Origin of the sequence: Mycetocola lacteus (assembly GCF_003667575.1) — a bacterium.
Taxonomy (GTDB): domain Bacteria; phylum Actinomycetota; class Actinomycetes; order Actinomycetales; family Microbacteriaceae; genus Mycetocola; species Mycetocola lacteus.
The window spans coordinates 1-55,884 of record NZ_RCUY01000005.1 but is presented as its reverse complement, the minus strand read 5'-3'; the positions used below and the strand labels follow the sequence as shown (position 1 = coordinate 55,884).

The following is a 55,884-nucleotide window of genomic DNA, read 5'->3' as shown; positions in this document are numbered from 1 at the left end:
TATTCGGGGGCAACCGGCGGTTGCCCCCGATAGGCTGAGTTATGTGACTCAGTGGTTCGTCACACTGAGCACGAACCCCACACAAGAGGAGATAGGTTTATGGCTATTTACACCCTTCCCGACCTGGGCTACGACTACGGCGCTCTGGAGCCCGCAATCAGCGGTGCCATCATGGAGCTCCACCACTCGAAGCACCACCAGGCGTATGTAACCGGCGCCAACACCGCCCTGGAGCAGCTCGCCGAAGCGCGTGACTCCGGCAACCTCGCGAACGTCAACAAGCTGCAGAAGGACCTCGCGTTCAACCTCGGCGGACACATCAACCACTCGATCTTCTGGACCAACCTGTCCAAGGACGGTGGCGACAAGCCCGTTGGTGAGCTGGAGAGTGCAATCAACGACTTCTTCGGGTCGTTTGACAAGTTCCAGGCTCACTTCACCGCCGCCGCACTGGGTGTCCAGGGCTCCGGCTGGGCCGTTCTGGCCTGGGACGCCGTGGGTCAGCAGCTGATCGTTCAGCAGTTCTTCGACCAGCAGGCTAACTTCCCGGCCGGGATCATTCCGATCCTGATGCTCGACGTCTGGGAGCACGCGTACTACCTGGACTACCGCAACGTCCGCGCCGATTACGTGAAGGCGTTCTGGACCATCGTGGACTGGGAAAACGTGCAGCTGCGCTTCGAAAACGCACGCTCGAACGCAAACGGACTCCTGGTACTGTCTTAAGGGACAGAGAAGTCCCGGATAGCACTCGCTGTCCGGGGCTTTTTCGTTTGCGCACTGTTCACCACAGAAAAATAGCAGCGCTTCGGCGCTCCAGCGACAGGAGAAATCCTTTGACCGTCAAGATCGGTATCAACGGCTTTGGCCGTATTGGCCGTAACTACTTCCGCGCCGCCCTCGCAAAGGGCAGCAACATCGAGATCGTCGCCGTGAACGACCTGACCGACAACAAGACCCTCGCGCACCTCCTGAAGTACGACTCCATCACCGGTCGCCTCGACGCCGAGGTCACCTACAACGAGAACGAAATCGTTGTCAACGGCAAGGCCATCAAGTCCTTCGCCGAGCGCGACCCCGCCAACCTGCCCTGGGGCGAGCTGGGCGTGGACATCGTGATCGAGTCCACCGGCTTCTTCACCAAGGCTGAGCTGGCTCAGAAGCACATCGACGCCGGTGCCAAGAAGGTACTGATCTCGGCTCCCGCCTCGGGCGACGCCGCGACCTTCGTGATGGGTGTCAACGAGCACGAGTACAACCCGGAGACCGACCACATCATCTCCAACGCGTCCTGCACCACCAACTGCCTGGCCCCGCTGGCGAAGGTCTTCAACGACAACTTCGGCATCGAGACCGGTCTGATGACCACCGTGCACGCGTACACCGCCGACCAGAACCTCCAGGACGGCCCGCACGGCGACCTGCGTCGCGCCCGCGCCGCAGCCGTCAACATCGTTCCGACCTCGACCGGTGCCGCCAAGGCTATCGGCCTGGTTCTGCCCGAGCTGAAGGGCAAGCTGGACGGCTTCGCTCTGCGCGTTCCGGTACCCACCGGTTCGATCACCGACCTGACCGTGACCACCTCGCGTGAGCTCACCATCGACGAGATCAAGGCCGCCTACAAGGCTGCTGCCGAGTCGGGTCCGCTCAAGGGCATCCTGAAGTACACCGAGGACGAGATCGTGTCCAGCGACATCGTGACCGACCCGCACTCCTCGATCTTCGACGCCGGTCTGCTGCGCGTCCAGGGCAAGCAGGTCAAGCTGTCGTCCTGGTACGACAACGAGTGGGGCTACTCCAACCGTCTGGTAGACCTCACGGTCTTCGTCGCGGATAAGCTCTAACCACCACCTAGCAGCAAAGGAACCCCGCGAGCATGACGCTTCGTACTCTGGAATCCCTGGGAGATCTCGCCGGTAAGCGCGTGATCGTCCGCTGTGATCTGAACGTCCCCCTGTCGGAGGGCAAGATCACCGATGACGGCCGCATCCGTGCGTCCCTGCCCACGCTCAACACGCTCATCGAGCGTGGTGCGCGGGTTGTGATTGTTTCCCACCTCGGCCGCCCCAAGGGCGAGCCGGAGGACCGCTATAGCCTCGCGCCGGTGGCCGCTCGTTTGAGTGAGCTGCTGGGCCGTGAGGTGGCCTTCGCGTCGGACACCATCGGTGCCTCCGCCGCCGAGGCCGTCGCGGGCCTCGAGAACGGATCCGTTGCGCTGCTGGAAAACCTGCGCTTCAACGCCGGTGAGACCGCGAAGGACGACGCCGAGCGCGCCGCCTTCGCGGCCTCGCTGGCGCAGTTCGGAGACGCCTTTGTCTCCGATGGCTTCGGTGTTGTGCACCGTAAGCAGGCGAGCGTGTATGAGCTCGCCGGTCTGTTGCCCAGCGCGGCCGGCCTGCTGATTGCCGCCGAGCTGGATGTTCTGGATCGCCTCACCGAAACCCCCGAGCGCCCCTACGCGGTGGTGCTGGGTGGTTCGAAGGTCTCCGACAAGCTCGGCGTGATCGGCCACCTGCTCCCGCGGGTCAACCGTCTGCTGATCGGTGGCGGCATGCTCTTCACCTTCCTGGCCGCCCGCGGCTACAAGGTCGGGTCGAGCCTGCTTGAGGCCGACCAGATCGACACCGTGCTGGGCTACCTGGCCGAGGCCGAGAAGCTCGGCGTGGAGATCGTGCTGCCCACCGATGTGATCGTCGCCGAGAAGTTCGCCGCCGACGCCGCACACGAGGTTCGCCCGGTCGAGTCCATCGAGGACACCGCCTTTGGTGCCGCCGGCATCGGACTGGACATCGGTCCGGACACCGCCGCCGCATTCGCCCAGGCAATCGCCGGTTCCAAGACCGTGTTCTGGAACGGCCCGATGGGCGTCTTTGAATTTGATGCGTTCGCCGGGGGAACCCGTGCGGTCGCCGAGGCCCTCACCCAGGTGGACGGCCTCAGCGTGGTGGGTGGTGGCGACTCCGCCGCCGCCGTCCGCGCACTCGGCTTTGCTGACGATCAGTTTGGCCACATTTCAACCGGCGGTGGCGCGAGCCTCGAATTCCTCGAGGGAAAGCGCCTGCCTGGACTGGAGGTCCTCGGATGGTAGCCACCCGTACCCCGCTCATCGCGGGTAACTGGAAGATGAACCTGGATCACCTCCAGGCCATCGCGTTTGTTCAGAAGCTCGCCTGGGCCCTGGACGACGCCAAGCACAACGAGGCCGACGCCGAGGTTGCGGTATTCCCGCCCTTCACCGACCTGCGTAGTGTCCAGACCCTGATCGCCGCCGACAAGCTGAAGATCGCTTTTGGCGCGCAGGATGTGTCGACCCAGGAGTCCGGCGCGTACACCGGCGAGATCTCGGCCGCCTTCCTGGCCAAGCTCGACGCACAGTACGTGATCATCGGTCACTCCGAGCGTCGTACCCTGCACAACGAGGGTGACGACGTGGTGGCGGCCAAGACCGCCGCCGCGCTCAAGCACAACCTGGTTCCCGTAATCTGCGTCGGTGAGACCGCCGAGGACCTCGAGAAGCACGGCCCGAGCGCCGTTCCGGTTGCTCAGCTGGAGGAGGCCCTGGCCTCCGTCTCGGCCGACTCGGACATCGTGGTGGCCTATGAGCCCGTCTGGGCCATCGGCTCGGGCAAGGCCGCGACCCCGGAGCAGGCCGAGCAGGTCTGTGCCGCGCTGCGCGAGAGCCTGCGCGCCCGCCTGGGTGACGCGATCGCCGACCGCACCCGCATCCTCTACGGTGGTTCGGTCAAGGCCGCAAACATCGCCGGGTTCATGCGTGAGCCCAACGTGGATGGTGCCCTGGTTGGTGGCGCCAGCCTCGACGTGGACGAGTTCGCCGGTATCGTGCGCTTCCGCCAGCACGTCGGCAGCTAGTTCACCCACGAATTATTCGGTCCCGGCAGAAATGCCGGGACCGATTCGTATGTGAAGCGCGTCGCCTGGTCCCGAAAGGGCTCCGGAAGCGATAAGCTGATTCCGTACGACCGCGAACCTGGTTTGCGGTCACGTTATACTTGACCGGTTCGCGTGGATGCGCGTTCGGCACATGAAAGGTCCTTCGTGGAGATTCTTCAGATCGTACTGCAGGTGCTGCTGGGCATTACCAGCCTCCTGCTCACCTTCCTCATCCTGCTGCACAAGGGTCGCGGAGGCGGTCTTTCCGACATGTTCGGTGGCGGTGTTTCGTCGAACCTCGGTGCATCCGGTGTGGCCGAACGTAACCTGAACCGGATCACCGTGATCCTGGGTCTGGTCTGGTTCGTGTCGATCGTGGCCCTGGGCCTGATCACGAAGTTCCAGTCGGTTATCTAACTTTCCGCACTCTGCATTTCTAAGTCTGAGCGGTACAAGGAGTAAACATGGCTACCGGAGGTAGTGCAATTCGGGGTTCTCGCGTCGGTGCGGGCCCCATGGGTGAACAGGACCACGGCTTCCACGCCGACCGCGTGGCGGTGTCCTACTGGGACGCACTGGGCAACCAGACGGTTCGGTACTTCGCGGCAAACCTGCCCGACGAGGAGATCCCCGAGACCATCGACAGCCCCACCAGCGGCCTGCCCGCCGGCCGGGACAAGGAAAACCCGCCGGCACTGGCGAAGCTTGAGCCCTATAAGACTCACCTCGCGTACGTGAAGGAGCGTCGCACCGAGGAGGAGGCCGCCTCGCTGCTCGAGGACGCGCTGACCGCCCTGCGGGAGCGTCGCGGTACCGCGGCCCCCAAGAAGTAGTTTTATCGCCAGAAGCGCCCCGGGAGGAAACTCCCGGGGCGCTTTTGCATGCCCGCAAACGAGGGTCACGAAGCTGAGGGCACGAACGATAGCATGGCGGCAACCACCCATTTTTGTGAAAAAGGAACACATGGAACTCTTGCCGCGCCTTGCCGCCCTCGCCGAAAAGGTGCGGGATCAGCACCAGCAGATTGCGACCGAGGAAGCCACGAAGAACGCCTTCATTATGCCGTTCATCGCGACCGTTCTCGGTTATGACGTCTTCAACCCGCTCGAGGTGATTCCCGAGTTCACGGCGGACGTGGGCATCAAAAAGGGCGAGAAGATCGACTACGCGATCATGCAGGATGGGGAGATCCAGATGCTGATCGAATGCAAGAAGGCCGGTGCGCCGCTCAACCTGGAAAACGCCTCGCAGCTCTTCCGCTATTTCGCGGTGACCAGCGCCCGGATCGCGGTGCTCACCAACGGGGTCACCTACAACTTCTACTCCGACATCGACGCCCCGAACCGGATGGACGAGAAGCCGTTCCTGGTCCTGGACCTGCTTGACATCGACGAGAGCATCGTGGGGGAGCTGCAGAAGCTCACCAAAACCGATTTTGACCTCGACTCGATCATCAGCGCCGCCGGGGAGCTGAAGTACATCGGCCAGATCAAGCGGGTGATCGGACGCCAGTTCCGTGAGCCCGATGACGAGTGGGTGCGCTTCCTCACCAGCCGCGTGTACGACGGCGTGATCACCCAGAAGGTACGCGAGCAGTTCCGCGGGCTGGTCACCAAGGCCGCCGGTCAGTACCTCAACGACCAGGTGAACGAGCGCCTGAAATCGGCGCTGGGGAGCGCACGACCGCTGCCGATCACCAGGATCGAGGACGACGATCCCGAACCCACCAACGAGGTATCCGAGGCGGGCGGGGGAGAGGCCGAAGATGACGGCATCGTCACCACGCTGGAGGAGCTTGAGGGCTACCACATCGTGCGCGCGATCGTCTGCTCGGATGTGGACGTCGACCGGGTGGTGTACCGGGACGCCAAGTCGTACTTCGCGATCCTGTTCGACGACAACAATCGCAAGCCCATTGCGCGGTTGCACTTCAACCGAGCCCAGAAGTACCTGGGCCTGATTGACGCGGACAAAAACGAGACCCGCATTCCGATCGAACACCCCACCGAGATCTATACTCACGCGGATGCGCTGCGCGAGACCGTGCGCCGCTACCACGAGGTCTAGCAGCACACACAAAAACACCGCGGCCCCCGTTCCCAAAGGAACGGGGGCCGCGGTGTTGAGGGACCCTAGTAGGACTGAGCGATCAGGTCCTCGGGAACCTCCGAGGCTGCAGCCTCATCCACGAAGAAGACGGTGCGACGACGGCCCTTGACGCCCGCGATCGGCACATCCGCATAGGACGCACCGGCCAGGGCGAGACCCAGCGGCGACGCCTTCTCCGCACCGGCCAGCTCCACCCACACACGGCGGGAGGTGTTGATCGCGGTACGGGTGAGGGTCAGTCGCTCGCTCGGCGGCTTCGGCGAGTTGCGTACCGGCAGGACCGTGTGGTCCTTGTCCAGTACCTCGGTGAAACCGGGGAACAGCGAGGCGGTGTGCCCGTCGGGCCCGACACCCAGGAAGGTGATGTCGAAGCGGGGCAGGTTCGAGTCGCCATCGGCGAAACGAGCCAGCTCCTCGGCATACGCGACCGCGGCGGCATCCAGGTCGAGTCCGGCATCCGATGCGGGCATCGGATGAATGTTCTCGGCCGGGATGGTCAGGTGATCCAGCAGAGCCGAATACGCCTTCACATCGTTGCGGTCCTCGTGGCCGGCGGGCACAAAGCGCTCGTCGCTCCACCAGAAGTGAACACGAGACCAGTCAACACTGTCGCGCGCGGCGGAAGCATTGATGGATTCGAGCACCGCGATCCCCACACGGCCACCCTCCAGCACAACGTTTACACGATCGTATTCGTCGAGCAGGTCGAGGGTCTTGGTGAGGAAGCGTGCGGCCAGGGAGGCCGTCAGCGCTTCTGCATCCTTATGAATGAGGACGCGGCGTTCGTTGGTCATCGTTGATCCCTTACTTTACTTCGTGGTGGACTCGGCCAGCAGTTCGGCCAGTCCGGTGGTGATTACATCGCCGTACAGTGCGTCCGGGTCGAGCCGGCGCAGTTCCTCGGCGAGGCAGTCGCGCAGGCTGCGGCGGGGCAGAGCAATTTCGTGCTCGGGTTGACCCGGCAGCTTCAGCGTAGCCGACGTGCTGGTGAACGGACGAACGATCGACACCTCACCGCTGTCGCGCACGAGGGTCACCGAGTGGATTCCGGTGTCGTGCGAACCGCGCTCGGTCTCGACCTGCTCCACCGGAGCCTGCAGCGCACGGCGCAGCCAGGCGGCCAGCAGGATGGTCGAGGGGGAGTCGGAGGCACCCGAGACGATCACCTTGGTGACCGGCTCATACGGCGGCTGGTCCAGCGCTGCGGCGAGCTGAGCACGCCACAGGGTCAGACGGGTCCACGCGAAGTCGGTGTCACCGGCAGTGTAGGTGGTGGCACGCGTGTTCAGCGTGGCCAGCACATCCTCGCCGATCGAGGCATCGGTGATCCGGCGCTGCGCCATGCGACCCAGCGCGGTGTGCGCCACGTCGGCCGGAGCCTTGCCGGGCCACCAGGCCACAACCGGAGCGTCCGGCAGCAGCAGGCCGGTGATCAGCGATTCCTCGCTGGTCGCGACCGCGCCGAAGACGCTGAGGATGATGACCTCGCTGGCACCGGCGTCGCCACCGACACGGATTTCCGCGTCCAGACGATCCACGGTACCGGGGGTGACCTCGTTGGAGACCACGATCACACGCATCGGGTGCTCACGCGATGCCTCATTGGCAGCGTGAATTGCATCCTCTTCCTGACCGTGCTCGGAGCTGATCACCAGGGTCAGCACGCGACCCAGGGCGACGGCTCCGCCGTCTTCGCGCAGGGTTACCAGGCGCTTAGCCACCGCACTGACGGTGGTGTCGGGCAGTTCGACGATCATGGGCGTCTCCAATTCCGGCCGTCACGCTGAAGGAGTTCGTCGGCCGAAGCCGGTCCCCAGGATCCGGGCTGATACTGATCAAGCGGGCCACCCTCTGCGGCCCAGAACTCCTCGATCGGGTCGAGGATCTTCCAGGAGAGCTCAACCTCCTCGTGGCGCGGGAACAGGGGCGGGTCGCCCAGGAGAACGTCGAGAATCAGACGCTCGTAGGCCTCGGGGCTCGCCTCGGTGAACGCGTGACCGTAACCGAAGTCCATGGTCACATCGCGCACCTGAGTGCTGGCACCGGGAACCTTCGAACCGAAACGGATCGTGACACCCTCGTCCGGCTGGACGCGGATCACGAGGGCGTTCTGGCCGAGCTCGGCGGTCTGGCTCTCCTCGAACAGGTACTGCGGTGCACGCTTGAAGACAACGGCGATCTCGGTCACACGACGACCCAGACGCTTACCCGCACGCAGGTAGAAGGGCACACCGGCCCAGCGACGGGTGTTGATGTCCAGACGCATTGCGGCGTAGGTCTCGGTGATCGACTCGGGGTTCATGCCGTCCTCGTCGAGGAAGCCGGGAACCTGTTCGCCACCCTGCCATCCGCCGGCGTACTGGCCGCGGGCGGTAGCGGTTGCCAGGTCTGCGGGCAGACGCACGGCGGAGAGGACCTTCTCCTTCTCGGCACGCAGGTCTGCGGCGTCAAACGAGTTGGGCTCTTCCATCGCGGTCAGCGCGAGCAGCTGGAGCAGGTGGTTCTGGATCACGTCGCGGGCGGCACCAATACCGTCGTAATATCCGGCACGACCACCCACACCGATGTCCTCGGCCATGGTGATCTGTACGTGGTCTACGTGGTTGGCGTTCCACAGCGGCTCGAACATCTGGTTGGCGAAACGCAGCGCCAGGATGTTCTGAACGGTTTCCTTACCGAGGTAGTGGTCGATGCGGAAGACCGAGTCGGCGGGGAACACGGACTCGACCACGGCGTTGAGCTCGCGGGCGGTCTTCAGGTCCGAGCCAAACGGCTTCTCGATGACCACACGACGCCAGGACCCTTCCTTCTGGTCGGCCAGGCCCGAGCGGCGCAGCTGCTCGGTCACAACCGGGAAGGCCTTCGGCGGGATCGACAGGTAGAACGCGTAGTTGCCCATGGTGCCGCGTTCGCGGTCCAGGGTCTCCACGGTCTGCTTGAGGCGGTCAAATGCCTCGTTGTCATCGAACTCTCCGGGAACGAAGCGGATACCCTGCGCAAGCTGGTCCCACACCTCTTCCCGGAACTCGGTCCGGGAGTGCTCCCGGACCGAGTCGTGCACTACCTGCATGAAGTCCTGGTCTTCCCAATCACGGCGGGCGAACCCGACCAGGGAGAAGCCCGGGGGCAACAGCCCACGGTTCGCCAGGTCGTAAACGGCCGGCATGAGTTTCTTACGTGACAGGTCTCCGGTAACACCAAAGATGACCAGTCCGCTCGGGCCGGCGATTCGGTTCAATCGCCGGTCCGAGCTCAGCCGGAGCGGATTAAACTCCGGCGTAATATCCACGGGGGACATGGGACTCCTAGAAGGTTTTGCGAGGGGTTGTTAGCGCGCGATGGCGGCGAACAGGGTTTCGATGGTGCTGGCCGGGTCGGTCAGGGTGAGGGTTACGACGGGACGACCGTGGTCGGCCAGTACGCTTGCGTCACCCTGCGCCTGAGCGGCAATCAGCTCACCGAAGGTGAACGGACGCTCCGGGATCTCGAGGTCCGCGGGGGCGGTCTCGGTGATCTGCAGGAACACGCCCACGGCCGGTCCGCCCTTGTGGAACTGACCGGTCGAGTGCAGGAAGCGCGGGCCCCAACCGAAGGTGACCGGACGACCGGTTACCGCGGCGAACTGGTCGCGGACACCCTGCAGCTGCGGGTTGGCGACACGGTCTACGTAGGCCTGCACGGAGAAGTAGCCATCCTCGGGCAGGGTGCCGATCAGGGCATCCAGAACCTCGCGGACGGTGGTGGCGGAGCCGATGATCTCAGCCGGGCCGCGCACCTCGATACCGGCGTCCACAAATGCGGGCGCGGTGGGCTCGGGGCGAGAGTCCAGCAGACCGCGGGTAGCGATCTTGGCGGACTCCACGTCGGGCTGGTCGAAGGGGTTGATCCCCAGCAGGCGACCGGCCACAACCACCGCGTACTCCCACACCAGCAGCTGAGCGCCGAGGCTACCGCTGACGAGGATTTCACCCTCGCGTGCGTGGTTGTCGAAGTGGGTGTGGGCGTTGTCCACCAGGCGCACGATCTGGGTGTCCGCGTAGTCCGCGGTGACCTCGGTCGAGAGCGGCTCGAGCACAACCGGCAGGACGCCGGTGCCGAGCTTTCCGGTGGACTCGGCGATCAGCTGCTCAACCCAGTCGCCGAAGCCGACGATGTGGCTGCCATCGGTGACGATGCCCAGCTTGCTGCGGAATGCGATGGCCGCACCGAGCACCAGGCCCGGGTTGGTCTCGTTGTCCACGGCGAGCTCAACCGAGATGGCCTCGGCCTCGTTGAGCAGCTCGTCGATGTCCGCACCGGCGAGACCGGCGGGGACCAGACCGAAGGCGGTCAGGGCCGAGTAGCGGCCACCCACGTTGGGGTCCGCGTTGAAGACGGTGTAACCGGCCTCACGTGCGGACTTGTCCAGCGGGGAACCCGGGTCGGTGACCACGATGATGCGCTCGGTCGGGTTGATGCCCGCCGCGGTGAACGCAGCCTCGTAGGCGCGACGCTGGCTGTCGGTCTCCACGGTCGAACCCGACTTGGAGGACACCACGAGGGCGCTGGTCTCCAGGCGGTCGTTCAGCGCGGCCAGGATCTGACCGGGAGCGGTCGAGTCCAGGATGGTCAGCGGAGCGTCCAGCGTGTTGGTGATGACCTCGGGGGCCAGCGAGGACCCGCCCATGCCACCCAGCACGATGTGGTTCACACCGGCTGCGCGCAGCTTGTCGCGCAGCTCGATGATCGGGGCCACCAGCGGACGCGAGACCGAAACGGCTTCGGTCCAACCCAGGCGGATGGAGGACTCGGCCTCGGCGTCCGCGCCCCACAGGGTGGGGTTCTGGGCGGTGATACCCGAGGCGACCAGGTCGGCCACCAGGGTGGGAACGGCTTCTTCTACGGCTACCTTGACGGTGCCGGAGAGGTGGATTTCGAAGCTCACTTCGAAGCCTCCAGAGCTGCGTTCACGGTGTCCAGCAGTTCGTTCCAGGAGACGATGAACTTCTCAACGCCCTCCTTCTCGAGCTGAGCGGTGGCCTCGTCGTAGGACACGCCTGCGGCGGCTACGGCGTCCATGATCTCGTGAGCGGCGGCGTAGGCCACGGTCACGGTGTCACCGGTGATGACGCCGTGGTCGGCGGTAGCCTCGAGGGTCTTCTCCGGCATGGTGTTGACAACACCGGCGGCAACCAGCTCGGTCACGTACAGGGTGTCGGGCAGAGCGGCATCCTTGACACCGGTCGAAGCCCACAGCGGACGCTGCTTGTTTGCACCGGCGGCCAGCAGACCGGCGGCACGCTCGGAGGCGAACTCCTGCTCGAAGGCCTCGTAGGCCAGCTGAGCGTTGGCAACGCCGGCCTTCGACTTCAGGGCCACGGCCTCGGGGGTGCCCACGGCGTCCAGGCGAGCGTTGATCTCGCTGTCTACGCGCGACACGAAGAACGAGGCAACCGAGTGGATGCCCGAGATGTCGATGCCCTTGGCCTTGGCCTGCTCGAGACCGGCCAGGTAGGCGTTGACCACGGCGCGGTAGCGCTCGAGCGAGAAGATCAGGGTCACGTTGACGCTGATGCCCTCGGCGATCACGGCGGTGATGGCCTCGAGGCCCTCAACGGTCGCGGGGATCTTGATCATGGCGTTGGGGCGGTTGACCTTAGCCCACAGCTCCTTGGCCTGTGCGATGGTCGCAGCGGCGTCGTGAGCGAAGCCCGGCTCGACCTCGATCGAGACGCGGCCATCGAAGCCCTTGGAGGAGGCGTAGATGTCGGCGAAGATGTCGCTTGCGGCGGCAACGTCGTCGGTGGTGATCTCGAAGACGGCCTTCGATGCGTCAACACCGGCAGCCTTGAGCTCAGCAACCTGCTCGGCGTAGCTCTCACCGTTGCTCAGGGCACCGGCGAAGATGGTCGGGTTGGTGGTCACGCCGACAACGTTCTTCTCGGCGATCAGGGCCTGCAGGCTGCCGGACTGGATGCGTCCGCGGGACAGGTCGTCAAGCCAGATGCTGACGCCGGCCTCGGACAGGGCGGCGGTACGTTCGTTAGTCATTGAATCTTCTTCTTTCCTGTTCAACGCCTACGCGTTGAGCGAGTCCTTGGCCGCGGCCACAACGGCCTCGGTCGTGATACCAAACTTGGTGTACAGGGTCTTCTCATCTGCCGAAGCACCGAAGTGCTCCAGGGAGATGGAACGTCCACGGTCGCCAACAATTCCCCGCCAGGTGAGGGCGATACCGGCCTCAACCGAAACGCGAGCGGTGATGGCTGCCGGGAGGACCGACTCCTGGTAGGCGGCGTCCTGCTCGGCGAACCACTCAAGCGAGGGAACCGAGACGACGCGGGCCTGGATGCCCTCGGCTGCCAGTGCGGTGCGAGCCTCAACGGCCAGCTGCACCTCGGAACCGGTGGCGATCAGCAGCACCTCGGGGGTGCCGTTCGGAGCCTCCAGCAGCGTGTAAGCGCCGCGAGCGGTCAGCGATGCCGATGCGAAGGTCTCACCTTCGGCAGCACCCTCGCCACGTGCGTACACGGGGAGGTTCTGACGCGACAGGGCGATACCCTGCGGGGCGGTGTGACGCTTGAGCATCTCGAGCCACGCGTGAGCGGTCTCGTTGGCGTCGGCCGGACGGATGATGTCCAGGTTCGGGATGGCGCGGAGCGCTGCGAGGTGCTCAACCGGCTGGTGGGTCGGACCGTCTTCGCCGAGGGCGATCGAGTCGTGGGTCCAGACGAAGATCGGGGCGATGTTCATCAGGGCGGCCAGACGGACGGCGGGACGCATGTAGTCGGCGAACTGCAGGAAGGTTCCACCGAAGACGCGGGTCTTACCGTGCAGGGCGATACCGTTCATGATTGCGCCCATGGCGTGCTCACGGATACCGAAGTGCAGAACGCGACCGTAGTCGTTACCGGTCCACGCGTTGGTGGAGTGCTCGGCGGGCACGAACGAGGGGGCACCCTCGATGGTGGTGTTGTTCGAACCGGCGAGGTCGGCGGAGCCACCCCACAGCTCGGGCAGCACCGAGGCGAGGCCGTTGATGACCTTACCCGAGGCAACACGGGTCGAAACCGACGAGCCACCCTCGAAGACCGGCAGAGCGGACTCGATGTCGGCGGGCAGTTCGCCAGCCTCCAGGCGAGCCAGCAGCTCGGCGCGCTCGGGGTTTGCGGCGGCCCAGGCGTCAAAGCGAACCTGCCATGCTGCGTGCAGCTCGGCACCGCGTGCCACGGCACCGCGGGTGTGGTTGATGACGTCCTCGTCCACCTGGAAGCTCTGCTCCGGGTCGAAGCCCACAACGGTCTTCAGCGCGGCGAGTTCCTCGGCACCCAGCTTGGAGCCGTGGATGCCACCGGAGTTCTGCTTCTTGGGGGAGGGGTAACCGATGATGGTCTTGAGGATGATCAGCGAGGGCTTCTTGGTCTCAGCCTTGGCAGCCTCGATGGTGTCGTTCAGTTCCTGAACGTCCTCGACGTACTCGCCGTTCTTCTTCCAGTCGACGATGCGCACATCCCAGCCGTAGGCCTCGTAGCGCTTGGCAACGTCCTCGGTGAAGGCGATGTTGGTGTCGTCCTCGATCGAGATCTGGTTGGAGTCGTAAATGGCAATCAGGTTGCCGAGCTCCTGGTGGCCGGCCAGCGAGGAAGCCTCGCTGGTCACGCCCTCCTGCAGGTCACCGTCACCGGCAATCACGTACACGAAGTGGTCGAAGGGGCTGGTGCCGGCCTCGGCCTCGGGGTCAAACAGGCCACGCTCGTAGCGGGCGGCGTAGGCGAAGCCCACGGCCGAGGCGAGACCCTGGCCCAGCGGACCGGTGGTGATCTCGACGTGGTCGGTGTGACCAAACTCGGGGTGACCCGGGGTCTTCGAGCCCCAGGTGCGCAGTGCCTCGATGTCGGCCTTTTCCAGGCCGAATCCGCCGAGGTACAGCTGGACGTACTGAGTGAGGGAGGAGTGGCCGACCGACAGCACGAAGCGGTCGCGTCCCAGCCAATCCTGGTCGCTCGGGTCCTTGTGCATGACCTTCTGGAAGAGGAGGTAGGCGACCGGTGCGAGGCTCATTGCCGTTCCGGGGTGGCCGTTACCGACCTTTTCTACGGCATCCGCCGCGAGAACGCGAGCGGTGTTAACCGCCTTGTTGTCGATGGGATCCCACTTCAGAGCTGCCAAGATTATTGACCTTTCCTAATCGAACCCGGCGGCCTGGGTTGGCCACCGTGGCTGAGCGAACTGCGTGTCGCGCACGGCGCCGCACCCGGGGGCGGGCACTACAACGAAGTGCGGGTCCGGGGGAAAGGCGTCGCGTTATTGCGAGCGTCTACCAGTATAGGGAGTTCCGCTCCCGATAGCGGGGGAGTCCGGGCGCGCGTGCACGGTTGGTCGCCCGAAACCGATCCCGTAGGATGGGCGAGTCGAGTGAAGAGGTATATAGAACTAATGGACGTCGCAGAGTTGACCCCCGTCGCCACCGAGAAGATCGGTGCCAAGCGCAAGGTGCGTGCGTACATCGCGCTCACAAAACCCCGTGTTATGGAGCTTCTGCTGGTGACCACGGTCCCGGTAATGATCCTCGCTCAGGGTGGTCTGCCGACCCTCGGACTGGTCCTCGCCACGGTCATTGGTGGTGCGCTGAGTGCGGGTTCCGCCGGCGCGTTCAACTGCTATTTCGACCGCGATATCGACCGCGTGATGAACCGAACTCAGGGTCGACCGCTTGTGACCGGAGAGGTCAGCCCGCGCGAGGCGCTCGTGTTTTCCTGGGTTCTGGCGGTGGTTTCCACGGTGTGGCTGGCCCTCACCACCAACCTGCTGGCAGCCGCACTCTCGGTCGCGGCCATCGCTTTCTATGTGCTGATCTACACGCTGTGGCTCAAGCGTCGCACCGCTCAGAACATCATCTGGGGCGGAATTGCGGGCTGTTTCCCGGTGCTGATCGGCTGGTCGGCGGTCACCGGTTCGCTCTCCTGGGAACCCTTCATTCTCTTCGGCGTGGTATTCCTCTGGACCCCGCCGCACTACTGGCCGCTGTCGATGAAGTATCGCGAGGACTACCGCTCGGTGGGTGTCCCGATGCTCGCCGTGGTGCGCGGTCGGGCCCAGGTGGGCCTGCAGGTCATCCTGTACGCGTGGGCCACCGTGGCCTGCTCGCTGCTGCTGATTCCGGTGGGCAACATGGGCATCGTATACAGCGTGGTTGCGGTGCTGGCCGGCGGCTGGTTCATCTTTGAGACACACCGCCTGTACAACCTCGCTATCCGCGGTGCGGCGGCGAGTCCGATGCGCGTGTTCCACGGTTCCATCTCGTATCTCACGCTGGTGTTCCTCGCGGTGGGGATTGACCCGCTGCTGCACTTCTAGGGCGAATCTGCACGTTCGTGCAGCACGTTTCGCGCTTTGGGTATCGGGCGGGTCGATTTAGCTGCACATACGTTCAGCGCTCGTGAACCAACGTGAGCCCGCATCGGGACCGTGGGTACCCAGACAAAAGGGCGGTGGCCCCCTCCGAAGAGGGGGCCACCGCCCTTTCTTGCTGCCGGGTTAGGCGCGTGCTGCCTGTGGCTCTGCCGACACCTGCTCGGGCTCGGGGATCGAGGTGCGGGTATCCAGCATGACCCGGGTGGCCAGGGCGATCACAACGCCGGCCAGGACCATGTGGGTACCCACCATGATCTCCGGCAGTCCGAGGCGTGACTGGGCGATGCCCAGGACGATCTGGGCGATCTGTCCCACCAGCAGCCAGATGACCGGCTTCACCGGGTAGCGCAGGCGCAGTCCGATGATCAGGATCAGGACGGTCGAGGCAAACATCAGGTAGCCGGGCCAGGAGTGCAGGTGCTGCATGAACTCGGGGTCCAGGCCGTTGCGGGGCACGTTGGCGTCGCCGGCGTGCGGACCCGATCCGGTGGTCAGGATGCCCATGACCGCGGCCAGGGCAACCAGGAAGGTCATGATGTGGGTGAGGATCCGGTAGGGCGCCGCGCTGCGCTTGGGGCCGGCGGCTCCGCGGTACACACGGTAGACCAGCGCGGTGGTCAGTCCCACCAGCACCAGCGAGATCACAAAGTGGGCACCCACCAGGTAGGAGTTCAGGCCGGTCAGCACCACGATGCCACCGAGCACCGCCTGCAGCGGGATGCTCATGCCCTGGGCGAAGGTCAGCCAGAACAGGTCGCGGCGACGCTTACGCAGGTTCCACACCGAGAGGAAGGCACCGATGGCGATGATCACCAGCACGAAGGTGAGTGTGCGGTTACCAAACTCGATGATCCCGTGGATCCCCATCTCCGGGGTTGAGGTCAGCGATTCGGGGGTGCACTTGGGCCAGGTGGGGCAGCCGAGCCCGGACCCGGTCAGGCGCACGGCGCCGCCGGTGCCGATCAGCACCGTCTGGAAGATCAGCGAGAGCCAGGCGAAAACACGAACCGGTCGGTTCACGCTCTGCGGCAGCCAGTTTGTGATCCGCTGATAGAGGCTTGGTGTCGGCCGGGAGGTCGTGGTCACGGGAATCGGTCCCCATCCTTAGTTAACGGTGCGGCTCGCGGTAATCACCCATGCGGAAATATGCCGGAACCTATAGAATACGAAGAGTTCGAGTAGTTGTCTGCGTTTGGCACGTTGCATGCCGGCCGCGGGCCAGGTACTGAAACCCCCTTGAACTAATTGTAGAGACGCCGGAGAGCGTCTCGCGCCACCCCCCTCTCATGCCCGCGCCTGATAGCGCATCACCGTGAGGGAATGCCAGGTACGGAAATTCTGTTACCGGCAGGTAGAAAAGAGGTAGAGACATGTCAGACGTGCTCATTGACCGTCCCGAATTGGACTCCCTGGGAGTTTACGAATTCGGATGGTCCGACTCGGATGCGGCGGGTCAATCCGCCAAACGAGGAATCTCCAAAGAGGTCGTTGCCAACATCTCGAACCTCAAGAACGAGCAGGACTGGATGCTGCAGCGACGCCTGAAGGCCCTGCAGATCTTCGAACGCAAGCCGATGCCCGCCTGGGGTGCCGACCTCTCGGCCATCGACTTCGACAACATCAAGTACTTCGTCCGCTCGACCGAGAAGCAGGCCCAGACCTGGGAAGACCTGCCCGAGGACATCAAGAACACCTACGAGAAGCTGGGTATCCCCGAGGCCGAGCGTCAGCGCCTGGTCGCCGGTGTGGCCGCCCAGTACGAGTCCGAGGTGGTGTATCACCAGATCCGCGAGGACCTCGAGCAGCAGGGTGTCATCTTCCTGGACACCGACACCGCGCTCCGTGAGCACCCCGAGTTCTTCGAGGAGTACTTCGGTACCGTGATCCCCTCGGGCGACAACAAGTTCGCCGCGCTGAACACCGCCGTGTGGTCGGGTGGCTCGTTTGTGTATGTCCCCAAGGGTGTCCACGTGGAGATCCCGCTGCAGGCCTACTTCCGGATCAACACCGAGAACATGGGCCAGTTCGAGCGCACGCTGATCATTGCCGACGAGGGCTCCTACGTCCACTACATCGAGGGCTGCACCGCCCCGATCTACAAGTCGGACTCGCTGCACTCGGCCGTGGTGGAGATCATCGTGAAGAAGAACGCCCGCGTTCGCTACACGACCATCCAGAACTGGTCGACCAACGTGTACAACCTGGTCACCAAGCGCGCCATCGCCGAAGAGGGTGCCACCATGGAGTGGATCGATGGCAACATCGGCTCCAAGGTCACCATGAAGTACCCGTCGATCTACCTCACCGGTGAGCACGCCAAGGGCGAGACCCTGTCGGTGGCCTTCGCCGGCCCCGGTCAGCACCAGGACACCGGTGCCAAGATGATCCACATGGCCCCGCACACCCAGTCGACCATCCTGTCGAAGTCCATCGCCCGTGGCGGTGGCCGCGCCGGTTACCGCGGCGAGGTCCGGGTGGACGCCAACGCGCACCACTCGAAGAACACCGTGGCCTGTGACGCCCTGCTGGTGGACCGCATCTCCCGTTCGGACACCTACCCGGCGATCGACATTCGTGTGGATGACGCCGAGCTGGGTCATGAGGCAACGGTGACCAAGGTCTCCGAGGAGCAGCTGTTCTACCTGATGAGCCGCGGCCTCGAGCAGGATGAGGCCATGGCCATGATCGTGCGCGGCTTTATCGAGCCGATCGCCCGTGAGCTCCCGATGGAATACGCACTCGAACTCAACAAGCTCATCGAAATGGGCATGGAAGGATCCGTCGGCTAAATGACGACCACATCCCCTGCAACCAGCAGCACCGAAACCGAACAGCACGGGTTCAAGGCGCACAGCGACGGCGGCGACGCCTTCGTGCCGGTCCAGACCCGTTCCGAGCGCTTCGCCTCGACCGATGTGGCCGCCTTCCCGGCGGTCACCGGTCGCGAGCCCGCCTGGAAGTACACCCCGGTCGCGCAGCTTGCCGACCTGATTGATGGCGAGCTGGACGGATCCGAGTATCCGTTTGAGGCGCCCGCCGTCGACGGCGTCGCCGTGGCCTGGGTGGGTCGCGACGATAAGCGGATTGGCACCGCCGGTACCCCCGAGAACAAGGCCGCCGCGAACGCGTGGACCGCGTTTGAGAAGGCCCTGGTGATCTCGGTCACCGGCGAGGAGGAGAAGACCTTCCGCCTGCACCGCAGCGCACTGGGGAACGCCTCCCGTGCCGCGCACACCGTGATCGAGGCCGCACCGCACTCGCGCGCCCTGGTCATCCTCGAAAACGCCGGCCAGGCCGCGCTGACCGAGAACATCGAGATCATCGTTGGCGACGGCGCTCAGCTCACCGTGGTGAGCGTTCAGGAGTGGGCGGAGGATGCCCGCCACCTGGCCGAGCACCTCGCCGAGATCGGTCGCGACGCCAAGCTCAAGCACGTGGCCGTGACCCTCGGTGGCAAGATCGTCCGAGTGAACCCCTCGACCCACCTGGGCAGCCAGGGTGCCGACATTGAGTCGCTCGGTGTGTACTTCGCCGACGCTCACCAGCACCTTGAGCAGCACGTCTACGTCGACCACGACGCCGAGAACACCCGCTCCCGCGTGAGCTACAAGGGTGCACTCCAGGGTGAGGGCGCGCACACCGTGTGGATCGGCGACGTTCTGATCCGCCAGACCGGAACCGCGACCGACTCCTATGAGGAGAACCGCAACCTCGTGCTCAGCGAGGGTACCCGCGCCGACTCGGTGCCGAACCTCGAGATCGAGACCGGCGACATCGCCGGCGCCGGTCACGCCAGCGCCACCGGTCGTTTCGACGACGAGCAGCTGTTCTACCTGATGGCACGCGGCATCGCCGAGGCCGACGCCCGTCGCCTCGTGGTGCACGGCTTCCTGGTGGAGATCATCCAGCGCATCGGCGACGCCGAGCTGGGTGAGCGCATCGAGGCCGCCATCGAGCGCGAGCTTGCGGCGGGTGACCTCCAGTCGTGAGTACCCGTGTTGCTGCCCTTGCCGATCTGACCCTCAACCAGGCCCTGCGCGTGGTGGTCGACGGCACTCCGATCGCACTCGTGTTGGACGCGCAGGGTGAGGTCCACGCAATCGGAGACACCTGCACCCACGGCGATATTTCCCTCGCCGAGGGGTTTGTTGAGGGGGAGACCCTCGAGTGCTGGGCTCACGGGTCCGCATTCTCGCTGAAAACCGGCAAGCCCCTGACCCTTCCCGCCTATGAGCCCGTCCCGGTATACGCCGTGGAGCTGCGCGATGGCGACATTTTTATCGACCCGACCGTAACGAAAGAGATCTAGCGCCATGTCAGTACTTGAGATTCGCGACCTGCACGTCAGCGTGGAAACCGACCAGGGCACCAAGCCGATCCTGCGCGGAGTAGACCTGACCCTCAACTCCAACGAGACCCACGCCATCATGGGCCCCAACGGTTCGGGAAAGTCGACCCTGGCGTACACCATCGCCGGTCACCCGAAGTACACCGTGGACTCCGGCTCGATCACCCTGGACGGCGAAGACGTCCTGGAGATGAGCGTGGACGAGCGTGCCCGCGCCGGCCTGTTCCTCGCCATGCAGTACCCGGTGGAGATCCCCGGCGTGACCGTGTCGAACTTCCTGCGCACCGCCAAGACCGCCATCGATGGTGAGGCCCCCGCGATCCGTACCTGGATCAAGGAGGTGCGCACCGCCATGGACAACCTGCGCATGGACAAGGTGTTCGCCGAGCGCAACGTCAACGAGGGTTTCTCCGGTGGAGAGAAGAAGCGTCACGAGATCCTTCAGCTTGAGCTGCTCAAGCCGAAGTTCGCCGTGCTCGACGAGACCGACTCGGGCCTCGACGTTGACGCGCTGAAGATCGTCTCCGAGGGTGTCAACCGCGCCCAGGAGAACACCGACCTCGGCGTGCTGCTGATCACCCACTACACCCGCATCCTGCGCTACATCAAGCCGGACCACGTGCACGTGTTCGTGAACGGTAAGGTTGCCGAGCAGGGTGGCCCCGAGCTGGCCGACCGTCTGGAAGACGAGGGTTACGACCGCTACCTCCAGACCGCCGACCAGGCGTAGGCTAGACCCATGTCTACCACCCTGAGCCCGGCCCGTTACGACGAGGTCACCGAGGCGCTCAAGGACGTTATGGACCCCGAGCTCGGGGTGAACGTTGTTGACCTCGGCCTGATCTACGACCTCGGATGGGACGATGAGAACAACGCTCTCATCATCCACATGACCCTCACCTCGGCCGGCTGCCCGCTGACCGACGTGCTCGAAGAGCAGACTGGTGAGGCACTCGATGGCGTCGTGGAGGCGTTCCGGATCAACTGGGTCTGGATGCCGCCGTGGGGCCCCGAGCGCATCACCGACGATGGCCGCGACATGATGCGGGCCCTCGGCTTCGCGATGTAGTTTGCCTCTCAAAGCCCCGCTCACCATTTTGGTGGGCGGGGTTTTGTGCGCTCCTATGCCGGTAAACTGACAGCATGACTTCCCGTACCGGCCGCGAACAGCTGCACGACTCCATCCGCGACTATGAGGCCGGCGATTTTCCGGTAGACCGCATCATCGACTGCGTCTGTACCTGCGGCAACGAGGTCTTCGCCCTCGGCTATGACGATGAGCAGGGCGTGGCCGTGCGGCTGTGCTCGAAGTGCGACACCGAGGTCGCGCTGCTCGACTCGGCCGACCTGCTGGACCGCGCCGATTCCGACATCGAACTCGACGCCGCCGAGTGCACCTGCGACGGCACCGACTTCACCGTGGCCGTGGGCTTCGCGATCGAGGGCGAGGACGTGCGCTGGGTCAGCGTGGGCCTGCGCTGCGAGGACTGCGCGATCGCCGGCGTCTACACCGACTGGGCAATCGACTACAGCCCGAGCCTGCATCTGCTCGAGCGGGTCTAAGCGCCCATAACGTCGCCACAACACGGCAACGGCGTCGGTTGTGTTCGGGGTGATCCCGGACACAGCCGACGCCGTTGTTATTATGGCTGCCGCGTCTAGGCGGCCTTGCGCACCCAATAGACCTCGGTGATCATGGTGTGCGAAACCTCACCGTCCTCGGTGTTCGCGGCGATGGCTGCATCCAGGGCGGCCTCAAATGTGTCGCCGGCGGCGGCGAGGGCCGCCTGCATTTTGCTCGAGGAGAGCGCGCGGCCGCGGGTGTCCTCGGGGGAGCGGGTGAGGGTCCACTCGGCCTGGTACACGCCGTGATCCGAATCGGCCGGTGCGAAGGCTTCGGCCAGTTCCTGTGCGTAGGGGAAATCGCGGTAGGTGCGGGTGTAGCCGGGGGAGTAGGCCTCGGCCAGCTCCTCCCATGCCTGGGCGAAACCGCCGCGGGTGTAGTCGCGGTTGTTCTGGATGATTGCCAGCACGCCGCCGGGGCGAAGCGCCTGGATGGCCGCCGCGTAGAACCGCGGGCGATCAAACCAGTGGGCGGCCTGGCCCACGGTGATCAGCGCGAGGTCTCGGCGCTGCTCCAGATCCGGCTCGACCGGGGAGTGAACCCAGGTGGCCTCGGGCAGGCGCTCGGCGCCGGTGGCGACCATGTCCGCGGAAATATCCACGGCGGTATATTCGGCCAGCGGACCGAAGGTGGGGAGGAGATCTTCGAGGACCACGCCCGGTCCCGCACCCGCATCCAGAATCTTGAGCGGCGGCGTCGGATCCACCAGCTGCTCCAGCAGGGCGTACACGGCGTGGGGGTAGCGGGGGCGCTGCTGATTGTAGATGGTAGCCAGACCGTCAAATACCTCGGACATGGTCATTTCCTTCCGATAGGGGATCTGTGGCCAGTTTAGGTATGCGGGTGCGCGCCGCTCGGAGGCTCTCCCCAAATTCCCAGACACTCACTCTCCAACTGAGCGGCGGATATTGCGGCGCGGGGCGTCTCAGATAGGTCACGGTGGCTAAACCGCGTAGACTGGGTGACTTACCTCGACTTTTATGGCGCTATTTGTGGTGCCTGGTTAGCAAAGGACACCCGCAGTGGCTCTCTCCGTTCAGGATCTCGAAATCCGTGTTGGCGCACGGCTACTCATGGAAAACGTGAGTTTCCAGGTCGCCGCGGGCGACAAGATCGGTCTGGTGGGACGTAACGGTGCCGGCAAGACCACCCTCACCAAGACCCTGGCCGGCGAGATTCCCGCCGCGGCCGGCGCGATCAACAACCGAGGCGAGCTGGGCTATCTGCCCCAGGACCCGCGCACCGGAAACCCCGAAGACCTCGCGCGCACCCGCATTCTGGATGCCCGTGGACTCGGCCAGATCGCGCTGAGCATGGCCAAGGCCACCCAGGATATGGCGAGCACCGACCCGGCCGTGGCCGAGGCCGCGATGAAGAAGTACGGCAACCTCACCGACCGCTTCAACGCGCTGGGCGGCTACGCCGCCGAGGCCGAGGCTGCCTCGATCGCCAGCAACCTCAACCTGCCGGATCGCATCCTCGACCAGCCGCTGTCCACCCTGTCCGGTGGTCAGCGTCGCCGAATCGAACTCGCGCGGATCCTGTTCTCCGACGCGCAGACGATGATCCTCGATGAGCCCACCAACCACCTCGATGCCGACTCGGTGGTGTGGCTGCGCGAGTTCCTGAAGAACTACCGCGGCGGCTTCATCGTGATCACCCACGACATCGAGCTCGTGGGCGAAACCGTGAACCGCGTGTTCTACCTCGACGCCAACCGCCAGGTCATCGACATCTACAACATGAACTGGAAGAACTACCTGCGTCAGCGCGAGGCTGACGAGGAGCGCCGCAAGAAGGAGCGCGCCAACGCCGAGAAGAAGGCCACGACCCTGCAGCTGCAGGCGGCCCGCTTCGGTGCCAAGGCGTCCAAGGCCGCGGCTGCCCACCAGATGGTCGCGCGCGCCGAGAAGCTGCTTGCCGGCCTCGACGAGGTGCGTCAGGTCGAGCGGGTGGCAAAGCTCCGCTTCCCGGATCCCGCGCCCTGTGGCAAGACCCCGATCATGGCGAAGAACCTCTCCAAGAGCTACGGTTCGCTGGAAATCTTCACCTCGGTGGACCTGGCGATCGACCGCGGTTCCAAGGTGGTGGTGCTCGGACTCAACGGTGCCGGAAAGACCACCCTGCTGCGCATGCTCGCCGGTGTGGACAAGCCGGACACCGGTGAGATCATCCCCGGTCACGGCCTCAAGGTGGGCTACTACGCTCAGGAGCACGAGAACCTGGACGTGAAGCGCACCGTGCTGGAGAACATGCTCTCCGCCTCCCCGAACATCGGCGAGACCGAGGCGCGTAAGGTGCTGGGTTCGTTCCTGTTCACCGGTGACGACGGCCACAAGCCCGCCGGGGTGCTCTCCGGTGGTGAGAAGACCCGTCTGTCGCTGGCGATGCTGGTGGTGTCCTCGGCCAACGTGCTGCTGCTCGATGAGCCCACCAACAACCTCGACCCCGCCAGCCGCCTGGAAATCCTGGACGCCCTGGCACACTTCACCGGTGCCGTGGTCCTGGTGTCCCACGACTCGGGCGCCGTGGAGGCGCTGAACCCCGAGCGCGTGCTGATCCTGCCCGACGGCGTGGAAGACCACTGGAACAAGGACTACAACGACCTGATCGAGCTCGCCTAACCGGCACTCGAAGTGCGGCCCCGGACACCTTTTTGGTGTCCGGGGCCGCGGCGTTTTGTGGCCGGGCACGAACCGCTGGATACACTGAATTTATGACTTCCGATCCCCGGCATCCCGAAAGTGTGCCCGCGCAGAAGGCCGAGTTCCACACCTGGTTTGTGGACGCGTTTGCCGGGTTCTGGCAGGGCGGCGGCGGTACCCGGATCGGCGGGCGGATCGCCGGCTACCTGCTGCTGAGTGATGCCGACGGGGTCAGCGCCGATGAGCTTGCCCGCGAACTCGATATCAGCCGCGGTTCGGTATCCTCGCATGTGCGCAAACTTGAGCAGGGCGGCTTTGTGCACCGGGTACGCCGCCCGGGCGCGCGCACGCACTATTTTGCGATGGATGCCGATGTGTGGGGCGGATTCCTCAAGCAGGAGCAGACCTACCTCGCCAACCAGCGCGCGCTCGCCGAACGGGCCCTGGAGCATGTGGCCGCCGGGGGCCTCGCCCACGAGCGCGTGCGCAACATGCGGGACTACATGGGCTGGATGGTTGACAACCGCGCGCTGGACACCGAGTGGGCGCGCTTCAAGGCCGAGCGGGACGCCCAGGCCTAGCCGCGCGCGAGACAGGGTGCTCGAACGCGGCCACCTGCCGGCGGGACGGGAACGCCTGGACCCATCCGCGCGAGCGGCACGGGAACGCCTGGACCCATCTGCACGAGCGAGACGGGAACACACTCACGCCTAGGCGCGTGCGAGCGGCACGATCAGCGGGGAGCCGCTCTGCGGGTCGGTGGTGATTTCGGCTGGCAGCGCAAACACCTCGCGCACCAGCTCGGCGGTGAGCACCTCCGCGGGGGCGCCCTCGGCCACGATCCCGCCCTCGTGCATGACGATCAGGTGGTCGGCGTAGCGGGCCGCCTGGTTGAGGTCGTGCAGCACGGCGATCACGGTTTTCCCGGCTGTGCGCATGTCCTGGCAGCGATGCAGCAGGTCGATCTGATGGGAAATATCGAGGAACGAGGTCGGCTCATCCAGCAGCACGTACTCGGTGTCCTGGGCCAGCACCAGCGCGACCCAGGCGCGCTGCCGCTGTCCGCCGGAGAGCTCGGACACGAAGCGGTCGGCGAGGTGCGCAACCCCGGTCTGCTTGAGCGCGCGGTCCACGGCCTCGGTGTCGCCCGGTGCCCACTGCCGCAGCACCGAGTGGTACGGATGACGGCCGCGGGCCACCAGGTCGCGCACCCGGATGGTGTCCGGGGCGATCGGATCCTGGGGGAGCAGGGCCAGGCGGCGCGCAATGGCCTTGGGTCGCAGCCGGGCCAGATCGGTTCCGTCGAGGGTGACCGTGCCCGCGCGCGGGGTCATCGCCCGGCCCAGGCTCTTCAGCAGGGTGGATTTGCCGCAGCCATTGGGGCCGATTATCGCGGTGAACGCGCCGGTGGGCAGGGCCACCGAGAGATCACCCAGGATCTCGCGTGAGCCGTAGCCCACGCGCAGGTGTCGGGCGATCAGGCCGGGGGTGATGGGGGTCATAGTGTGCCTTTCCGCCATTCGCGAATCAGGAGTGCGCCCAGGTAGATGCCGCCGACCCCGGCGGTGAGGATCCCCACCGGGAGCCCACGCGCAAACGGTGCCTGCTGGGCCAGCAGGTCCGCGATCACCAGGATCAGCGCCCCGAGCAGGGCCGAGAGTCCGAGGGAGAGCGCGGGGGAGCGGGTGAGGCGCTGGGCGATTTGCGGCGCGGTGAGGGCTACAAACGAGATCGGTCCGGCCACGGTGACCGCCCCGGCCGCCGCGACCACGGCCACGACAATCGCCGCCGTGCGGGTCGCGGTGATCCGAATGCCCAGCGAGTGCGCCAGCGCATCCCCGAGCCCGATCTGGTTGAGTGAGGGGGCCAGGACCCAGGCGGCGGGCAGTGTGAGTGCAAGGGTGATCGTGATGATCCCCACCGCACTCCAGCCCACCGAGTTGATCGATCCGGCGAGATAGCCGGCGAGCTGACTGGCCTCATCGCGCAGCTTGACGCTGACCACGTACTGGGTGACCGCGTGGGCCATCGCCGAGACCCCGATCCCGGCGATGATGATGCGCGCCGGGGCGGCAAATCCGCGTCCGGTGGAGAAATACACCAGGGTGATAGCCAGGGTTGCGCCGATCAGCGCGCCCACCGGGGTGGGCAGGACGCCGGGCCAGAGCAGCGCGCAGATCGCCACGCCCGCCCCGGCCCCGGCACCCAGGCCGATGACGTCGGGGCTGCCGAGCGGATTGCGGGTCACGGCCTGGAACAGCGCGCCGGAGATGCCCAGCGCCGCGCCCACGCCGATCGCGACCAGCAGGCGCGGTCCGCGTAGCGTGGTCAGCGTGAACCCGGCGGCTCCCCGCGGCGGGTCAAACAGGGCGGCCGGGAGCGCCTGGGGCGCGATTCCCAGCTTTCCCATGCTCAGGGTTAGTACGGCCGCAATCAGGAGCAGAATGAGGGCGATGCCCGACCAGGCCAGCATGCGCGGATGCACGGGGAGCGCGACCCACGGACCGATCCGAAACACACGCGGCGGTCGGGCCGTGGCGGGAGATGAGACACGTGAGGGAGCCAGTCGGGTCATCCGCGCACCGCCCGTCCGGCCCGCACGGCAATTAGCAGGAACGGGGCACCCACAAACGCGGTCACCACCCCCACCATCAGCTCACCGGGGCGCGCGATGATTCGGCCCACAATATCGGCGGCGATCAGGACCGAGGCCCCCAGTAGGATCGCCGCGGGCATCTGCCAGCGATGATCGGTGCCCACCAGTGCCCGCACCAGGTGCGGCACCGCGAGACCCAGGAATGCAATCGGCCCCACCAGTGCGGTGGCCCCGGCACACAGCAGCGCGGCTGCCAGCAGGGCTCCGGCGCGTACCCGGGGAACCGAGACGCCGAGCGAGTGGGCGAGGTCGTCGCCGAGGGCGAGCGCGTTGAGGCCCGAGGCAAGGATCAGCGCGAGCGCCAGCCCCAGGATCAACGCGGGGGCAACCTCGGCGAGGGTGTCCAGTCGGCGTCCGGCGAGGGAACCGATGACCCAGAAGCGGAACGAGTCGAACACGGCCGGGCGGGTGAGGATCATCGCCTGGATGTACGTGCCCAGCACCGCCGAGACCACGGCACCGGCCAGGAGCAGCGGGACGATGCCGCCGCCGGTGGGGCGACCGGCCACCAGGACCACCAGGATCACCGTGACCAGGGCACCAACCAGCGCGACCCAGACGGTCCCCGCACCGATTGCGGTCCCGGTGATCGCCGTCGCGGTCACCACGGCCGCGGAGGCTCCAACACTCACGCCCAGCAATCCCGGATCGCCCAGCGGATTGCGCGTCACCCCCTGCACGATGACCCCGGAGACCGCGAGGCTTGCCCCCACCACGGCGCCGATGATCGTCCGCGGAATGCGTTCGGTGACCACGAGCTGCAGGTGCGGATCGCCGGCGCCGGTGAGTGCCTGCACAACCTCGGCGATCCCGGTGACCCGACTGCCGGCAAACAGTGACAGCACCGAGAGTACGGCCAGAAGCAGGGCCAACCCCAAAAGGATCAGCAGGTTGATCGGGGCCGAGCGAACGCCCAAGCGGCCGCGCCGGGATTCCCGGGCGGCCGCAGGCGTGGTGGAGACGGACGTCACTTACCGGCGTGCGCGAGCGCGGCGTCGATCAGCGGCACGTAGCGCTCGAGTGCCCAGGGCACGGTGAGCGGGTTGATCATCGAGGATCCGGTGACAAAGGGCTGGTCGGTCGGTGCCACCACGGCACCCTTGGCGACGGCCGGAATTGCCGCGTAGAGTGGCTGCGCCTCGATCTCGGCACGGGTCTTCTCATCGGAGTAGAAGGTGAAGATCAGGTCCGAGCCGGCGAGCTTATCGGCGTTTTCCAGGCCGATCAGCGCCGAGTCGGTACCCTCGGTTTCCTCGAATGAGTTGACCACGGGGTCCACGGTGAGGCCGAGCGCCGAGGCCATGGCCACTCGCTGCTCGCCGGGGAAGAACACGCCCAGGGTACCGGGGCCGGTGGTGTAAACGTAGGAGAAGGTCACGCCCGCGTACTCGGGACGCTTGGCGTTTTCCAGCTGGTTCTTGATGTCGCTCACCAGGTCGGCGGCCTCGGTGGACTTGCCCATGGCCTTGCCGATCGTGGTGATCTGGTCGTCCCAGGTGATGGTCCACGGCTGCTTCGGGTAGGCGATGGTCGGGGCGATCTTGGAGAGCACGTCGTACTGCTCCTGGGTCACGCCCGACCAGGGGGCGAGGATCAGGTCCGGGTCGAGGTCGGCGATGGTTTCCACATCGAGCTCGGTGTTCCCAGTGAAGGTCTTGGGCAGCTTCCCGCCCTCCTTGGTCACGGCCTCGTGGACCCAGGGGAGGTAGCCGGTGTCATCGCTACCCCACGGGTATTCCTCCATGCCCACCGGGATCGTACCGAGCGCGATGGCGGTTTCGGCGGAACCCTGGCCGAGGGTCACGATGCGCTTGGGGGTGCCGGTGATCTCGGCGGTCCCCAGTGCGTGGGTGATCGTGACGGTATCGGCCGATCCGGCGGTGTCGCCGGTGTTTCCCTGCGCGGAGCAGCCCGCGAGAACCAGGGTGGCCGCGGCGAGGGCGGCGGCAAAGAGCGTGCGGCGGGGCCGCTGGACGGGGCGTCGCATGTGAAGCCTTTCGGTGGGGGAGGATGCACCTGATCGGTGACTCGGGGATCGACGCGCGCCTCTGTCGGCGCAGATGGTGCATCTGCGGACCGGGGCATCGAACCGTGTGGTTAGTCTAGCCTTACCTCACCTGAACTTTCAAATATTTTGACACTTTGGATGTGTGGGCAGCAAAAAACCGCGGACCCCCGGCTCGGGGATCCGCGGTTTCTCGCGAAAAATCTAGCGTTCGGCGTGGATACGTACGTCCTCCACCTCGGCGTCCTCAACGTCGGCATCGGTGAGCTTTGAGGCGCGCTTCGCCGCCCGCTTGGCGGCGCGCACCTTCTCGGCCGGATCATCCGAGTTCACCCGGCGGTACTCCTCCCGCACGGCCCACCCCAGGAAGGTGAAGCCCATCAGCGCAAACAGGATCCACTGGAACGCATAGGACAGGTGCGGTCCCTCATCGGGATCGGGCTTCTTCACGGCGGCCGGACGCTGCTCGCTGGGGGCGGGATCCTCGGTGTCCAGCAGGCCATAGGCACCGGTGTAGATGCGCTCCTTGAGGATCGCCTCGGCCTCGGGCAGGTTGACCGTCGCCAGCTGCCCGGTGGGGGCGCCGCGTCCACGGATGGTGTCCTCGCTGGCCTTCAGGCGTGCCACCACGGTGACCTCGCCGCTCGGCGGGGCGGGCACGTGATCGGGACGTTCGGCGTTGTTGCCCTGCGGAACCCAGCCGCGGTTGACCAGGAACACCTTGCCGTTATCCAGGCGCAGCGGGGTGAGGATCTCATACCCCGGCGAGCCATCGTAGGGACGGTTACGCACCAGGATTTGCTTATCCTCCTCATAGCGACCGTGCATGGTCACCGGAAGCCAGCGATCGTTGATGTTGAACGCGCTCTCCGAGGGGAGGGCCTGATCGATCTGCACCGGGGTCGCGTCGAAGTTCTTGGCCACGCGGGCAATCTCGTCCTCGCGCTCGCCGCGGCGATCCAGCTGCCAGTTGGAGAGCAGCACGCAGGCGATGGCAAACACGATCGCCACGCCCAGGTAGGCAAACCAGCGCTTTTCAAACACAAACCGCCAGCGGTTCACGGGGTCTCCTCGGGGATAAAGGGGGCCACCTCAACCGGGAACCCCCGGGAGGTCAAAAACTCGGTTAGAAACCCATCGTGTTTGGCGCAGGCCAGCCATACCTTGCTGCGGGTTTCATCGTGAATCTTGGGGTTGCGCCAGGTGATCCTCACGGTGGCCTCGGCGCGGCAGCCGGCGCGGGAGCACTCGTGAATCGCGGGCTCACCAAACAGTCCGCCTAGCATGCGGCCTGCGCGTTCAACGGGGAGGAGGTCATGCGGTCTCCGGTTTGGGGGTCGGGGCGTCGGCGGGGTGCTCATAGATGACCCAGCTGTCGGGCGTGCCAGGCTCGGTATCGGCGGGGGTCTCGGCGGCCGACTCCTCGGTAAAGCTCGGCTGCGGGGCAGGCTCGGGGATGCGCACGGTCTCGGGCATCGAGGCCGTGGGGATCAGCCCGCCGGGGGATTCCCGGTGTCCCTCAACCGCCGGCCCGGGCATATTGGCCACCAGCACCGCGAAGTAGGGGATGAATACCGCGCCCAGGATGGGCACCAGCATCCACCAGCCGTGCACAAACATCAGGCTCACCAAACACACCATCCGGATAGCCATCGCGATGAAGTATTGGCGCATGCGCCGGCGACGGTCTTCCTCGGGTGATCGCGGCAGTGTGGTGATCGAGGAGTCGTTCATGTCGGTCCTAAGCCTACGCTCTTTCCCGGGACACCCTAAGCTGGAACCAGCGCGCGGCCACCGGGTGGCCCCGCAGACACGAACATTCCCTCGAATTCGCGCCGGATGCCCACGCGCCGGCGCGGCCGAGGCCCAGGTTTCAGGAGAAAACATGACCGAACCTCGTACCGTCCTTGTCACCGGTGGAAACCGCGGAATCGGCTTTGCCATCGCCGAGGAATTCCTCGCTCAGGGCCACCGCGTCGCCGTGACCGCACGCTCGGGTGAGGGCCCCGCCGGTTCGCTGACCGTGCGCGCCGACGTTACCGACGCCGCCTCGGTGGACGCCGCCTTCACCGAGATCGAGGCCGCCTACGGTCCGGTCGAGGTCCTGGTCGCCAATGCCGGCATCACCCGCGACACGCTGCTGATGCGCATGTCCGAGGAGGACTTCGACACCGTGATCGACACCAACCTGGGTGGATCCTTCCGCGTGGTCAAGCGCGCCTCCAAGGGGATGCTCAAGGCGCGCTACGGCCGCATCGTGCTGATCTCCAGTGTCGTGGGCCTCTATGGCGGTCCCGGCCAGGTCAACTACTCCGCCTCCAAGGCGGCCCTGGTGGGCATGGCCCGCTCGATCACCCGCGAGCTGGGTGCCCGCGGCATCACCGCCAACGTGGTGGCCCCCGGGTTCATCGAGACCGACATGACCGCGGCCCTGCCCGAGGACACCCAGAAGCAGTACAAGGCCAGCATCCCCGCCGCCCGCTTTGCCTCGCCCTCCGAGGTGGCCAAGGTTGTGGCGTGGATCGGCGGCGAGGACGCCGGGTACATCTCCGGTGCCGTGATCCCCGTCGACGGCGGTCTGGGTATGGGGCACTAGTCCCACACGCAAAAACGCGGGGCACCTCGATTCCGAGGTGCCCCGCGTTTTTCTGTGCCTAGCCGCGCAGGCCCAGCAGCGGCAGAATGTCCGAGAGGTTGCGGCTGCCCACGGCGACGCTCGCCTGGGCGCGCACGGCGGGCTTGGCGTCGTAGGCGACCGAGAGTCCGGCGATCGCCATCATCTTCAGGTCGTTGGCACCGTCACCCACGGCGATGGTGCGCTCAAGCGGCACTCCGAATTCGCCCGCCCACTCGCGCAGCGCCACGGCCTTGGCCTCGGCGTCGATGATGTCGCCCAGCACGTTGCCGGTCAGTGCGCCGTCGATCACCTCGAGGCGGTTGGCCCGCCAGCGGTCCAGACCCAGCGACTCCGCCAGCGGATCCAGCAGCTCGTGGAACCCACCGGACACCACGGCCACCCGGCCACCCGCCGCATGAACCCCGGCGATCAGATCGCGGGCACCATCGCTCAGCTCGATCTTTTCGCGCACCGCGTCAATCTCGGAAACACTCAGGTCTTTCAGGGTTGCGACACGCTCACGCAGACTCGCGGCAAAATCCAACTCCCCGCGCATCGCCCGCTCGGTCACCGCGGCCACGTGCTCCAGGCTCCCGGCGCGCTCGGCAATCAGCTCAATCGCCTCATTTTTGATCAGGGTGGAATCCACATCCAGGATCACCAGGAAACGGGCGGGGGAGTCGCTCATGGTCTTCTGCTCTCTGTCGCAAAACGGCTATCGCCTCATTCTGGCATCAACTCGGCGACGGATGTGTCACGCACTCCGGGTGCGGAGCGATAGGCTTAGAACATGGCGAAGGTTCTGCACGTAGAAGACGTATCGGTGCTGCGAGATGGCAGCCCCATCCTGGATTCGGCGACCTGGACGGTCGGTTCCGATGAGCGCTGGGTCATCCTCGGACCCAACGGTGCCGGGAAAACCACCCTGCTGCAGCTTGCAGCCACCCAGCTCTACCCGACCCTCGGCACCGTGGACATCCTCGGTGACCGTCTGGGCCGCACAGACGTGTTCGAGCTGCGCCCGCGGATCGGATTCGCCTCCAGCGCACTCTCCAAGCGTCTGCCGCAGGGCGAGACCGTGCTCAACGTCGTGATGACCGCCGCCTACTCGGTGACCGGTCGCTGGACCGAGGAGTACGAGAACATCGACGAGAAGCGCGCCCACCGCGTGCTGAACGAGTGGAAGCTTGACCACCTCGCCGACCGCGCATTCGGGACCCTGAGCGATGGCGAGCAGAAGCGCGTACAGATCGCCCGTGCGGTCATGACCGACCCCGAACTGCTGCTGCTCGATGAGCCCGCCTCGAGCCTCGACCTCGGTGCCCGCGAGGAGCTCGTCGCCCTGCTCGGTGGCTTCGCCCGCTCGAGTGAGGCCCCGGCCATCGTCATGGTCACCCACCACGTGGAGGAAATCCCCGTGGGCTTCACCCACGCACTGCTCATCCGCGAGGGTCGCATCGTGGCACAGGGTCCGCTCGCGGACACCGTGACCTCGGACAACCTCTCCACCACGTTTGGTCTGCCGATCAACGTGACCGAAACCGGCGGGCGCTACAACGCCCGCGCGGTCTAGGCCCAAGACCCGCCGGGGCGTGCGCGCACACCCCGGTATGAAGTCTGCTAAAGTTAGTAGCTGACTTAGCTGCGCAGGTTTCGCGCCGCGCGGCCAAATCCCAAGACGTTTATCGTTACCACCATCCACTATCAAGGAAGTCCTCATGAAGACCGACATCCACCCCACCTACGAAGCAGTTGTGTTCCGCGACCTCGCATCGGGTGAAACCTTCCTGACCCGTACCACGGTCACCAGCGACAAGACCATCGAGCTCGACGGTGTGACCTACCCGGTCATCGACGTCGAAATCTCCTCGGCTTCGCACCCCTTCTACACCGGCAAGCAGCGCATCATGGACTCCGCCGGCCGCGTGGAGAAGTTCAACCAGCGCTTCGCAGGTTTCGGCGCGTAAGCACCCAACCTCTAAGGCCGGGTCCTTCCTTCGGGAGGGGCCCGGTTTTGCTGTGCCCGGGTTCAACCAGCGCACTGTGTTGATGAACGACCGGTTTCGGCGCGTAAGCACCCGACCTCTAAGGCCGGGTCCTTCCTTCGGGAGGGGCCCGGTTTTGCGTTTCCTCCCCATTGCCGAATCGGGCCGACCGAGGCAGGATAAAACCATGGAACCTGCCGACCTGCTCGATGTGATTCTCGCGGCCCGCCCGCCGCTCGCGAGTGGTGAGGCCGTGCCCGCGGTTGGCGATCACGGGTCCGCGGCGACACGCCTGAGTATCGAGGACCCCGAAACTCCCGCCGATCTGCTCAGCAGCGTTGCCGCCGCAACCTTCGCGGCCGCCCAGATCGCCGCAGCCGACCTCGTTGCCCCGGCGGCGCGCACCCCGGTCACCGTCTCCCGGATGGGTGCATCCGCCTGGTTCCACGGCACCCTGCGCCCACTGGGGTGGCTTCCCGGCAACCCCTGGAGCCCGCTCTCGGGTGGCATCCGGACCGCCGACGGATGGATCCGCACCCACGCCAACGCCCCCGCACACCGAATCGCGATGCTGGATGCCCTGGGCCTCGCCCACGACACCACCCGCGCACGCCTGGAGGCCCGCCTGGCGCAGCTGGACTCGATCGAAGCCGAGGACCGCATCGTCGGCTTCGGGGGAGCGGCCGCCCGGTTACAGACCCGCACGGAGTGGGAGCACTCAGCCCCCGGGCAGGCGATCGCGGCGGAACCACTGATCGCCTGGGACTCTACCGGGTTTCCCGCCCTCCGACAGGGCGCCCCGGACCCCGAACAGCCCCTACGCGGGGTCCGGGTGCTCGATCTGACCCGGGTCATCGCGGGCCCGGTCGCGACCCGCACCCTGGCTCTGCTCGGTGCCGACGTGCTCCGCATCGACCCACCCGACTGGTCCGAGCCCGCCCTGGAATCCGAGATGCTGTGGGGCAAGCGTACGGCCCGGCTCGATCTGCGCCACCGGGTGGACCGCGAGCGCTTTCTCAACCTGCTGGCCGAGGCCGACATCCTGGTACACGGCTACCGCGCCGATGCCCTCGAACGTCTGGGGTTTGGCGAGCGAGAGCGCGCCCGAATCCGCCCGGGGCTCACCGAGGTCGCCCTGAATGCCTACGGGTGGAGCGGCCCCTGGCGAGGCCGCCGCGGATTCGACTCAATCGTGCAGTTCAGCACCGGCGTCGCGGCCATCCCCGCGGGAGAAACCGCGCCGGTCTCGCTGCCCGTGCAGGCCCTCGATCACGCAACCGGGATGCTCGCGGCTACCGCCGCCCTGCGCGCCTGGGCGCAATCGGTGCATCACGGAGAGGGGGTGCGGGCACGCCTGTCACTGGCCAAGACCGCGAGCCTGCTGGATTCGCGCATCGGCACCGATCCGCTCACCATCGTCACGCAGTCGCCGGCCCCCACCACCCGGATCGAACACACGTCCTGGGGTCTCGCACAGCGCCTGGCCTGGCCCGCCTCCACCGCGAGTATTCGGGTGGATTCGGAACATCCGGCGCGGGCGCTGGGTGCCGACGCTCCGCGCTGGGCACGGCGCTAGCAGGCCGGGCAGCCCTAACAGGCCGGGCAGCCCTAGCGGACCGGCCACTCCCCGGAGGCCACAAAGTTCGGGTTCTTCGAGCGGCGCATGTACTCCTGGAAGGACGCGGCCTGCTCGGCGCACCACTCCACCTGCTTGGCGTGCAGCTCGGCGGCGCTCAGCCCCTCCAGCTTGTCGGCGTGCGCGCGGATCAGTGCCTGAGCCACGTGGCCGGCGGCAATCGCGTCGGAGGCGGCATCGTGGGCATCCAGCAGCGAAACCCCGTAAAACTCGGCCGAGGCCTCCAGTGTGCGCTTGCCCTTGCGGAAGCGGTCTACCGCCTTGTCGATCACCAGCGGATCCACGATCGGGGACGGGTTCTCCAGCGGCGTGTATCCGTAGCGCAGCGCCTCGTGGTGCAGCAGACTGAGGTCATAGGGGGCGTTGTAGATGACCACCGGCACGTTGGCGGTGAGTAGCTCCCGCAGCGCCGAGATAATCTCCGCCACCACCAGGGCGGCGGGCTGACCCTCGGCGCGGGCGCGCTCGGTGGTGATGCCGTGCACCGCGGTGGCCTGCTCGGGAATCTCGACCCCGGGATCCGCGAGCCAGTCGTGGTTGCGGATCACCTCGCCTCGCGCATCAAGAATGCCCACGTGCGCGCTCACAATGCGGCTCGTGGTGACGTCGATCCCGGTGGTTTCCAGGTCGAAGACGGCGATCGGCTGGGTCCAGATGCTCGTGGTGGTATTCACGTTTCTAAGCTTAGGCCGGACCACCGATACCGGTGTGGAACACGCGCCGCCGACAACGCAAACGCGGACATCCCCGGGGATGTCCGCGTGTGCGTTATGAGCGAGTGAGGCTAGGCGCTGGGCCGGCTCACGTGCAGCCAGTAGAAGCTCTGCGAGCCCATGGTGAGGTTGAGTGTGCCATCCTCGCCGAAGGAGGGGAAGGTCGCCCCACCAAACAGGTCACGCACCCGATGTCCGGCCAGGGACGGGTCGGTGATCGTCACCGGGGTGGGGTGGTGCGCGAAGCTAAACACACACAGAACGTCCTCTGCCGGCTCGTTCTGCGGACCCACCTTGCCCTCGTAGCTGCGCCGGAAGGCCAGTACCGAGCCGTGGTTGGTGTCGATCACCTCGAGGGTGCCCAGTCCAAAGACCGGGTGGGACTTGCGAATGTGGATCACATTGCGAATCCAGTGCAGCAGCGAGGCCGACTGGGCTAGCTGCGACTCAACGTTGACGCTCTGGTAGTTGTACACCAGCGACTGCACCACCGGCAGGTAGAGCTTGCCGGGATCCGCCGCCGAGAAGCCCGCGTTGCGGTCCGGGGTCCACTGCATCGGGGTTCGGGAGGAATCGCGGTCATCCAGCCAGACGTTATCGCCCATGCCGATCTCATCCCCGTAATAGAGGAACGGGCTGCCGCCCAGCGAGAAGAGCAGCGCGTGGGCAAGCTCCAACTCGGCACGGGAGTTGTCCAGCAGCGGGGCCAGGCGTCGCCGGATGCCCACGTTGACTCGCATCCGCGGATCGTAGGCATACCAGCCGTACATGGCCTGGCGGTAGTCCTCACTCACCATCTCCAGGGTGAGCTCGTCGTGGTTGCGCAGGAACACGCCCCAGCCGGCCCAGTCGGGGATGTGCGTAACCTCGCGCAGAACCCGCTCGAGCTCCTCTGACTGCTGCGAACGCAGCGCGTAGAAGATGCGCGGCATGACCGGGAAGTCGAAGGCCATATGACACTCGGGCTCCTCGTTGGTCCCGAAGAATGCGGCGGTTTCCTTGGGCCACTGGTTCGCCTCGGCGAGCATGATGCGGCCCGGGTACTCCTCATCCAGCATCGCGCGCAGCTTCACCAGGAACTCGTGGGTTTCCGGTTCGCCCTCGCCGTTGCCCTCATCGGACTCAAAGAGGTAGGGGACCGCGTCCAGACGGAAGCCATCCACCCCGAGGTCCAGCCAGAACCGCACCACGTCAAAGATGGCCTCGTGAACCGCGGGCTCGCCGTAGTTCAGGTCCGGCTGGTGGGAGAAGAAGCGGTGGAAGTAGTACTGCTTGCGCACCGGATCAAACGCCCAGTTGGACTCCTCGGTATCGGTGAAGATGATGCGAATATTCGGGAACTTCTCATTGTCATCACTCCAGACATAGAAGTTGCCGTAGGGTCCCTCGGGATCCTCACGGGAGGCCTGGAACCAGGCGTGCTGATCCGAGGTGTGGTTCAGCGGAATGTCGATGATGACCCGCATGTTGCGCTCATGCGCACGGGTCACCAGCTCGCGGAACTCCTCGATCGTGCCAAACTCCGGCAGGATGGACCGGTAGTCGGCCACGTCGTAACCGCCGTCGCGCAGGGGCGAGGTGAAAAACGGGGGAAGCCACAGCGCATCGATTCCCAGCCACTGCAGGTAGTCGAGCTTGCTGATCAGGCCCTTCATGTCGCCGGTTCCATCGGCGTTACTATCCACGAAGGAGCGGACCATCACCTCATAGAACACCGCGCGGCGATACCAGAGCGGTTCGCGTGCGAGGCCGGGAAGCTGGATGGGCGCAGTAAAGGTCACACTGTTCCAATCTGTGGTGCACGGGCACGATCCACGAGGTGGATCGAACTGTCTTCCGAACGAGTCTAGGGGCAGCGGGCGGGAATGTGTTGTGCACAACACCTAAACTGAGGATGTGACTGCACCGATCTCCCCGTACCAGCCCCGTCTCGACCAGATTGCGACCCGCCGCGGCGAGGTGACCCTGGAGGGTGCACGGACCGCGTACTGGGAATATGGCGACCCGGATGCCGCGGTGACGATGGTGTTTGTGCACGGATTCCGCGGGGATCATCACGGGCTGGAGCCGATTGTGGCCCAGTTCCCCGACGCGCACATCATCGCCCCCGACCTGCCCGGGTTTGGTGAATCCGCGGCGTTTGTCAGCGGCCGTCACGATATCGAAGGCTATGTGCGTTGGCTGCGTGGATTCATTGCCGCACTCGATCTGGACGTGCCGCCGGTGATCCTCGGTCACTCGTTCGGATCGATTGTGGTGTCGGCCGCGGTGGCCGATGGACAGCCGGTCTCCACGCTGATCCTGGTCAACCCGATTGCCGCGCCGGCGCTGTCGGGACCGCGCGGAATCCTCACCCGACTCGCGGTCTTCTACTACTGGGCGGGCAAGTCCCTGCCCGAGGGGCTGGGCTTTGCGCTGCTGCGCTCACGGATCATCACCCGGGTCTCCAGCATCGCGATGGCGAAGACCAAGGACCCCGAGCGTCGTGCCTGGATCCACGATCAGCATGATCGCTACTTCAGCGCGTTTGCCGACCGGGCCAGCGTGATGGACGCGTTTGACACCTCGGTGCGCTACGACGTGAGCCAGTATGCCGACCGGATTCCGGTGCGCACCCTGCTGATCGCCGCCGAGAACGATGACATCACCTCGGTGCCCAAGCAGCGCGAGCTCGCCGAGAAGCTTGCGGATGCTCGCCTGGAAGTCATCCCCGAGGTGGGGCACCTGATCCACTATGAAACCCCCGAACAGGCGGCGGCCCTCATCCGCGACGAGCTGGGACTGCCGGCCTAAACACCACACCCGCACCCGGAGAGCCGGAATGCGGGTGTGATGCGTTGAGGCGCTAGTGGTTAGCCCCAGGGGTTGAAGGAAATCCCCGCGGGCTTACCGGCGTTCAGGCCGTAACCGAAGCTCTGGTCACCGATCTTGATGGTGGCCGAACCGAAGTTGGCGCTGAGCAGACGGTTACGGTAGTCCGACGGGTAGCCGTTCCATCCCACCAGGCGCGGGTAGACCCAGCCGCCGGTGACGTTTTCCACCCGGTCATCGGAGGCGTTGGCCAGGCGGAAGTAGTGGGTGAAGCCACCCTCCTTGTGGTAGACCACCTTGGCGTGGGTGCCGTCGAAGCGGACATTGGAGGCGGGATCCACCTGCCATCCCGAGTGCACCGAGCGCGAGACGTACTTCACCTGGTTGTTCTGTACCCAGATGATCACGTGCTCCCAGTCGTGACGGTGGCCGTTGCTGCCGCCGGCGATCTCCCCGACGCCGTTGGAGGACTGGTCCTTCTCGAAGTAGCTGGCGTACATGATCGCGCACCAACCGTTATTGCACTTTTCGCGGGAGTAAGTGTTGGCATTTTGCAGCTGCGGGGCATCGTGGCAGTGGCCGTTGACCGCGCCGCCGAGGCCGAGCCCCGAGTTGATCTGTCCGCTGGCGCTGATCGCGGCGGTCGCGTAGCAGCCATCGGTGTCGTAGTCATAGGCCGGCGAGAATGTCTGCTCCAGGCCGTCCGCGTTCTGCGGCAGCGGCTGGAAAACCTGGGCCTGTGCGCTGGGTGCGGCACCCAGCGCGAGGATTGCTGCGCACGCCGCTCCCAACAGGGCGAGCACAATCTTTCGGGCGACGCGGGCTGAGCGCGGCGCGGTGTTTTCGGCCGAGGCCGAGCCATCCAGGGTGATGGACATGGTTCTCCTTGAAGGTCGCGATGGGTGTCAGCTCGAGACTCATGTCGTCGCGACCCGCGACATTTCCCCCAGAGCCGGGGTGGATTCTTCGTCCCCCGAGGCTCAGTAAAGTGCACCCCCAAAACACGGGTCAAGAAGTACAAAAGTGATTGTTATCTCGGGCGTGGCTATGAGCCCGCTATGCCCCGTATTTACGCCAGCTATGCGTTTCCTCTGCGCAAAAAATTAACCCGGCGGACACATAACCGGCCGGTCAGACGGGAGTTCGAAACCCCACCCGGCCGGCCGGTTGGAATGAAGCTAGTGGGCGAGTCGCTCATCCAGCGCGTGCAGGGCCGGTGCCACCGAACCCTCCAAGACCAGGGTTGCGCGGGAGGCGCCGCCGGTGGTGCCGCGGTTGATCGTGATGATGGGGGAGCCGTCGCGACGAGCCTGATCCAGCAGCCGGATTCCGGTGTTCACGGTGAGCGAGGACCCCAGCACCAGCAGTGCGTCGGCACGGTGCACGATCGAGCGGGCGCGGGCAAAGCGGGCCGAGGGGACCGTCTCTCCGAAGAAGACCACGTCGGGCTTCAGCGGGCCGCCACAGACCGTGCAGACGGGCACGGTGAAGCCGTCCAGCTCGGGTACCTCGGCATCGCCATCAGGGTTCAGTCGGTCCGCGTCCTCGGGACCCAGCTGCGCGAGCCACGGGTTTTCCCGGGCGATCTGATCGGTGATCGCCTGCCGGGCGAAGCCCTGCTCGCAGGACAGACACACCACGCGATCCAGACCCCCGTGCAGCTCCACGAGCTTTCGGGTCCCCGCCTGACGGTGCAACCCGTCCACGTTCTGGGTTGCGATCCCCAGGGCCCGTCCCGAACGCTCCCATGCGGCCAGCAGCCGATGGGTGGGGTTGGGTTTGGCCGCCCGCATCAGGCGTCCACCGAGGAAGGCTCCGGCCCAGTAGCGTCGACGGCGCTCGGCCGACGCCCGAAACTCGGGACCGGTCATCGGCTTGCGCACCGGGGCTCCGGGACCGCGATAGTCGGGAATGCCGGAGTCGGTGGAGACCCCGGCGCCGGTCAGAATCGCCAGGCTACGGCCCCGCAGAATATCCGCCGCACGGTCGAGGTCTGCCGAATCGGGAATGGGCACGTGACGCCTCCAGGGGCCGGGGATGGAATGATGGTCTAACGGGGGATCGGATGATCCCCGCGTGGTGTTACATAACCACCGTAGTGAGTACAGGAGTATTTGGGTGCGCGTTATTCCCCTGGGGCCGGACGGGCTCGATGAACTGGCCGATTATGCACGGCTCACCGACGTGGCCCTGCGCCGGGTGACCGAGCCCGAGGGTGGGCTCTACATCGCCGAGTCGAGCAAGGTCATCACGCGTGCCATCGCCGCCGGTCACGTGCCCCGATCGGTTCTGCTGGCCGAGAAGTGGCTGGCCGAGATGGAACCCATCCTCGCCGACTTCCCGGATGTTCCGGTGTATGTGGGCGATGCGGCCACGCTGGAAAAACTCACCGGATTTCACATGCACCGGGGCGCGCTCGCCGCGATGCACCGGCCCGAGCTGCCGGATATGGCCGAGCTGATTCGAGATGCCCGCCGCATCGTGATCCTTGAGGACATCGTGGACCACACCAACGTGGGTGCCATCTTCCGTGCGGTGGCCGGGCTGGGAGCCGACGCCGTCCTGGTCTCGCCGCGCTGCGCCGACCCCCTCTACCGCCGCAGCGTGCGGGTGAGTATGGGCACGGTATTGCAGGTGCCGTGGACCCGGATGCCCGAGTGGGACGACGCGCGCGAGATCCTCAGTGCCGCAGGATTTCATGTGGCCGCGCTGGCTCTGGATGAGCGTGCGGTGACCCTGGATGAGTTCTCGGCGAACGCGCCCGAGAAGATCGCCCTGATGCTCGGCAGCGAGGGCGATGGCCTCAGTCGTCAGGCCCTGCACCATGCCGACAGTACGGTGATTATCCCGATGCTGCACGGGGTGGATTCGCTCAATGTTGCCGCGGCCAGCGCGGTTGCGCTCTGGGAGCTGCGGATTCGCGACTAGTTTCCGGCGGCGCGCACGAAACGCTCAGGGGATCGCACATAAACTGATTCGGTGACCCAATTCCCCCTTCGTCGAGACCGGCGATCCCGGGCCCGCAGCCGATCGCTGCTCCGCGCGCCCCTTGCGATCGCCATCGTATTAGCCGTTCTAGCCGCCTGTTATGGCGGGTATGCGCTGCTGCGTCCGTTGCCCGCCTCGGCCGCGACCCCCGCGGCCACGCTGGCTACCCCCACGAGCGCCAAGGAGCCCATTGCCTGGCCCGCCAACGGCGTCGCCGCGATCGGTGAGGTGGGTTACGACGGAATCCTGGCCAGCCACGGCTCGCAGGAGCGCACCTCGATTGCCAGCATGACCAAAACGATCACCGCCCTGGTGGTCCTGGAAAAGCTTCCGCTGGCCAAGGGGGAGTCCGGCCCCACCTATACGTTCACGGCGCAGGATCAGCAGATCTATCAGGACACCGTGGCCGAGGGCGGATCCCGTGCCCCGGTGGTGGTGGGCGCGCAGGTGACCGAGCGTCAGCTGCTTGAGGGCCTGATGCTGCCCAGCGGCAATAACTATGCGATCACCCTGGCGAACTGGGCCTACGGTTCGATGGAGAACTTCCTCCCGGCAGCCCGCGCCTGGCTGGATAAGCACGGCCTGACCGATACCGTATTGGCCGATGCCAGTGGGATCAACCCCGGCAGCCAGTCCTCCCCGCCGAACCTGGTGGAAATCGCCAAGCTGGTACTGGCACACCCGGTGCTCAGCACCGTCGTCTCCGAAAAGACCGCCTCGATTCCCGCCCTGGGAGAGGCCGGTAACCTCAAAAACACCAACGATCTGCTGGGAACCGGCGGGGTCATCGGCATTAAGACCGGCACCACGATTGTCGCCGGAGCCTGCCTGATGTTTGCCGCCGAGCGCGAGGTAGCCGGTAAGAAGGTCACCGTGGTGGGTGTGGTCATCGGTGCTCCGACCCATGAGGAACTGTTCGCCTCGGTGAGCAAGCTGCTGGATAGCACCTATTCGGCCTTCGGCGAGGCCACCCTGATCAAAAAGGGTGACCCGGTGGGCTTCATTCAGACCCCCTGGGGCAGCCACGCCAATGTGGTAGCCACCGAGGATGCGACCGCCGTGGTGTGGCGCGATTCCCCGATTACCCGCAAGGTCAGTATCGATCCGCTGGCCTCGGGCAAGCAGGGTGACCCGGCCGGAAAGATCACGGCTACCGAAAACGGTGTGTCCGTCGAGGTTCCGGTGGCGCTCGCCGATGATCTGGACGGTGCCTCGGTCTGGTGGCGCCTGACCAACCCGATGTAGCCGCGCAGAAACGCCCCGGACCGAGCCACATGCTGGCATGGTCCGGGGCGTTTCTGTACGCATCCGGTGGGGCCTTAGGGCTCCGGGAAGATGATCGGTGCCGCTTCGGGGCGCTTGGCGCTGACGTTATCGCCCGAGCTCTGGTGGCGCAGCCGGCGAATCACCCAGGGCACCAGGTGCTCGCGCGCCCAGGCCAGATCCTCCGAGCGTGCCTGCCGCCAGGAGGACTCGGGCATCGCCTCGGGGCGCAGTGGCTGGAGATCGTTGGGGACGTTCAGCGCGTCCAGCACCATCCGAGCCACGGTGTGGTGGCCGAGGGGGTTGAGGTGCAGGCGATCGGGGGCCCACATGCCGGGATCCTGAATCTCGGAGAGGGCCCACTGGTCGGCGACGATGCAGTCATAGCGCTGGGCGACGGCGCGCACGTTTTCGTTGTAGATCGCGACCTTGCCACGCAGGGCCCGCATGACCGGGGAGAAACCGGTGTCCACCCCGGTGAACAGGACGATCGTGGCCCCGTCCCGGGAGAGGGTGCGCACGGCACCGTCGAGCTTCTCGGCAATCTCGTCGGGATCGGTTCCGGGGCGGATGACATCGTTGCCGCCGGCGCACAGGGTGATCAGGTCAGGGTGCAGGCTGAGGGCGGGTTCGAGCTGGTCGTTGATGATCTGACCGATCAGCTTTCCTCGAACGGCCAGGTTGGCGTAGGCAAAATCCGGACAGTCGCGGGCGAGGACCTCGGCCACACGGTCGGCCCAGCCGCGGTTTCCGCCGGGAGCCCCGGGCTCGGGATCACCGATGCCCTCGGTGAAGGAGTCACCGATGGAGACCATTCGTCGCCACGGGTGAAGCTGTGATTCGGTCGCGGGTTCGGGGGTGGTCACGGGGTTCCTTCCGGTCGCTAACGAGGGTCGCCTCTAATGTACCCGGCTCGCCCGGGAAATTTTGGAGGCGGGCGCAAACTCGCCATTGGCTCGGCAGTGTCGGAGGGTATCCGGTAGTGTCTTGTTCAGTGAGCGAAGAGTTGATGACACCGGATTCTGGTTCCGGTCCACGCATCGGAACCTCCGCCGCCGAACACCTCTCACCCTCCTTCCCGGAGCGTGCGGCGTGGGGTACGGTCAGCAAGTTGCGGGCCTGGCAGGCCGAGGCGATCGAGAAGTATTTTGAAACCGAGCCGCGCGATTTTCTCGCCGCGGCTACCCCGGGCGCGGGCAAAACCACCTTCGCCCTGCGTCTGGCCGCCGAGCTGCTGGCGCGGCGCACGGTTGAGCGGGTCACCGTGGTGGCCCCGACCGAGCACCTGAAGAAGCAGTGGGCCGATGCCGCCGCGCGCGCCGGCATCCGGCTTGATCCGAACTTCTCCAATGCCGAGCGTCGCTACGCCTCGCACTATCACGGGGCCGCGGTGACCTACGCGCAGGTGGCCGTACGGGCCTCCCTGCACCGAGAGATCACCGAGTCGCGCAAGACCCTGGTGATCCTGGACGAGGTCCATCACGGCGGCGACGCCCTCAGCTGGGGCGATGCGATCCGCGACGCCTTCGAGCCCGCGACCCGCAGACTCTCGCTCACCGGAACCCCGTTCCGTTCGGACACCGCCCCGATCCCCTTTGTGCTCTACGCGCCGGATAATAAGGGCATCCGCACCTCGGTCACCGACTACAACTACGGCTACGGTCGCGCGCTCCAGGACGGCGTGGTGCGCCCGGTGATGTTTATGGTTTATGCCGGGCACATGCGCTGGCGCACCAAGGCCGGCGATGAGATGGAAGCGCGCCTGGGAGAGGGCAATACCAAGGACATCACCTCGCAGGCCTGGCGCACGGCGCTGGATCCCAAGGGGGAGTGGGTGCCGCAGGTGCTCGACTCCGCCAATAAGCGATTGACCGAGGTTCGGCACGCCATTCCCGATGCCGGTGGGCTGGTCATCGCGACCGATCACTACACGGCGCGCGCCTATGCGGCGATTCTGGCGGATCTGACCGGCGAACCGGTTACCGTCGTGCTCTCCGACGACGCCGGTGCCTCCGATCGGATCGATGAGTTCTCCCAGGGCACCAGTCGCTGGATGGTGGCCGTCCGAATGGTATCCGAGGGGGTGGACGTGCCCCGCCTTGCGGTGGGTGTGTACGCGACCTCCTCGTCCACCCCGCTGTTTTTTGCGCAGGCGATTGGCCGCTTCGTGCGGGCTCGGCGTCGAGGCGAGACCGCCTCGGTGTTCCTCCCGAACGTGCCGCCGCTGATGAATCTGGCCGCCGCGCTGGAGCTTGAGCGAGACCACGCGCTGGATCGTCCCACCAGCGACGAGGGTGACTTCTACAATCCCGAAGACGCGATGGTGGCCGCCGCCAATAAGGAGGACCGCGCCTCCGAGGAACTCGGTCAGGAATTGTTCTCGTTTGAGGCGATGGGATCCTCGGCGAACTTTGACCGGGTGGTTTTTGACGGTCAGGAGTTCGGGGGTTACGCGGAACCCGGGACCGATGAGGAGCTCGATTTTATCGGGCTGCCCGGCATCCTCGAACCCGAGCAGGTGCACGAGCTACTGACCCAGCGCCAGCAGCGTCAACAGCGCCGCCAGGATGATCGTGAGGCCGCGGGAATCGCGCCGCCGGAGACCACCCCCGAGCCGCTGTATCGAACCCTCAAGGAACAGCGCTCACTGCTGAACTCCCTGGTGGGGCTCTATGCCAAGCAGAGTGGCCAGCCGCACGGGTTGGTCCACGCCGAACTGCGCCGGGTATGCGGTGGCCCGGCGGTGCCGCAGGCCAGTGTGACCCAGCTGCAGTCACGGATCCAGTATCTGCGTCGTCAGCTGGGGAGCCAGCGGTAGGTCCGCGACCGGAGCGGGGCGCGCCGTCCGCCCCGCTCAGCCGGACTGTTGGTTGTGATAGCCCGCGTCGTGCCACCCCTCGTCGTCAGCGCGCGACGATCATCGGGGTGCCGGAGTGCGGGTCGGTGATGACGGTGCAGGGCAGGCCGAAGACGCGCTCCACGTTGTCCGCGGTGACCACATCGGCGGGGGCACCGGTGGCAACAACGTCGCCATCGCGCATCATCACGATGGTGTCGGCGAAGCGCGCCGCCTGGTTGAGGTCATGCAGGACGGCGACGATCGTGCGTCCCTCGGCATTCAGGCGCGCAAACAGCTTGAGCAAGTCGTACTGGTGCGCGATGTCGAGGAACGTGGTTGGTTCGTCGAGCAGCATGGTGGGGCTCTCCTGTGCGAGCAGCATCGCGACCCACACGCGCTGGCGTTGACCGCCGGAGAGCTCATCGACGAAGCGATTGCGCAGTGCGTCGGTGCCGGTGAGTTCCAGGGCGCTGTCCACCGCGGCGCGATCCTCGCGCGACCACTGTCGCAGCATGCTCTGGTGGGGATGCCGACCGCGCGCGACCAGATCGATCACGCGGATGCCGTCGGGGGCGATCGAGGTCTGTGGCAGCAGCCCGAGCTTCCGGGCAACCTCCTTCGGTGACTGCTGGGCGATGGCTTTACCATCGAGCAGGATCTGCCCGGCCGTCGGCTTCAGCAGCCGCGCCATCGCACGCAGTAGCGTGGACTTACCGCAGGCATTGGGGCCAACGATCACGGTGAAGGAGCCGGGGGTGATCTCCACGTCCAGGCGTTCGGCGATCACCCGCTGGTCATACGCGAGGCGCACGCCGTGTGCCGCGATGCGGGCGGGCTCTCGCCCATCTGCCTCGGAAGCCGGGGTGGTCAGGGAAGTCTGTGCGGTCATCGTCGTCTCCTTGCTTCGTGAATCAGCAACCACACCAGGTATCCGCCGCCGAGCACGACGGTGACCAGGCCCACGGGCAGCTGGGTGGGTGCGAACAGGCGCTGTGCGATCAGGTCGCTGGTCGCGAGTAGCAGCGCGCCGAATGCGGCGGCACCGGATAGTGTCACGCCGGCGCTGCGGGCCACGCGCCGGGCGATCTGAGGGGCGGCGAGTGCGATGAAGGCGATCGGGCCCGCCAGGGTGATCACGACGGCGCTGAATCCGACGCCGGCCACCAGCAGCAGTGCCCGCACGCGTCCGGTGCGGACGCCGAGGGCGGCGGCGGTGTCATCACCCATCTCAAGCAGGTGCATGCGATCCGCCATCACCGCGCACAGGACGCCGAGCGGGACGAGACACGCGACGGCGGGGAAAATCCGGTCCCACCCGGCACCGTTCAGCGTCCCCATGCCCCAGGACGCCGCCATCATCGACACCCGCAGGTCCGAGTTCAGGATCAGCCAGGACGTCACCGAGGCGAGCATCGATCCCACCGCGATGCCAACGATGATCAGGCGGAACCCCTGGAAACCGCGCCGGAACGCGAGCAGGTAGACGGCGAGGGCCGCGACCAGGCCACCGCCGAACGCGCCGAGAGCGATGGTGAGGTACCCGAACGTTCCCGAGGTGATCACGATCAGCGCGCCGGTGTAGGCACCGGCGTCGAAGCCGATGATGTCGGGGCTGCCGAGTGGGTTGCGTGTCATCGACTGGAAGATCGCACCGGCGGCACCGAGCGCCGCCCCGAGCATGAGGGCGAGCAGCGCCCGCGGGAGACGCCACTCGACCACGACCAGCGTCTGCTTGGGCGTCCCCATGCCAAACAGTGTCGCGATGACGTCTCCCGGTGCGATGACAAAGTCTCCGAGGCTGAGCGCGAGGATCGAGACCAGCAGCGCCGCGGTGAGCGCGAGAATCACGGCGAGGGCACCGCGCAGACTGATGCGTCGGGTGAGGGGGCCGCGCTCGATCTCCAGCATCCGCGGCGGGCGGGTATCGAGGGCGCTCACAGGCTACTGGCCTTTCGCGCGCGCACCAGCACGATGAGCACGGGCGCGCCGATGAACGCGGTGACCAGCGCGACCGGCAGTTCGCCCGACGGTAGGACCAGGCGGCCCACAACGTCCGACACCAGCAGGAGCAGGGGAGCGGCGAGCACGGTGCCGGCCATGATCCACACCTGGTGCGGGCCAACGAGCCAGCGCACGGCGTGCGGCACCATCAGACCGACGAAGCCGATCGGGCCCGCGGCGGCCGTCGCGGCACCGCACAGCAGAGCGACGGCGACGATTGACAGCACGCGCGTGAGTCCCACCCGGGTGCCGAGGGCCGTGGCGAGGTCATCGCCCAGCGCGAGGGCGTTCATCGACGGTGCGAGCCAGAAGGCGATGATCAGCCCGATGACGAGGAAGGGCAGCACACCGAAGACGTCGCTGGTGAGGGACTGGAGGGATCCGACGGTCCAGGTGCGGATCGTGTCAAACACGTCCGATCGCAGCAGCGCGATGCCGCCGGTGATGCCCGACAGCACCGCGCCGAGCGCGACGCCGGCGAGGGTCATGCGCAGCGGGTCCGCGTCTCCGCGTCCCGCGGCACCGATGAGGAAGACGAGCAGCGTCGCCGCGATGGCGCCGGCGAACGCGAACCAGATGTACTGGAAGACGCCGCTGGCCCCGAGGAACGCGACCGCGAAGACGACGCCGGCCGAGGCACCGGCGTTGACGCCGAGGATGCCGGGATCTGCCAGTGGATTGCGGCTGAACGCCTGGATCAGCGCGCCCGCCACGCCGAGGGCCGCGCCGACGGCGAGGGCGATCACCGTGCGCGGAATCCGCATCTCGCGCACGATCACGCCGGCCTCGGTGTCCGCGCCGAGCAGTCCGTGCCACACGTCGGTGAGCGGGAGCGACTGGGATCCAAAGATGATGCTCGCGATGATGGCGGCGACCAGGCCGCCCGCGAGCAGCGCGAGACCAACGACGCGTCGCACGGGCGGCGCGGATTCGGCGACGCGTGGTGCAGGGGTGGTGCTCATCGGGTCACAGGCCGAGCTTCTCGAGCTCCGCCTCATAGGCGTCGGTGATGCTCTCCGCATCGGTACCCTCCTCGACGTCCCAGAGTGCAGACAGGCGCGCGCGATCCTCATCCGAGAGTGCGTCAAAGCGGTCGCGCCACTCCTCGGCCCCCTCGGTCCAGTAGCCGATCACCTTATAGGCCGATGCGGGCAGGCCGAGCGTGTGGCGCAGGTGCTTGCGCACCCCGCGGGTTGCGCGCGTCTCGCCGGCGACCCAGACGTATCCGGGGCCGTCCGGAAGCTCGGCGGATGCCACGATCTCGGCGAGACGGGTCGGTCCGTGCCCGTTGCCGCCGTGCACCCAGTGCAGCTCGACGCCGGCGGGCAGGGCGAGGTGCTGCTCATCCTCCGCTGAGGCGACCTCGAGGACGATGCGTGTGCGCACGCCCGCCGGAGCGGTTTCGGCGAGGCGCGCTGCCGCGGGAAGACCGGTCGCATCGGCGACGAGAAGCTGCCACCGGATGTCGGTGGGCGGCGCATACAGCCCGCGCGGGGTGTTGACGCCGACCACATCGCCCGGCTGAGCATCCAGTGCCCATGCCGCGGCGACGCCCCCGTCGTGCACAACGAAGTCGATCGTCAGCTCGCGCGCGGCCTCGTCCCAGCCCCGCACCGTGTAGGTGCGCATCTCGGCCGGGGTGACGCCCTCGGGATAGTCCCAGTAGCCGTCATCGGTGGGGAAGGGGAGGACCGGCTCGTCGCGCTGCGCAGCGGGGAAGAACACACGCAGGTATTCGTCGCCGATGCCGGAGGACACGAACCCGTCCAGTCCCTCGCCGCCAAACACGACGCGGACCATGCCGGTGGTCAGGCGCCGCACGCGCTGCACCACGATGCGGTGAATCAGGTGCACGGTTTTTTCGGGCGCCGTGCTTTCAGATGCCGTGGTCTCAGCTGCGGCGCTCATCCGAGGAGTGCCTTCTCGACGACCTCGAGGAACGCGGTCTGGCCGCTGGGGGAGCCGTAGGCCATCTCGTAGTTGTAGCCATAGACGGTGTTGTTGGTAACGAACGGCAGACGGTTCCAGATCGCGTTACTCTTGAGCGCCTCGTCGGTGGTGAGGAGGCCGGAGCCGTCCTCGTTCGTTCCGGCGAAGACGGCGTCGATACCCTCCAGGCCACCGAGCTGCTCGAGACTGAACGCGGTCGAGTCGCCCACGGGCAGGCCCTTCGCGTCGGCGTTGGCGAGCGGGGTGATGGTCAGGCCGAGGTCGCCGAACACGAGGCAGGGCACGCCGTAGCAGCCGACGCTCACCTGCCCGTCGCGGAAGGCCATGTCGGCGACGACCGGATGGATGCCGCGCTCGTCCAGACGCTTGCGGACGTCGGCGACCTTCGCCTGATAGTCCGCGGTCCACTTGTTGTACTCGTCGGTGCGGCCGAGATCGGTGGCGAGCTGCTTGAAGGGGTCGCGCCAGTCATTGCCGGCGAACGCGTTATACGTGTACGTCGGGGCGATCTTTTGCAGCTTCGGGTCGAGGTCGGTGTTACTGCCGATGCCGTTGAGGATGAAGTCGGGGTTGACCGCGAGCACACCTTCGAAGTTGTATTCCGGGAAGTTGACGAAGGTCTTCAGGCCCTTCAGCGGTTCCTGCGGGAAATACGCGGGGAAGGTCTTGAAGTCCTCGCGCACCGGCTGGGTGTCGGCGAGGTGGAACCCCAGCGTCATGAGGATGTCGAGGTCGGTTGTGTAAAACCCGAGCGCGGCCTTCGGCTCCTTCGGCATCTCGATCGTGACGCCGGTGGGTGTCTTCAGCGAGACGGTCTCGGCGGCGGCCGCACCGCCCGAGGCCTGCGATGCGCAGGAGGTGAGCGCGAGGGCGGCGACGGCGGATGCGGCGAGGAGGGCGAGGGCACGGGAGCGCATGGCGGAGTCCTTCGAATAAGAAGCGAGGGGGAATTTCAGGCAAGGCTTGCCTAACTAACCCAGTATTACTCGCCATCATATCGGCTGACTGCCACATGCTATCGCGCAGGTGCCGAACTCCGCGGGTGGCGGCTCAGGCCGTGCGTGCCCGCGCGCTCGCAAAGGCGCCGGGCGTATGACCGATCTCGCGGCGGAACGCCTGCACGAACGCGCTCGCCGAGGCATAGCCGACCTTGGCTGCGGCGGCCGAGACCGAGTGATCTGCCGCCAAAAGCTCGATCGCGCGCCGCATCCGAGCGCGCGTGCGCCAGGTCGTAAAGGTTAGCCCCGTCTCGGCCACAAACAGGCGCGACAGGTTGCGCGCGCTGGCACCGACGGCGAAACCCCAGTCGACAAGCTCCCGATCATCCGCCGGGTCTGCCAGGATGGCCTGAGTGATCCGGAGTATGCGGTCATCAACCGGCAGCGGGAGATCCACGGTGGACACCTCCACGGGTTCCAGCAGCATCGGCACCAGCAGCTCCGCGTGTGTGCGCACCTCCTGCGACAGATACGGCGGCACCTGCAGGCGTGAAAGCAGAGCCCCGACGGTCTCGGGGATCGCGACGGCGGTGACGTCGTCGGCGGGGGAGCCGATGTGCGGTTCCAGGTGTGTGCACCGGAACGACGTATGCGCCGCCGCGACCACGCGGTGTTCCACGCCGCGGGGGATCCACAGCCCAACCGCATTGGGCACGGCGAACCAGCCGCGCTCGGTCTCCACGGTCAGCGTCCCGCGCGTCGCCCACAGCAGCTCGTTGAGGTTGTCGTGACGGTGCGCGCCCCACTCAATCCCCTCGGCGACCGTGAAGTCATCCGTGTCGATCGCCCACACGGGGTCCGCGTCGATCTGGCCGTTCAGCGACATGAGGGGAATGGGTGTGGTGCGGTGGTCATCGTGAACGCGAGTCTAGGCGGTGGATGCGGGGCGTGCAATTCCGACGTCAGGCGGCGGTTTCGTTGTGCGGCGAGGGCTGGTTGAAGATGATGTACTCAGCGACGATCCGGTTCTCGCGGATGGTCAGGTAGTTGCTCATGATGAGCACCTCCGGTAGCTGAGACCTGTCGAAAGTGCCGTCATACCGGCCGCGGATAATGATGTCGCCATAGTGCTCGATGACCTCAACGGGCTCGATTGTGACGGAGTCGCCGACGAACTCCCGGGCGAAGAACGTGCGCACAGCATCCCTGCCTCGGATTTCGCGCGAATTGTCGTTCACGAATGCGTCATCGGCGAAGACGGCCACGATGCTGTCAAGATCGAAGTTATTGATGGCTGCGAGGTGGTCGCGGACGACCTGAGGAGCTTCGGCGAGCGAGATGGTTTTCATGATGTTTCTCCTTCAATAGTGTGGGGCCGATCGCATCGGCCATCAGGATCATGGTGGGTGTTCCGCCCGCGGGAGGGTCAACATCGAAAATGCCGTGGAGTCTCCCGTAGCGGGAGACTGCATACTGGGAGGATGCCTCTGCTCTCTATTGGCGATTTCGCTCGCGCCACACACCTGAGCGTCAAGACGCTGCGCTATTATCACGACGCGGGTCTGCTGATGCCGGCTGAGATCGATGCGCATTCGGGCTATCGCCGCTACGACGTCGAGCAGATCACGACGGCACAGATCATCCGCCGTTTCCGTGATCTTGCAATGCCAATTGATGACGTGCGCGCCGTCCTCCAGGCCCCGGATCTCACCACGCGCAATGCGCTGATCGGGCACCATCTGCGCCGGCTCGAGAATGAGCTGGGGAAAACCCAGGCTGCTGTTGCAACGCTGAGAGACCTGCTCGATCCGCCTGCAGATGGAGTGCCGGTTGAGCTTCGTTTCCTGCCACCAACGAGGGTCGCGGCGATTAGCGCCGTCGTCGCTTCTGCAGACATCGGTCGCTGGGTGCAGGGCGCGCTCGGGGAGATTTATGCCTCGGTTTCCGCACAGGGGGTGTCCATTGCGGGCGTCGCCGGTGGGATCTACGGGACCGGCCTCTTTGAGGAAGACTCCGGCTTGGCAACGGTGTATCTCCCCGTCGAAAGCGTCGTGGGTCCGGTGGGTCGGGTGATGAACCAGGTATTGCCCGCCGCCGACTTTGCCATCATTGCCCACAACGGCCCGGAGGACGGAATTGATCGCGCCTACGGTCTGCTGGCGTCCTATGTCGCCCATCATGCCCTCTCCATCCCTGGACCAATCCGCGAGTTCTATCCGATCAACCGGCACCACACGGCGAACGCGCGTCACTGGCGCACGGAAATCGGCTGGCCCATTTTCCCGACCGGGACCGGGCACACTGCGCGCTAGGCTCGGAATATGTCCGCATCCTCCCCGTCTGATTTGGAGCAGTCGCGCCGTCCGTGGTGGCGTCGTGTGCTCTCTACGCCGCTCATCTGGGCGGCGCTGTGCCTGGCGCTCACGCTTCCCTGGACGCTGAATGAGCGCGGTATGGATGTCGTGCCGTTCATTCTGACGCTCATTGGTGGGTGGCTTCTCGGGGTCGCGTTTGTGAACTGGACCCTGAGAATGCAGCCGGTGCGCCGTGGCGTGATCGTGCACGTCGGGGTGGCCGCGGTCGCGACCGCCGTGATGATCGTGGGCGTGGAGGGTGGGGGCGCGCTCATTCGGGCTCTGCCCGAGGTGCTCCGTGGTCCCGTGGTCATGGGGCAGCTGGCGCTGATTCCGGCCATTTGCTGGACGCTCCTGGGAGTGCTGAGCCGGGTGACGAGCCTGGCTCGAAGGCCGTCCCGAAACCCGCGCACGGTGCCCGAGTGGGTCGAGGATCGCACCGGAGTAACCGTCACCTTTCACGCCGTTCCGATGCGCCTGCGCACGCTGTATGGCTGGGGGATCGCCCTGGCAGCGCTGGTCGCCGTCGTGATCTCGATTCCCATCGTGAACGATGCCGTGCCGCGCTGGGCAACCCAGTCACCGATGGTCTTTTTTGCCGGCGCGGTCATCGTCGCGATTCCGCCGTATCTCGTCTTCCGTGCCGTGTGTGCCCGTCTGACGCGTTCGGTTCTGTTGCGATTCACCTCGCGGGGGCTCACTCTCACGGAGGACGGCGTGAGCGTGCAAATTCCGCTGAGCCGGGTGACCCGGCTGGTGTGGTCGGCCTCGGGGGAGAGCGCACGGGTGGAAATCCAGGCACCGGGCGCGAATCGATCGCTTCTGGTGAGCGTCGCCCGTCATGGCCGTGGCACGCTCGCTCAGCTTCCTCCACTGCGGGCGCGCACGGCCAGCTGGCTCGCCGAGGCCGGGATCGCCGAGGCCGGGATCGTCGAGGCTGGGCTCGTCCCCGTGGAGCACACCGGGTCCCGGGCGAAGCGCGCCCCCGCACGAGTATTCGAACGCGTGTTCGAATAGTCGACGGCTCTAGGCGGCGGGTGCGATCGGGCCGGTTTCCGGATGCGGGTTGCGCTCGGCGCGTTCGGCCTCGCGCTCCAGGCGGCGGTCCCGTCGAGAGGCCAGCTGGGCGATCAGTGCGATGAGCGCACTCACCGCCATCAGAATGCCGTACAGTGTCGCCACGGTAGCCAGGCCCAAGACCGGTTCGAGCGCTCCACTCACGAGAACCGGCACGCCAAACGAAAGATAGCTGATCGTGTAGATCGCCGAAAGCAGACCCGCCCGGTGGTGGGGCTCGACGGTGGTGGTGAGCATCCGTAGCGGGGCCTGGAAGCCCGCACCGAATCCGATGCCGCCGACGACGCTGGCGACCAGCACCAGGGCAAACACCTCGGTGTCCACGGCGATGACGATGAGTGCAGAGCCGGCGATGAGTGCCGCCAGCCCGGCCAGCAGTGCGCGTCGCGGGGCAACGTTGCGGGTCAGGATTCCGGTGAGTGAGCCGATCAGGGTGAAAAGGCCGATCAGCAGACCCGAGAGGAGGTGATCGGTGAGTCCGAACCGGGCAACCAGGATCGAGGGGAGCATCGCCAGAAAGAGTCCGCCCAGTCCCCAGCTTGCCGCGAATGCGCCGGCTAGGGCTCCAAAGAGCGGGCGCGAGTCTCGGGGGATCGCCAGGGCCGGACGCAGGGAGGCCCATCCGCCGGGCCGCCGGGATACCGTTTCCGGTACCCAGATCAGCGCGACCGCGAGCAGGACCAGCAGGATTGCGAAGGACGCATAGACCGTTACCTCGGGGTTGGGTGCCCAACGAGCCAGTGTTCCCGACGCGATCGCTCCGAACGCCAGACCAATGCCCGGAACCGCGCCGTTGAGGGTTGCGGCGAGGGCAGCGTTGCCACGCGGGGCATTGTCGAGCATGGCCGCGCCCAGCGTGCCCATCATCAGGCCTACCGATGCACCCTGCACCACGCGCGCCAGGATGAGCGTGCCGAACCCGTTGGCAAGCATGAAAAAGCCCATCGCGATCAGCAGGCCCGCCAGACCGACCGTGATCAGAGGCTTGCGGCCGATGTAGTCGGAGAGCGCTCCGGCTGTCAGCAGCGTGATCAGGAGCCCGCCGACGTACACCGCAAAGACCGCGGTGGTCTGCAGGGAGGTGAGATGCCACTCGGCGCTGTAGATCGGGTAGAGGGGAGAGGGGGCGGAGCCGGTGGCAATGGCGGTGAGGAGGATCCCGGCGAGGATCCAGATCCCACCCCGTCGCGAAGATGCCGAGGAATTCATCGAGTTCGCCTTCCTGGGGACAATAAATACGAGAATTCTCGTACTTGAAGATAGTACTACCAAACTCGTACTAATAGGCAAACGGAGTATGCTGGTGGCCATGACTTCGCAGATTGACCAGGTGGAGAGCCTGGAGGAGCGTCTTGAGCAGCCCGAGCCGAGCGATATGAGGGCCGACGTGGTGTTTGCGGCGCTGTCGGATCCGCTGCGCATCACCATCGTCCAGCGGTTGATGAGCGAGGGTGATGACGCCTTCCGCTCGTGCACGTGGGTCGGAATCGACCGCCCCAAATCCACCCTCACCCATCACTTCCGGGTGCTGCGCGAGGCCGGCATCATCGAGCAGCGCCGCTACGGTACCGAGCGTCGCAGCCGCGTTCGCGTGGATGATCTGGCCGCCCGCTTCCCGGGGCTCCTGGACATGGTGCTCGCCGCGCCACTGGACTAGCGTCACGCAGACAAATGGCCGACTCGATTACTCGAGTCGGCCATTTTTTCTAGGAGAGCTGTCCTAGGCGGCGCTGTGGGCTCGGAGACGAGGAAAGGCCCGAACCTTGCGGTTCGAGCCTTTCAGTACTGTCTCAACACGGTGTGCTGCTGTAAATGGTGCTGCGGGAGGTGAACCCTGGAAACGAGGAAAGGCCCAGATCCGGGGATCTGAGCCTTTCTGTACTGTCTCTACACGGTGTGCTGCTGTAAATGGTGCTGCGGGAGGTGAACCCTGGAAACGAGGAAAGGCCCGAACCTTGCGGTTCGAGCCTTTCAGTACTGTCTCAACACAGTGTGCGCGGAAGGGGACTTGAACCCCTACGCCCTAATACGGGCACTAGCA

The 55,884-nt window shown here is 65.9% G+C and carries 56 protein-coding genes; 27 read left to right on the top strand and 29 right to left on the bottom strand.

Annotation, left to right across the window (positions count from 1 at the left end):
• Window positions 1–99: 99 nt before the first annotated feature.
• From D9V34_RS05845 to D9V34_RS05815, 7 genes are all read left to right on the top strand, one after another.
• Entirely contained in the window at window positions 100–726 is a 627-nt protein-coding gene (locus D9V34_RS05845; RefSeq protein ID WP_030143371.1) for a superoxide dismutase, read from the top strand.
• Window positions 727–836: 110 nt separating this feature from the next.
• Complete coding sequence (gene gap / locus D9V34_RS05840; RefSeq protein ID WP_121687940.1) at window positions 837–1,844, top strand: type I glyceraldehyde-3-phosphate dehydrogenase; 1,008 nt, start codon at window positions 837–839, stop codon at window positions 1,842–1,844.
• 32 nt (window positions 1,845–1,876) lie between these two features.
• Window positions 1,877–3,088, top strand: a complete 1,212-nt coding sequence (locus tag D9V34_RS05835; protein WP_030143373.1) for a phosphoglycerate kinase — start codon at window positions 1,877–1,879, stop codon at window positions 3,086–3,088.
• A complete protein-coding gene (gene tpiA, locus D9V34_RS05830; RefSeq protein WP_030143374.1) occupies window positions 3,082–3,870 on the top strand; it encodes a triose-phosphate isomerase in 789 nt (262 codons plus the stop codon). Before D9V34_RS05835 ends, tpiA begins: the two co-directional genes overlap by 7 nt.
• A 186-nt stretch (window positions 3,871–4,056) precedes the next feature.
• Window positions 4,057–4,308: a preprotein translocase subunit SecG gene (gene secG, locus D9V34_RS05825; protein ID WP_030143375.1), complete on the top strand. Its 252-nt coding sequence runs from the start codon at window positions 4,057–4,059 to the stop codon at window positions 4,306–4,308.
• A gap of 47 nt (window positions 4,309–4,355) precedes the next feature.
• Window positions 4,356–4,724 (top strand): RNA polymerase-binding protein RbpA, encoded by a 369-nt coding sequence (locus D9V34_RS05820; RefSeq protein ID WP_030143376.1) that lies wholly within the window; start codon window positions 4,356–4,358, stop codon window positions 4,722–4,724.
• Window positions 4,725–4,854: 130 nt separating this feature from the next.
• Window positions 4,855–5,958, top strand: coding sequence for a type I restriction endonuclease (locus D9V34_RS05815; protein ID WP_121687939.1), 1,104 nt, complete (start codon window positions 4,855–4,857; stop codon window positions 5,956–5,958).
• A 65-nt stretch (window positions 5,959–6,023) separates the two neighbouring features.
• Here D9V34_RS05815 and pgl read toward each other — a convergent pair whose 3' ends face one another.
• The 6 genes from pgl to tkt are packed head-to-tail and all read right to left on the bottom strand — an operon-like array spanning window position 6,024 to window position 14,148.
• A complete protein-coding gene (gene pgl, locus D9V34_RS05810) occupies window positions 6,024–6,794 on the bottom strand; it encodes a 6-phosphogluconolactonase (protein WP_030143378.1) in 771 nt (256 codons plus the stop codon).
• Window positions 6,795–6,809: 15 nt separating this feature from the next.
• A complete protein-coding gene (locus D9V34_RS05805) occupies window positions 6,810–7,757 on the bottom strand; it encodes a glucose-6-phosphate dehydrogenase assembly protein OpcA (RefSeq protein WP_121687938.1) in 948 nt (315 codons plus the stop codon).
• Complete coding sequence (gene zwf, locus D9V34_RS05800; protein ID WP_121687937.1) at window positions 7,754–9,298, bottom strand: glucose-6-phosphate dehydrogenase; 1,545 nt, start codon at window positions 9,296–9,298, stop codon at window positions 7,754–7,756. Before zwf ends, D9V34_RS05805 begins: the two co-directional genes overlap by 4 nt.
• A 30-nt stretch (window positions 9,299–9,328) precedes the next feature.
• Window positions 9,329–10,924 (bottom strand): glucose-6-phosphate isomerase, encoded by a 1,596-nt coding sequence (locus D9V34_RS05795; protein ID WP_121687936.1) that lies wholly within the window; start codon window positions 10,922–10,924, stop codon window positions 9,329–9,331.
• The gene (tal, locus tag D9V34_RS05790) at window positions 10,921–12,030 is read right to left on the bottom strand and encodes a transaldolase (protein ID WP_030143382.1); all 1,110 of its coding nucleotides are present in this window, start codon (window positions 12,028–12,030) and stop codon (window positions 10,921–10,923) included. Before tal ends, D9V34_RS05795 begins: the two co-directional genes overlap by 4 nt.
• Before the next feature lie 27 nt (window positions 12,031–12,057).
• Window positions 12,058–14,148: a transketolase gene (gene tkt / locus D9V34_RS05785; RefSeq protein ID WP_121687935.1), complete on the bottom strand. Its 2,091-nt coding sequence runs from the start codon at window positions 14,146–14,148 to the stop codon at window positions 12,058–12,060.
• Between the two features lie 267 nt (window positions 14,149–14,415).
• On the opposite strand from tkt, the gene D9V34_RS05780 reads away from it, so the two are divergent.
• On the top strand, window positions 14,416–15,336 hold the full coding sequence (locus D9V34_RS05780; RefSeq protein ID WP_030143384.1) for a heme o synthase: 921 nt from the start codon (window positions 14,416–14,418) through the stop codon (window positions 15,334–15,336).
• Between the two features lie 180 nt (window positions 15,337–15,516).
• Here D9V34_RS05780 and D9V34_RS05775 read toward each other — a convergent pair whose 3' ends face one another.
• Complete coding sequence (locus D9V34_RS05775; RefSeq protein WP_121687934.1) at window positions 15,517–16,479, bottom strand: COX15/CtaA family protein; 963 nt, start codon at window positions 16,477–16,479, stop codon at window positions 15,517–15,519.
• 284 nt (window positions 16,480–16,763) lie between these two features.
• Here D9V34_RS05775 and sufB point away from each other — a divergent pair, with 284 nt between their 5' ends.
• The 6 genes from sufB (at window position 16,764) to D9V34_RS05745 (ending at window position 21,304) form a co-directional block, all read left to right on the top strand.
• Window positions 16,764–18,182: a Fe-S cluster assembly protein SufB gene (gene sufB / locus D9V34_RS05770; RefSeq protein WP_030143386.1), complete on the top strand. Its 1,419-nt coding sequence runs from the start codon at window positions 16,764–16,766 to the stop codon at window positions 18,180–18,182.
• Entirely contained in the window at window positions 18,183–19,382 is a 1,200-nt protein-coding gene (gene sufD / locus D9V34_RS05765; RefSeq protein WP_121687933.1) for a Fe-S cluster assembly protein SufD, read from the top strand.
• Entirely contained in the window at window positions 19,379–19,702 is a 324-nt protein-coding gene (locus tag D9V34_RS05760; RefSeq protein WP_121687932.1) for a non-heme iron oxygenase ferredoxin subunit, read from the top strand. The genes sufD and D9V34_RS05760 overlap by 4 nt, the downstream gene beginning before the upstream one ends.
• A 4-nt stretch (window positions 19,703–19,706) precedes the next feature.
• A complete protein-coding gene (gene sufC / locus D9V34_RS05755; protein WP_121687931.1) occupies window positions 19,707–20,471 on the top strand; it encodes a Fe-S cluster assembly ATPase SufC in 765 nt (254 codons plus the stop codon).
• Window positions 20,472–20,480: 9 nt separating this feature from the next.
• Complete coding sequence (locus D9V34_RS05750) at window positions 20,481–20,810, top strand: metal-sulfur cluster assembly factor (RefSeq protein WP_030143390.1); 330 nt, start codon at window positions 20,481–20,483, stop codon at window positions 20,808–20,810.
• 74 nt (window positions 20,811–20,884) lie between these two features.
• A complete protein-coding gene (locus D9V34_RS05745) occupies window positions 20,885–21,304 on the top strand; it encodes a hypothetical protein (protein ID WP_121687930.1) in 420 nt (139 codons plus the stop codon).
• A 95-nt stretch (window positions 21,305–21,399) separates the two neighbouring features.
• Here the strand turns inward: D9V34_RS05745 and D9V34_RS05740 are convergent, their stop codons facing one another.
• Window positions 21,400–22,161 (bottom strand): class I SAM-dependent methyltransferase, encoded by a 762-nt coding sequence (locus D9V34_RS05740; RefSeq protein WP_183091872.1) that lies wholly within the window; start codon window positions 22,159–22,161, stop codon window positions 21,400–21,402.
• 277 nt (window positions 22,162–22,438) lie between these two features.
• Here D9V34_RS05740 and abc-f point away from each other — a divergent pair, with 277 nt between their 5' ends.
• Complete coding sequence (gene abc-f, locus D9V34_RS05735; RefSeq protein WP_121687928.1) at window positions 22,439–23,989, top strand: ribosomal protection-like ABC-F family protein; 1,551 nt, start codon at window positions 22,439–22,441, stop codon at window positions 23,987–23,989.
• Window positions 23,990–24,081: 92 nt separating this feature from the next.
• A complete protein-coding gene (locus D9V34_RS05730; protein WP_121687927.1) occupies window positions 24,082–24,591 on the top strand; it encodes a GbsR/MarR family transcriptional regulator in 510 nt (169 codons plus the stop codon).
• 129 nt (window positions 24,592–24,720) lie between these two features.
• Here the strand turns inward: D9V34_RS05730 and D9V34_RS05725 are convergent, their stop codons facing one another.
• The 7 genes from D9V34_RS05725 to D9V34_RS05695 form a co-directional block, all read right to left on the bottom strand.
• Window positions 24,721–25,512: an ABC transporter ATP-binding protein gene (locus D9V34_RS05725; protein WP_245991928.1), complete on the bottom strand. Its 792-nt coding sequence runs from the start codon at window positions 25,510–25,512 to the stop codon at window positions 24,721–24,723.
• Complete coding sequence (locus D9V34_RS05720) at window positions 25,509–26,483, bottom strand: FecCD family ABC transporter permease (protein WP_220700545.1); 975 nt, start codon at window positions 26,481–26,483, stop codon at window positions 25,509–25,511. Before D9V34_RS05720 ends, D9V34_RS05725 begins: the two co-directional genes overlap by 4 nt.
• Before the next feature lie 98 nt (window positions 26,484–26,581).
• A complete protein-coding gene (locus D9V34_RS05715; protein ID WP_220700544.1) occupies window positions 26,582–27,637 on the bottom strand; it encodes a FecCD family ABC transporter permease in 1,056 nt (351 codons plus the stop codon).
• Window positions 27,634–28,653: an iron-siderophore ABC transporter substrate-binding protein gene (locus tag D9V34_RS05710; RefSeq protein WP_121687924.1), complete on the bottom strand. Its 1,020-nt coding sequence runs from the start codon at window positions 28,651–28,653 to the stop codon at window positions 27,634–27,636. The genes D9V34_RS05715 and D9V34_RS05710 overlap by 4 nt, the downstream gene beginning before the upstream one ends.
• Before the next feature lie 222 nt (window positions 28,654–28,875).
• Window positions 28,876–29,733 carry an SURF1 family cytochrome oxidase biogenesis protein gene (locus D9V34_RS05705; protein ID WP_121687923.1) on the bottom strand — a complete coding sequence of 286 codons (858 nt, stop codon included), beginning with the start codon at window positions 29,731–29,733 and terminating at the stop codon, window positions 28,876–28,878.
• Window positions 29,730–29,957, bottom strand: a complete 228-nt coding sequence (locus D9V34_RS05700; RefSeq protein ID WP_121687922.1) for a hypothetical protein — start codon at window positions 29,955–29,957, stop codon at window positions 29,730–29,732. The genes D9V34_RS05705 and D9V34_RS05700 overlap by 4 nt, the downstream gene beginning before the upstream one ends.
• A 28-nt stretch (window positions 29,958–29,985) precedes the next feature.
• Window positions 29,986–30,405 carry a DUF3099 domain-containing protein gene (locus D9V34_RS05695; RefSeq protein WP_121687921.1) on the bottom strand — a complete coding sequence of 140 codons (420 nt, stop codon included), beginning with the start codon at window positions 30,403–30,405 and terminating at the stop codon, window positions 29,986–29,988.
• A gap of 151 nt (window positions 30,406–30,556) precedes the next feature.
• Between D9V34_RS05695 and fabG the strand changes: the two genes are divergently transcribed.
• Window positions 30,557–31,267 carry a 3-oxoacyl-ACP reductase FabG gene (fabG, locus tag D9V34_RS05690; RefSeq protein ID WP_121687920.1) on the top strand — a complete coding sequence of 237 codons (711 nt, stop codon included), beginning with the start codon at window positions 30,557–30,559 and terminating at the stop codon, window positions 31,265–31,267.
• Window positions 31,268–31,325: 58 nt separating this feature from the next.
• On the opposite strand, the gene serB is transcribed toward fabG, so the two are convergent.
• Window positions 31,326–31,976, bottom strand: coding sequence for a phosphoserine phosphatase SerB (gene serB / locus D9V34_RS05685; RefSeq protein WP_121687919.1), 651 nt, complete (start codon window positions 31,974–31,976; stop codon window positions 31,326–31,328).
• Between the two features lie 102 nt (window positions 31,977–32,078).
• Here serB and D9V34_RS05680 point away from each other — a divergent pair, with 102 nt between their 5' ends.
• The 3 genes from D9V34_RS05680 (at window position 32,079) to D9V34_RS05670 (ending at window position 34,849) form a co-directional block, all read left to right on the top strand.
• Complete coding sequence (locus D9V34_RS05680; RefSeq protein ID WP_121687918.1) at window positions 32,079–32,861, top strand: ABC transporter ATP-binding protein; 783 nt, start codon at window positions 32,079–32,081, stop codon at window positions 32,859–32,861.
• 145 nt (window positions 32,862–33,006) lie between these two features.
• Window positions 33,007–33,255 (top strand): type B 50S ribosomal protein L31, encoded by a 249-nt coding sequence (locus D9V34_RS05675; RefSeq protein WP_121687917.1) that lies wholly within the window; start codon window positions 33,007–33,009, stop codon window positions 33,253–33,255.
• Between the two features lie 205 nt (window positions 33,256–33,460).
• A complete protein-coding gene (locus D9V34_RS05670) occupies window positions 33,461–34,849 on the top strand; it encodes a CoA transferase (RefSeq protein WP_183091870.1) in 1,389 nt (462 codons plus the stop codon).
• A 32-nt stretch (window positions 34,850–34,881) separates the two neighbouring features.
• On the opposite strand, the gene D9V34_RS05665 is transcribed toward D9V34_RS05670, so the two are convergent.
• Complete coding sequence (locus D9V34_RS05665) at window positions 34,882–35,583, bottom strand: 3'-5' exonuclease (RefSeq protein WP_245991927.1); 702 nt, start codon at window positions 35,581–35,583, stop codon at window positions 34,882–34,884.
• Between the two features lie 110 nt (window positions 35,584–35,693).
• Window positions 35,694–37,403, bottom strand: coding sequence for a maltose alpha-D-glucosyltransferase (treS, locus tag D9V34_RS05660; RefSeq protein WP_121687914.1), 1,710 nt, complete (start codon window positions 37,401–37,403; stop codon window positions 35,694–35,696).
• 115 nt (window positions 37,404–37,518) lie between these two features.
• Between treS and D9V34_RS05655 the strand changes: the two genes are divergently transcribed.
• Window positions 37,519–38,415, top strand: a complete 897-nt coding sequence (locus D9V34_RS05655; RefSeq protein WP_121687913.1) for an alpha/beta fold hydrolase — start codon at window positions 37,519–37,521, stop codon at window positions 38,413–38,415.
• A 59-nt stretch (window positions 38,416–38,474) separates the two neighbouring features.
• Here the strand turns inward: D9V34_RS05655 and D9V34_RS05650 are convergent, their stop codons facing one another.
• Together D9V34_RS05650 and D9V34_RS05645 are read right to left on the bottom strand one after the other, a co-directional pair.
• Window positions 38,475–39,311 carry an NPP1 family protein gene (locus D9V34_RS05650; protein WP_121687912.1) on the bottom strand — a complete coding sequence of 279 codons (837 nt, stop codon included), beginning with the start codon at window positions 39,309–39,311 and terminating at the stop codon, window positions 38,475–38,477.
• 300 nt (window positions 39,312–39,611) lie between these two features.
• Window positions 39,612–40,448, bottom strand: a complete 837-nt coding sequence (locus D9V34_RS05645; RefSeq protein WP_121687911.1) for a Sir2 family NAD-dependent protein deacetylase — start codon at window positions 40,446–40,448, stop codon at window positions 39,612–39,614.
• Between the two features lie 103 nt (window positions 40,449–40,551).
• On the opposite strand from D9V34_RS05645, the gene D9V34_RS05640 reads away from it, so the two are divergent.
• Both D9V34_RS05640 and D9V34_RS05635 read left to right on the top strand, forming a co-directional pair.
• Window positions 40,552–41,361, top strand: coding sequence for a TrmH family RNA methyltransferase (locus D9V34_RS05640; RefSeq protein WP_121687910.1), 810 nt, complete (start codon window positions 40,552–40,554; stop codon window positions 41,359–41,361).
• A 51-nt stretch (window positions 41,362–41,412) separates the two neighbouring features.
• Complete coding sequence (locus D9V34_RS05635; protein WP_121687909.1) at window positions 41,413–42,666, top strand: D-alanyl-D-alanine carboxypeptidase family protein; 1,254 nt, start codon at window positions 41,413–41,415, stop codon at window positions 42,664–42,666.
• A gap of 74 nt (window positions 42,667–42,740) precedes the next feature.
• Here the strand turns inward: D9V34_RS05635 and D9V34_RS05630 are convergent, their stop codons facing one another.
• On the bottom strand, window positions 42,741–43,499 hold the full coding sequence (locus tag D9V34_RS05630; protein ID WP_121688457.1) for an SGNH/GDSL hydrolase family protein: 759 nt from the start codon (window positions 43,497–43,499) through the stop codon (window positions 42,741–42,743).
• Window positions 43,500–43,693: 194 nt separating this feature from the next.
• On the opposite strand from D9V34_RS05630, the gene D9V34_RS05625 reads away from it, so the two are divergent.
• Window positions 43,694–45,502, top strand: a complete 1,809-nt coding sequence (locus tag D9V34_RS05625; RefSeq protein WP_121687908.1) for a DEAD/DEAH box helicase — start codon at window positions 43,694–43,696, stop codon at window positions 45,500–45,502.
• An 85-nt stretch (window positions 45,503–45,587) separates the two neighbouring features.
• On the opposite strand, the gene D9V34_RS05620 is transcribed toward D9V34_RS05625, so the two are convergent.
• The 7 genes from D9V34_RS05620 to D9V34_RS05590 all read right to left on the bottom strand — a co-directional run bounded on the left by D9V34_RS05620 (window position 45,588) and on the right by D9V34_RS05590 (window position 51,761).
• Window positions 45,588–46,412, bottom strand: a complete 825-nt coding sequence (locus tag D9V34_RS05620) for an ABC transporter ATP-binding protein (RefSeq protein WP_121687907.1) — start codon at window positions 46,410–46,412, stop codon at window positions 45,588–45,590.
• On the bottom strand, window positions 46,409–47,461 hold the full coding sequence (locus tag D9V34_RS05615) for a FecCD family ABC transporter permease (RefSeq protein ID WP_121687906.1): 1,053 nt from the start codon (window positions 47,459–47,461) through the stop codon (window positions 46,409–46,411). The genes D9V34_RS05620 and D9V34_RS05615 overlap by 4 nt, the downstream gene beginning before the upstream one ends.
• Window positions 47,458–48,486, bottom strand: coding sequence for an iron chelate uptake ABC transporter family permease subunit (locus D9V34_RS05610; protein WP_220700543.1), 1,029 nt, complete (start codon window positions 48,484–48,486; stop codon window positions 47,458–47,460). Before D9V34_RS05610 ends, D9V34_RS05615 begins: the two co-directional genes overlap by 4 nt.
• A 4-nt stretch (window positions 48,487–48,490) precedes the next feature.
• Window positions 48,491–49,432, bottom strand: coding sequence for a siderophore-interacting protein (locus D9V34_RS05605; RefSeq protein ID WP_121687904.1), 942 nt, complete (start codon window positions 49,430–49,432; stop codon window positions 48,491–48,493).
• The gene (locus tag D9V34_RS05600) at window positions 49,429–50,391 is read right to left on the bottom strand and encodes an ABC transporter substrate-binding protein (RefSeq protein ID WP_121687903.1); all 963 of its coding nucleotides are present in this window, start codon (window positions 50,389–50,391) and stop codon (window positions 49,429–49,431) included. The genes D9V34_RS05605 and D9V34_RS05600 overlap by 4 nt, the downstream gene beginning before the upstream one ends.
• A 133-nt stretch (window positions 50,392–50,524) precedes the next feature.
• The gene (locus D9V34_RS05595) at window positions 50,525–51,298 is read right to left on the bottom strand and encodes an AraC family transcriptional regulator (protein WP_121687902.1); all 774 of its coding nucleotides are present in this window, start codon (window positions 51,296–51,298) and stop codon (window positions 50,525–50,527) included.
• Between the two features lie 76 nt (window positions 51,299–51,374).
• Window positions 51,375–51,761 (bottom strand): nuclear transport factor 2 family protein, encoded by a 387-nt coding sequence (locus D9V34_RS05590; RefSeq protein WP_121687901.1) that lies wholly within the window; start codon window positions 51,759–51,761, stop codon window positions 51,375–51,377.
• A 132-nt stretch (window positions 51,762–51,893) separates the two neighbouring features.
• Between D9V34_RS05590 and D9V34_RS05585 the strand changes: the two genes are divergently transcribed.
• Both D9V34_RS05585 and D9V34_RS05580 read left to right on the top strand, forming a co-directional pair.
• Window positions 51,894–52,724, top strand: a complete 831-nt coding sequence (locus tag D9V34_RS05585; RefSeq protein WP_121687900.1) for a MerR family transcriptional regulator — start codon at window positions 51,894–51,896, stop codon at window positions 52,722–52,724.
• A 9-nt stretch (window positions 52,725–52,733) separates the two neighbouring features.
• Window positions 52,734–53,783, top strand: a complete 1,050-nt coding sequence (locus tag D9V34_RS05580; protein WP_147441626.1) for a hypothetical protein — start codon at window positions 52,734–52,736, stop codon at window positions 53,781–53,783.
• 9 nt (window positions 53,784–53,792) lie between these two features.
• Here D9V34_RS05580 and D9V34_RS05575 read toward each other — a convergent pair whose 3' ends face one another.
• On the bottom strand, window positions 53,793–55,052 hold the full coding sequence (locus tag D9V34_RS05575; RefSeq protein WP_183091868.1) for an MFS transporter: 1,260 nt from the start codon (window positions 55,050–55,052) through the stop codon (window positions 53,793–53,795).
• A 100-nt stretch (window positions 55,053–55,152) separates the two neighbouring features.
• Between D9V34_RS05575 and D9V34_RS05570 the strand changes: the two genes are divergently transcribed.
• On the top strand, window positions 55,153–55,500 hold the full coding sequence (locus tag D9V34_RS05570) for an ArsR/SmtB family transcription factor (RefSeq protein WP_220700542.1): 348 nt from the start codon (window positions 55,153–55,155) through the stop codon (window positions 55,498–55,500).
• The last annotated feature ends 384 nt before the right edge of the window (window positions 55,501–55,884 follow it).

Bases quoted from the DNA above. Each gene is read 5' to 3' on its own strand.
- sufB (WP_030143386.1), top strand. From the start codon at position 16,764: ATGTCAGACGTGCTCATTGACCGTCCCGAATTGGACTCCCTGGGAGTT.
- D9V34_RS05680 (WP_121687918.1), top strand. From the start codon at position 32,079: ATGGCGAAGGTTCTGCACGTAGAAGACGTATCGGTGCTGCGAGATGGC.
- D9V34_RS05725 (WP_245991928.1), bottom strand. From the start codon at position 25,512: ATGACCCCCATCACCCCCGGCCTGATCGCCCGACACCTGCGCGTGGGC.
- D9V34_RS05750 (WP_030143390.1), top strand. From the start codon at position 20,481: ATGTCTACCACCCTGAGCCCGGCCCGTTACGACGAGGTCACCGAGGCG.
- sufC (WP_121687931.1), top strand. From the start codon at position 19,707: ATGTCAGTACTTGAGATTCGCGACCTGCACGTCAGCGTGGAAACCGAC.
- D9V34_RS05695 (WP_121687921.1), bottom strand. From the start codon at position 30,405: ATGAACGACTCCTCGATCACCACACTGCCGCGATCACCCGAGGAAGAC.
- D9V34_RS05805 (WP_121687938.1), bottom strand. From the start codon at position 7,757: ATGATCGTCGAACTGCCCGACACCACCGTCAGTGCGGTGGCTAAGCGC.
- D9V34_RS05595 (WP_121687902.1), bottom strand. From the start codon at position 51,298: ATGTCGCTGAACGGCCAGATCGACGCGGACCCCGTGTGGGCGATCGAC.
- D9V34_RS05670 (WP_183091870.1), top strand. From the start codon at position 33,461: ATGGAACCTGCCGACCTGCTCGATGTGATTCTCGCGGCCCGCCCGCCG.
- sufD (WP_121687933.1), top strand. From the start codon at position 18,183: ATGACGACCACATCCCCTGCAACCAGCAGCACCGAAACCGAACAGCAC.
- D9V34_RS05820 (WP_030143376.1), top strand. From the start codon at position 4,356: ATGGCTACCGGAGGTAGTGCAATTCGGGGTTCTCGCGTCGGTGCGGGC.
- fabG (WP_121687920.1), top strand. From the start codon at position 30,557: ATGACCGAACCTCGTACCGTCCTTGTCACCGGTGGAAACCGCGGAATC.
- D9V34_RS05710 (WP_121687924.1), bottom strand. From the start codon at position 28,653: ATGCGACGCCCCGTCCAGCGGCCCCGCCGCACGCTCTTTGCCGCCGCC.
- D9V34_RS05835 (WP_030143373.1), top strand. From the start codon at position 1,877: ATGACGCTTCGTACTCTGGAATCCCTGGGAGATCTCGCCGGTAAGCGC.
- D9V34_RS05620 (WP_121687907.1), bottom strand. From the start codon at position 46,412: ATGACCGCACAGACTTCCCTGACCACCCCGGCTTCCGAGGCAGATGGG.
- D9V34_RS05610 (WP_220700543.1), bottom strand. From the start codon at position 48,486: ATGAGCACCACCCCTGCACCACGCGTCGCCGAATCCGCGCCGCCCGTG.
- D9V34_RS05585 (WP_121687900.1), top strand. From the start codon at position 51,894: ATGCCTCTGCTCTCTATTGGCGATTTCGCTCGCGCCACACACCTGAGC.
- D9V34_RS05780 (WP_030143384.1), top strand. From the start codon at position 14,416: ATGGACGTCGCAGAGTTGACCCCCGTCGCCACCGAGAAGATCGGTGCC.
- D9V34_RS05605 (WP_121687904.1), bottom strand. From the start codon at position 49,432: ATGAGCGCCGCAGCTGAGACCACGGCATCTGAAAGCACGGCGCCCGAA.
- D9V34_RS05590 (WP_121687901.1), bottom strand. From the start codon at position 51,761: ATGAAAACCATCTCGCTCGCCGAAGCTCCTCAGGTCGTCCGCGACCAC.
- abc-f (WP_121687928.1), top strand. From the start codon at position 22,439: ATGGAAAACGTGAGTTTCCAGGTCGCCGCGGGCGACAAGATCGGTCTG.
- D9V34_RS05575 (WP_183091868.1), bottom strand. From the start codon at position 55,052: ATGAATTCCTCGGCATCTTCGCGACGGGGTGGGATCTGGATCCTCGCC.
- tpiA (WP_030143374.1), top strand. From the start codon at position 3,082: ATGGTAGCCACCCGTACCCCGCTCATCGCGGGTAACTGGAAGATGAAC.
- zwf (WP_121687937.1), bottom strand. From the start codon at position 9,298: ATGTCCCCCGTGGATATTACGCCGGAGTTTAATCCGCTCCGGCTGAGC.
- D9V34_RS05600 (WP_121687903.1), bottom strand. From the start codon at position 50,391: ATGCGCTCCCGTGCCCTCGCCCTCCTCGCCGCATCCGCCGTCGCCGCC.
- D9V34_RS05740 (WP_183091872.1), bottom strand. From the start codon at position 22,161: ATGTCCGAGGTATTTGACGGTCTGGCTACCATCTACAATCAGCAGCGC.
- D9V34_RS05580 (WP_147441626.1), top strand. From the start codon at position 52,734: ATGTCCGCATCCTCCCCGTCTGATTTGGAGCAGTCGCGCCGTCCGTGG.
- D9V34_RS05730 (WP_121687927.1), top strand. From the start codon at position 24,082: ATGACTTCCGATCCCCGGCATCCCGAAAGTGTGCCCGCGCAGAAGGCC.
- pgl (WP_030143378.1), bottom strand. From the start codon at position 6,794: ATGACCAACGAACGCCGCGTCCTCATTCATAAGGATGCAGAAGCGCTG.
- D9V34_RS05625 (WP_121687908.1), top strand. From the start codon at position 43,694: ATGACACCGGATTCTGGTTCCGGTCCACGCATCGGAACCTCCGCCGCC.
- serB (WP_121687919.1), bottom strand. From the start codon at position 31,976: ATGAGCGACTCCCCCGCCCGTTTCCTGGTGATCCTGGATGTGGATTCC.
- D9V34_RS05630 (WP_121688457.1), bottom strand. From the start codon at position 43,499: ATGGTCTCCATCGGTGACTCCTTCACCGAGGGCATCGGTGATCCCGAG.
- D9V34_RS05570 (WP_220700542.1), top strand. From the start codon at position 55,153: ATGACTTCGCAGATTGACCAGGTGGAGAGCCTGGAGGAGCGTCTTGAG.
- D9V34_RS05700 (WP_121687922.1), bottom strand. From the start codon at position 29,957: ATGCTAGGCGGACTGTTTGGTGAGCCCGCGATTCACGAGTGCTCCCGC.
- D9V34_RS05845 (WP_030143371.1), top strand. From the start codon at position 100: ATGGCTATTTACACCCTTCCCGACCTGGGCTACGACTACGGCGCTCTG.
- D9V34_RS05815 (WP_121687939.1), top strand. From the start codon at position 4,855: ATGGAACTCTTGCCGCGCCTTGCCGCCCTCGCCGAAAAGGTGCGGGAT.
- D9V34_RS05745 (WP_121687930.1), top strand. From the start codon at position 20,885: ATGACTTCCCGTACCGGCCGCGAACAGCTGCACGACTCCATCCGCGAC.
- D9V34_RS05650 (WP_121687912.1), bottom strand. From the start codon at position 39,311: ATGTCCATCACCCTGGATGGCTCGGCCTCGGCCGAAAACACCGCGCCG.
- tal (WP_030143382.1), bottom strand. From the start codon at position 12,030: ATGACTAACGAACGTACCGCCGCCCTGTCCGAGGCCGGCGTCAGCATC.
- D9V34_RS05720 (WP_220700545.1), bottom strand. From the start codon at position 26,483: ATGCTGGCCTGGTCGGGCATCGCCCTCATTCTGCTCCTGATTGCGGCC.
- D9V34_RS05675 (WP_121687917.1), top strand. From the start codon at position 33,007: ATGAAGACCGACATCCACCCCACCTACGAAGCAGTTGTGTTCCGCGAC.